The sequence below is a fragment of the Cytobacillus oceanisediminis 2691 genome, from assembly GCF_007678455.1.
Taxonomy (GTDB): Bacteria; Bacillota; Bacilli; order Bacillales; family Cytobacillaceae; genus Mesobacillus; species Mesobacillus oceanisediminis_A.
Window position 1 is genome coordinate 274,221 of sequence record NZ_VEEP01000002.1, and the last position, 57,671, is coordinate 331,891.

At 43.0% G+C, this 57,671-nt stretch carries 56 protein-coding genes (2 of these 56 cut by a window edge); 10 read left to right on the forward strand and 46 right to left on the reverse strand.

Annotated elements, in window-relative coordinates; translation table 11 throughout:
• Positions 1 to 2,634: the 5' portion of a bifunctional 2',3'-cyclic-nucleotide 2'-phosphodiesterase/3'-nucleotidase gene (locus FS736_RS04895; RefSeq protein WP_251544680.1), read on the reverse strand. Its footprint begins 837 nt before the window's first position; 2,634 of the gene's 3,471 nt are visible here — the first part of the coding sequence; the start codon lies at positions 2,632 to 2,634; its stop codon lies off the left edge, out of view.
• A gap of 293 nt (positions 2,635 to 2,927) precedes the next feature.
• Between FS736_RS04895 and FS736_RS04900 the strand changes: the two genes are divergently transcribed.
• Positions 2,928 to 3,980 (forward strand): M20 family metallopeptidase, encoded by a 1,053-nt coding sequence (locus FS736_RS04900; RefSeq protein WP_222125052.1) that lies wholly within the window; start codon positions 2,928 to 2,930, stop codon positions 3,978 to 3,980.
• A 25-nt stretch (positions 3,981 to 4,005) separates the two neighbouring features.
• Here FS736_RS04900 and FS736_RS04905 read toward each other — a convergent pair whose 3' ends face one another.
• From FS736_RS04905 to FS736_RS05010, 23 genes are all read right to left on the reverse strand, one after another.
• Positions 4,006 to 5,184, reverse strand: coding sequence for a hypothetical protein (locus tag FS736_RS04905; protein ID WP_144475247.1), 1,179 nt, complete (start codon positions 5,182 to 5,184; stop codon positions 4,006 to 4,008).
• Positions 5,185 to 5,309: 125 nt separating this feature from the next.
• On the reverse strand, positions 5,310 to 6,512 hold the full coding sequence (locus FS736_RS04910; protein ID WP_144475248.1) for an HD-GYP domain-containing protein: 1,203 nt from the start codon (positions 6,510 to 6,512) through the stop codon (positions 5,310 to 5,312).
• Between the two features lie 232 nt (positions 6,513 to 6,744).
• Positions 6,745 to 7,968, reverse strand: a complete 1,224-nt coding sequence (locus FS736_RS04915; RefSeq protein ID WP_144475249.1) for an ATP-binding protein — start codon at positions 7,966 to 7,968, stop codon at positions 6,745 to 6,747.
• Positions 7,969 to 8,145: 177 nt separating this feature from the next.
• Positions 8,146 to 8,502: an SCP2 sterol-binding domain-containing protein gene (locus tag FS736_RS04920; protein WP_251544684.1), complete on the reverse strand. Its 357-nt coding sequence runs from the start codon at positions 8,500 to 8,502 to the stop codon at positions 8,146 to 8,148.
• Between the two features lie 116 nt (positions 8,503 to 8,618).
• Positions 8,619 to 9,410, reverse strand: a complete 792-nt coding sequence (locus tag FS736_RS04925; RefSeq protein WP_144475251.1) for an ABC transporter permease — start codon at positions 9,408 to 9,410, stop codon at positions 8,619 to 8,621.
• An 11-nt stretch (positions 9,411 to 9,421) separates the two neighbouring features.
• Positions 9,422 to 10,210 carry an ABC transporter permease gene (locus FS736_RS04930; protein ID WP_144475252.1) on the reverse strand — a complete coding sequence of 263 codons (789 nt, stop codon included), beginning with the start codon at positions 10,208 to 10,210 and terminating at the stop codon, positions 9,422 to 9,424.
• Complete coding sequence (locus FS736_RS04935; RefSeq protein ID WP_144475253.1) at positions 10,185 to 11,210, reverse strand: ABC transporter ATP-binding protein; 1,026 nt, start codon at positions 11,208 to 11,210, stop codon at positions 10,185 to 10,187. Before FS736_RS04935 ends, FS736_RS04930 begins: the two co-directional genes overlap by 26 nt.
• A gap of 314 nt (positions 11,211 to 11,524) precedes the next feature.
• On the reverse strand, positions 11,525 to 12,757 hold the full coding sequence (locus FS736_RS04940; protein WP_186326662.1) for a glycosyltransferase family 2 protein: 1,233 nt from the start codon (positions 12,755 to 12,757) through the stop codon (positions 11,525 to 11,527).
• 120 nt (positions 12,758 to 12,877) lie between these two features.
• The gene (locus FS736_RS04945; protein ID WP_144475255.1) at positions 12,878 to 13,711 is read right to left on the reverse strand and encodes a glycoside hydrolase family 16 protein; all 834 of its coding nucleotides are present in this window, start codon (positions 13,709 to 13,711) and stop codon (positions 12,878 to 12,880) included.
• Positions 13,712 to 14,135: 424 nt separating this feature from the next.
• On the reverse strand, positions 14,136 to 15,662 hold the full coding sequence (locus tag FS736_RS04950) for a SulP family inorganic anion transporter (RefSeq protein WP_144475256.1): 1,527 nt from the start codon (positions 15,660 to 15,662) through the stop codon (positions 14,136 to 14,138).
• Between the two features lie 128 nt (positions 15,663 to 15,790).
• Positions 15,791 to 16,087, reverse strand: a complete 297-nt coding sequence (locus FS736_RS25440) for a DUF5658 family protein (protein WP_222125053.1) — start codon at positions 16,085 to 16,087, stop codon at positions 15,791 to 15,793.
• A 135-nt stretch (positions 16,088 to 16,222) separates the two neighbouring features.
• Complete coding sequence (locus FS736_RS04955) at positions 16,223 to 16,876, reverse strand: LPXTG cell wall anchor domain-containing protein (RefSeq protein ID WP_144475257.1); 654 nt, start codon at positions 16,874 to 16,876, stop codon at positions 16,223 to 16,225.
• Between the two features lie 69 nt (positions 16,877 to 16,945).
• Positions 16,946 to 17,539 (reverse strand): CalY family protein, encoded by a 594-nt coding sequence (locus tag FS736_RS04960; RefSeq protein ID WP_144475258.1) that lies wholly within the window; start codon positions 17,537 to 17,539, stop codon positions 16,946 to 16,948.
• A gap of 81 nt (positions 17,540 to 17,620) precedes the next feature.
• The gene (gene sipW / locus FS736_RS04965) at positions 17,621 to 18,199 is read right to left on the reverse strand and encodes a signal peptidase I SipW (RefSeq protein WP_260983523.1); all 579 of its coding nucleotides are present in this window, start codon (positions 18,197 to 18,199) and stop codon (positions 17,621 to 17,623) included.
• 1 nt (position 18,200) lies between these two features.
• Positions 18,201 to 19,064, reverse strand: coding sequence for an amyloid fiber anchoring/assembly protein TapA (gene tapA, locus FS736_RS04970; RefSeq protein WP_186326663.1), 864 nt, complete (start codon positions 19,062 to 19,064; stop codon positions 18,201 to 18,203).
• A gap of 252 nt (positions 19,065 to 19,316) precedes the next feature.
• Positions 19,317 to 20,993, reverse strand: a complete 1,677-nt coding sequence (locus FS736_RS04975) for an acyl-CoA dehydrogenase family protein (protein WP_144475260.1) — start codon at positions 20,991 to 20,993, stop codon at positions 19,317 to 19,319.
• Positions 20,990 to 21,361: a MerR family transcriptional regulator gene (locus FS736_RS04980; protein ID WP_144475261.1), complete on the reverse strand. Its 372-nt coding sequence runs from the start codon at positions 21,359 to 21,361 to the stop codon at positions 20,990 to 20,992. The genes FS736_RS04975 and FS736_RS04980 overlap by 4 nt, the downstream gene beginning before the upstream one ends.
• An 89-nt stretch (positions 21,362 to 21,450) precedes the next feature.
• Positions 21,451 to 22,611 carry a murein hydrolase activator EnvC family protein gene (locus FS736_RS04985; RefSeq protein WP_144475262.1) on the reverse strand — a complete coding sequence of 387 codons (1,161 nt, stop codon included), beginning with the start codon at positions 22,609 to 22,611 and terminating at the stop codon, positions 21,451 to 21,453.
• A 140-nt stretch (positions 22,612 to 22,751) separates the two neighbouring features.
• Complete coding sequence (sdaAA, locus tag FS736_RS04990) at positions 22,752 to 23,657, reverse strand: L-serine ammonia-lyase, iron-sulfur-dependent, subunit alpha (protein WP_144475263.1); 906 nt, start codon at positions 23,655 to 23,657, stop codon at positions 22,752 to 22,754.
• Between the two features lie 27 nt (positions 23,658 to 23,684).
• A complete protein-coding gene (gene sdaAB / locus FS736_RS04995; protein WP_144475264.1) occupies positions 23,685 to 24,350 on the reverse strand; it encodes an L-serine ammonia-lyase, iron-sulfur-dependent subunit beta in 666 nt (221 codons plus the stop codon).
• A 143-nt stretch (positions 24,351 to 24,493) separates the two neighbouring features.
• Positions 24,494 to 25,528: a GGDEF domain-containing protein gene (locus FS736_RS05000; protein ID WP_186326665.1), complete on the reverse strand. Its 1,035-nt coding sequence runs from the start codon at positions 25,526 to 25,528 to the stop codon at positions 24,494 to 24,496.
• A gap of 241 nt (positions 25,529 to 25,769) precedes the next feature.
• Entirely contained in the window at positions 25,770 to 26,771 is a 1,002-nt protein-coding gene (locus FS736_RS05005; protein WP_144475266.1) for an anti-sigma factor, read from the reverse strand.
• Positions 26,752 to 27,297, reverse strand: a complete 546-nt coding sequence (locus tag FS736_RS05010; protein ID WP_144475267.1) for a sigma-70 family RNA polymerase sigma factor — start codon at positions 27,295 to 27,297, stop codon at positions 26,752 to 26,754. Before FS736_RS05010 ends, FS736_RS05005 begins: the two co-directional genes overlap by 20 nt.
• Positions 27,298 to 27,477: 180 nt before the next feature.
• Here FS736_RS05010 and FS736_RS05015 point away from each other — a divergent pair, with 180 nt between their 5' ends.
• A complete protein-coding gene (locus FS736_RS05015) occupies positions 27,478 to 27,822 on the forward strand; it encodes an ASCH domain-containing protein (protein WP_144475268.1) in 345 nt (114 codons plus the stop codon).
• Between the two features lie 3 nt (positions 27,823 to 27,825).
• Positions 27,826 to 28,266, forward strand: a complete 441-nt coding sequence (locus FS736_RS05020; RefSeq protein WP_144475269.1) for a hypothetical protein — start codon at positions 27,826 to 27,828, stop codon at positions 28,264 to 28,266.
• Between the two features lie 321 nt (positions 28,267 to 28,587).
• Here the strand turns inward: FS736_RS05020 and FS736_RS05025 are convergent, their stop codons facing one another.
• From FS736_RS05025 to FS736_RS05045, 5 genes are all read right to left on the reverse strand, one after another.
• Positions 28,588 to 30,360, reverse strand: coding sequence for a metallophosphoesterase family protein (locus FS736_RS05025; RefSeq protein WP_144475270.1), 1,773 nt, complete (start codon positions 30,358 to 30,360; stop codon positions 28,588 to 28,590).
• 449 nt (positions 30,361 to 30,809) lie between these two features.
• Positions 30,810 to 31,238, reverse strand: coding sequence for a protein-tyrosine phosphatase family protein (locus FS736_RS05030; protein ID WP_144475271.1), 429 nt, complete (start codon positions 31,236 to 31,238; stop codon positions 30,810 to 30,812).
• A 51-nt stretch (positions 31,239 to 31,289) separates the two neighbouring features.
• Positions 31,290 to 31,709 (reverse strand): arsenate reductase (thioredoxin), encoded by a 420-nt coding sequence (arsC, locus tag FS736_RS05035; RefSeq protein WP_144475272.1) that lies wholly within the window; start codon positions 31,707 to 31,709, stop codon positions 31,290 to 31,292.
• Between the two features lie 18 nt (positions 31,710 to 31,727).
• The gene (locus FS736_RS05040) at positions 31,728 to 33,023 is read right to left on the reverse strand and encodes an arsenic transporter (protein ID WP_144475273.1); all 1,296 of its coding nucleotides are present in this window, start codon (positions 33,021 to 33,023) and stop codon (positions 31,728 to 31,730) included.
• Positions 33,024 to 33,038: 15 nt separating this feature from the next.
• Complete coding sequence (locus FS736_RS05045) at positions 33,039 to 33,362, reverse strand: ArsR/SmtB family transcription factor (RefSeq protein WP_144475544.1); 324 nt, start codon at positions 33,360 to 33,362, stop codon at positions 33,039 to 33,041.
• Positions 33,363 to 33,617: 255 nt separating this feature from the next.
• Between FS736_RS05045 and FS736_RS05050 the strand changes: the two genes are divergently transcribed.
• The 4 genes from FS736_RS05050 to FS736_RS25065 all read left to right on the forward strand — a co-directional run bounded on the left by FS736_RS05050 (position 33,618) and on the right by FS736_RS25065 (position 35,217).
• A complete protein-coding gene (locus tag FS736_RS05050; protein ID WP_144475545.1) occupies positions 33,618 to 33,920 on the forward strand; it encodes an ArsR/SmtB family transcription factor in 303 nt (100 codons plus the stop codon).
• A gap of 74 nt (positions 33,921 to 33,994) precedes the next feature.
• Positions 33,995 to 34,165: a hypothetical protein gene (locus FS736_RS24160; protein WP_186326666.1), complete on the forward strand. Its 171-nt coding sequence runs from the start codon at positions 33,995 to 33,997 to the stop codon at positions 34,163 to 34,165.
• Positions 34,166 to 34,184: 19 nt separating this feature from the next.
• Positions 34,185 to 35,048 carry a permease gene (locus tag FS736_RS05055; protein ID WP_186326667.1) on the forward strand — a complete coding sequence of 288 codons (864 nt, stop codon included), beginning with the start codon at positions 34,185 to 34,187 and terminating at the stop codon, positions 35,046 to 35,048.
• A gap of 37 nt (positions 35,049 to 35,085) precedes the next feature.
• Positions 35,086 to 35,217, forward strand: a complete 132-nt coding sequence (locus FS736_RS25065) for a hypothetical protein (RefSeq protein ID WP_260983524.1) — start codon at positions 35,086 to 35,088, stop codon at positions 35,215 to 35,217.
• A gap of 188 nt (positions 35,218 to 35,405) precedes the next feature.
• Here FS736_RS25065 and FS736_RS05060 read toward each other — a convergent pair whose 3' ends face one another.
• From FS736_RS05060 to FS736_RS05075, 4 genes are all read right to left on the reverse strand, one after another.
• Positions 35,406 to 36,671 (reverse strand): hemolysin family protein, encoded by a 1,266-nt coding sequence (locus FS736_RS05060; RefSeq protein ID WP_144475275.1) that lies wholly within the window; start codon positions 36,669 to 36,671, stop codon positions 35,406 to 35,408.
• A 122-nt stretch (positions 36,672 to 36,793) separates the two neighbouring features.
• Positions 36,794 to 37,345 carry an undecaprenyl-diphosphatase gene (locus FS736_RS05065; protein WP_144475276.1) on the reverse strand — a complete coding sequence of 184 codons (552 nt, stop codon included), beginning with the start codon at positions 37,343 to 37,345 and terminating at the stop codon, positions 36,794 to 36,796.
• Between the two features lie 99 nt (positions 37,346 to 37,444).
• The gene (locus FS736_RS05070; protein WP_144475277.1) at positions 37,445 to 37,945 is read right to left on the reverse strand and encodes a flavodoxin domain-containing protein; all 501 of its coding nucleotides are present in this window, start codon (positions 37,943 to 37,945) and stop codon (positions 37,445 to 37,447) included.
• 508 nt (positions 37,946 to 38,453) lie between these two features.
• A complete protein-coding gene (locus FS736_RS05075) occupies positions 38,454 to 38,957 on the reverse strand; it encodes a methylated-DNA--[protein]-cysteine S-methyltransferase (protein ID WP_144475278.1) in 504 nt (167 codons plus the stop codon).
• Between the two features lie 219 nt (positions 38,958 to 39,176).
• On the opposite strand from FS736_RS05075, the gene FS736_RS05080 reads away from it, so the two are divergent.
• Both FS736_RS05080 and FS736_RS05085 read left to right on the forward strand, forming a co-directional pair.
• Positions 39,177 to 42,215, forward strand: a complete 3,039-nt coding sequence (locus tag FS736_RS05080) for a GNAT family N-acetyltransferase (RefSeq protein WP_260983525.1) — start codon at positions 39,177 to 39,179, stop codon at positions 42,213 to 42,215.
• Between the two features lie 11 nt (positions 42,216 to 42,226).
• The gene (locus FS736_RS05085) at positions 42,227 to 43,081 is read left to right on the forward strand and encodes an amidohydrolase family protein (RefSeq protein ID WP_144475280.1); all 855 of its coding nucleotides are present in this window, start codon (positions 42,227 to 42,229) and stop codon (positions 43,079 to 43,081) included.
• A gap of 271 nt (positions 43,082 to 43,352) precedes the next feature.
• On the opposite strand, the gene FS736_RS05090 is transcribed toward FS736_RS05085, so the two are convergent.
• The 9 genes from FS736_RS05090 to FS736_RS05130 all read right to left on the reverse strand — a co-directional run bounded on the left by FS736_RS05090 (position 43,353) and on the right by FS736_RS05130 (position 52,353).
• Positions 43,353 to 43,880 carry a chromate transporter gene (locus FS736_RS05090; protein WP_144475281.1) on the reverse strand — a complete coding sequence of 176 codons (528 nt, stop codon included), beginning with the start codon at positions 43,878 to 43,880 and terminating at the stop codon, positions 43,353 to 43,355.
• Positions 43,880 to 44,452, reverse strand: coding sequence for a chromate transporter (locus FS736_RS05095; protein ID WP_144475282.1), 573 nt, complete (start codon positions 44,450 to 44,452; stop codon positions 43,880 to 43,882). The genes FS736_RS05090 and FS736_RS05095 overlap by 1 nt, the downstream gene beginning before the upstream one ends.
• A gap of 24 nt (positions 44,453 to 44,476) precedes the next feature.
• Complete coding sequence (locus FS736_RS05100; RefSeq protein WP_186326668.1) at positions 44,477 to 46,087, reverse strand: gamma-glutamyltransferase family protein; 1,611 nt, start codon at positions 46,085 to 46,087, stop codon at positions 44,477 to 44,479.
• A gap of 140 nt (positions 46,088 to 46,227) precedes the next feature.
• A complete protein-coding gene (locus FS736_RS05105) occupies positions 46,228 to 47,217 on the reverse strand; it encodes an ABC transporter ATP-binding protein (RefSeq protein ID WP_144475283.1) in 990 nt (329 codons plus the stop codon).
• Positions 47,174 to 48,208 (reverse strand): ABC transporter ATP-binding protein, encoded by a 1,035-nt coding sequence (locus tag FS736_RS05110; RefSeq protein ID WP_144475284.1) that lies wholly within the window; start codon positions 48,206 to 48,208, stop codon positions 47,174 to 47,176. Before FS736_RS05110 ends, FS736_RS05105 begins: the two co-directional genes overlap by 44 nt.
• Positions 48,205 to 48,861 carry a DUF1028 domain-containing protein gene (locus FS736_RS05115; RefSeq protein WP_144475285.1) on the reverse strand — a complete coding sequence of 219 codons (657 nt, stop codon included), beginning with the start codon at positions 48,859 to 48,861 and terminating at the stop codon, positions 48,205 to 48,207. Before FS736_RS05115 ends, FS736_RS05110 begins: the two co-directional genes overlap by 4 nt.
• A 10-nt stretch (positions 48,862 to 48,871) precedes the next feature.
• Positions 48,872 to 49,702, reverse strand: a complete 831-nt coding sequence (locus tag FS736_RS05120; protein WP_144475547.1) for an ABC transporter permease — start codon at positions 49,700 to 49,702, stop codon at positions 48,872 to 48,874.
• Between the two features lie 59 nt (positions 49,703 to 49,761).
• On the reverse strand, positions 49,762 to 50,715 hold the full coding sequence (nikB, locus tag FS736_RS05125) for a nickel ABC transporter permease (protein WP_186326669.1): 954 nt from the start codon (positions 50,713 to 50,715) through the stop codon (positions 49,762 to 49,764).
• Positions 50,716 to 50,793: 78 nt separating this feature from the next.
• Positions 50,794 to 52,353 carry an ABC transporter substrate-binding protein gene (locus FS736_RS05130; RefSeq protein WP_260983526.1) on the reverse strand — a complete coding sequence of 520 codons (1,560 nt, stop codon included), beginning with the start codon at positions 52,351 to 52,353 and terminating at the stop codon, positions 50,794 to 50,796.
• 279 nt (positions 52,354 to 52,632) lie between these two features.
• On the opposite strand from FS736_RS05130, the gene FS736_RS05135 reads away from it, so the two are divergent.
• Positions 52,633 to 53,082 (forward strand): Lrp/AsnC family transcriptional regulator, encoded by a 450-nt coding sequence (locus FS736_RS05135; RefSeq protein ID WP_144475286.1) that lies wholly within the window; start codon positions 52,633 to 52,635, stop codon positions 53,080 to 53,082.
• Between the two features lie 74 nt (positions 53,083 to 53,156).
• Here the strand turns inward: FS736_RS05135 and FS736_RS05140 are convergent, their stop codons facing one another.
• The 4 genes from FS736_RS05140 to FS736_RS05155 form a co-directional block, all read right to left on the reverse strand.
• The gene (locus FS736_RS05140) at positions 53,157 to 54,746 is read right to left on the reverse strand and encodes an aspartate:alanine exchanger family transporter (protein ID WP_144475550.1); all 1,590 of its coding nucleotides are present in this window, start codon (positions 54,744 to 54,746) and stop codon (positions 53,157 to 53,159) included.
• A gap of 594 nt (positions 54,747 to 55,340) precedes the next feature.
• A complete protein-coding gene (locus tag FS736_RS05145; protein WP_144475287.1) occupies positions 55,341 to 56,399 on the reverse strand; it encodes an aromatic acid exporter family protein in 1,059 nt (352 codons plus the stop codon).
• Between the two features lie 106 nt (positions 56,400 to 56,505).
• Positions 56,506 to 57,198: a hypothetical protein gene (locus tag FS736_RS05150; RefSeq protein WP_144475288.1), complete on the reverse strand. Its 693-nt coding sequence runs from the start codon at positions 57,196 to 57,198 to the stop codon at positions 56,506 to 56,508.
• A protein-coding gene (locus tag FS736_RS05155) for a hypothetical protein (protein WP_144475289.1) crosses the window boundary here: on the reverse strand, positions 57,195 to 57,671 show its 3' portion. The gene runs 273 nt beyond the window's last position; only the last 477 of its 750 coding nucleotides appear in the window; the start codon falls outside the window, past its right edge; the stop codon is at positions 57,195 to 57,197. Before FS736_RS05155 ends, FS736_RS05150 begins: the two co-directional genes overlap by 4 nt.

Here is a 57,671-nt window from a genome sequence, read left to right on the forward strand (position 1 = left end):
CTCAACAAGTTCTTCTCCAGCGTTTGATCCATCTGGTTTAGAGGTTGATGGGTTATGTGCTAATACAACAATTGTTTCTACACCCTGAGCTTTTAACTCCTCAGTATAGCGGTTGATCGCTTCCGCTTCGTCTGTGAACTTTACATCTGTGACAGCACTAGGGATAACAATGCTTGGAGTGTCAGATAATGCTACTCCGATTATTCCGACTGGAATTCCGTTCACATCGATCACAGTATATGGATCTAAAACATTTTCACCAGTCTCTTTGTAAACAAGGTTAGCGGCAAGATATGGGAAGTCAGCGCCTTCGAATTCACCGTACTTATCCACTGTTTTTGGATGGCTTCCACCATCGATTAAGCGCAGCATTTCTTCTACGCCTTCATCAAACTCATGGTTGCCTACAGTACCAGCGTCAAAACCAATCTTGTTCAAAATCTTGATCGTTGGCTCGTCCTGAAGCAACGCTGAAACCGGGGAGCTTGCTCCTACAGCATCGCCAGCATGAAGCATCAATGTGTTAGGATTTGTCGCTTCACGTTCTTTCAAATATGCAGCAAGGTAATCAACACCGCCCGCATTGATTTTAGAATTGTAAGTGTCCAGCTGTCCATGGAAATCATTGATTCCTAAAAGCTGAAGGCCGATTGGCAAATGAAGCTGGTATTTAGCAAATCCATTTGCAGCCTCACCTGCATAGTTAATCAAACCACTCTCTGGCAATGCATTTTGCGCATCAGGAGTTGAGTTGAAAGTAACATTCAAATCTTTGCTTACCCCTGCAAAGCTCCAGTTGTTATCAGCTGATGGATCGATTGTACCAACTTCACGGATATAATCGATGATCGCCTGGCGGTTCTCATCTGGATACATTTCTACTGCTGTCTGGTTTACCACGCCAGGGAATGATCCCGTAGCACGATAGTTGTTTGTTACAACAAGAAACTCTTGCTCAAGGTCGATTGGCTGTCCATTATATTGAAGGTTTTTGATACGGTTTGCCCCAGCATCAACCAGATTGCCCTTATCATCGTACTTAGCCGGCTCTGTCACATCGATTTCATAAGTAACACCATCAATGACATCATAGTTATAAACCGGGAACTTCGGATTGATTAACGGCTGTTCTGTTGTGATGTTCTCATCAATCTGATTGAATTGTCCAGCAGACATTTCAAGCCATTCTTTTACATCGCTGCCTTTGATTTTGATTGTGGAAACTGTATTTGGGTACAAATAAAGATCTGCCACGTTCTTGATTGCAATCGTTCCTTTTGGAATATAAGTGTAATCACTCACACCGCCTCTTCCAGACTTGAATGGAGCACCCGCGGATAGGATTGGCAGATTTTCATCAGACGTTCCTTTTACCTGCTTTTCCACATACCATTTTTGTGCGTTCGTTACGATCTGGATTGATGGGTCATCTTGTACAAGCGCGAAGTAACTGTTGATGTCGGCAGCAGTTTCCCCAACAGGCTGGCGGACATAATTGACAGTTCCTTCATGGTCCTCTTTTACAGCTTCTAAAATCTCTTTGTCAGCCTCAACTAATGGAGTCTTTGTTCCTTTATCGTAAATCGCTCTTAACTCGGACTTAGAATTTTTAACATTCCATTTTCCTTTTTCCTTGGCAATTGTTATGTCCATAACGCCAAGCTGGTTGCCCCAGTTTCCTGCCATGACAACAGGTACACCGTTGATCGTGCCATTGTCAGGGTCCACTCCAGGCAAGTCCGTAAAGCTGCCAGGGAATGTTAAGTGGTTGTGACCAGTGATGATCGCATCAATGCCGTCAACCAGTGACAGGTCGTATGCAGCGTTCTCTTCCATTTCCACAACTTTTTCATCGCCAATTCCAGAGTGGGATAGCGCGATGATGATGTCAGCGCCTTCTTCCTTCATTTTCGGAATTTGTGCTTCAACTGATTTTACGATGTCCTTTGTAATCACCTTGCCATCGAGATTTGCTTTATCCCATTGCAGGATTTGCGGTGTTACAGCACCGACAACACCAACCTTGAGCACCTGTGTCTTGCCGTTATTATCGGTGACTTTCTTGTTGAAAATCGTATATGGCTTAAAGTAGTTTTCATCATTGTCTGGATTATCGTCGCCATCATCCTTGAATACGTTTGCATTGACATATGGCATTGGCGCATCGTCCAGCACTTCGTCAAGGTAATCCAACCCGTAGTTGAATTCATGGTTGCCGACTGTAGCCGCATCATAATCCAATAGTTCCATAGCTTCAAAGACCGGATGCATTTCACCGTCTTCCAGTACATCAACCTTGGCTTTATAGTCGCCAAGCGGATTTCCCTGGATCAAATCTCCGTTATCAAAAAGGAGATTGTTCTTTCCTTCTTTTTCCGCCCTTGCCTGCTTGATCAGGGTAGCCGTCTTGGCCAGGCCGAATTCGTTCGTTGGTGCATCTTTGTAATAATCATAGTTATATAAATGTGTATGAATATCAGTAGTCCCCATGATTCGCAGTTGTACTTCATGTTTTCCTGCTTTATCAGGCTTACCTGCCGCAAATGACTTATAAGAAACAGGTCCTGCCAATACTGACAATGCCATTGTCGTAGCAACGACAGTTTTTCCTAGCTGGCGCAAAGGCTTCTTCAAGAAAATCCATCTCCTTAATAATTAATTTGGTAACATACGAGTTTAATTATAGTAGGATTCATGTAGAAGGAAATGGACTGATAGACCTGACTTTTCTAAACTTTTTGTAAAATTCGAGCTATTTAATAGGTAATTTTTACTTGTTTTTGCAGAAACCCCTCGATATATGTCAGTAATTGCGAATAGTATAATTATCCAATTTTCCGCCAAAAGGACTACAATTGATTTATAAGATTGAAACAATCATAGAGTGGTAATGTATAGGTAGAACCTTTTCAAGGAGTGTTGATAAAGTGAAGGAATTATTGAAAGAATTGATCCTGATTGACAGCTCCACCATGGAAGGGGCCAATCAGGCGGTCGAGTTTTGCAGACAATGGCTGATTGAGCAAGAATTGAAGCCAAGTTTAATCGAGAATAATGGGTACAAAATGCTCGTATGCGAGATTGGCGAAGGCGATAAAACGATTGTTTGGAATGGCCATGTAGATGTTGTCAGCGGGAAAAAGGAGCAGTTCGTCCCCGTTGAGAAGGATGGCAAAATTTATGCCAGAGGCTCAGCCGATATGAAGGCCGGCGTTGCCGCGATGATGTTCGCCATGAAGGAATTACGGGATCAAAAACCTGGTGTGAAAATCCAGCTGCAGATTGTCTCTGATGAAGAAATTGGCGGCCAAAATTGTACAGGCTACCTTGTCGAAAATGGCTATCGCGGAGATTTCGTGATCGCCTCAGAACCGACACAGCTCGGGATTGCCTTGCAGGCAAAAGGCGTCTTAAGACTTGAAGTGGAAGTAACAGGGAAATCTGCTCATGGCAGCCGTCCGTGGGAAGGCGAGAACGCAATCGTCAAAACCTATCAGGTTTACGAAAAACTGCTGGAATTGCCTTTTACCAAAGAAAGCTCGGAGTTTTATCAATCGCCGTCTATTAATCTTGCCATCATCTCAGGCGGTGAAGTTTTCAATAAAGTGCCGGATCGGTGTATCATGTCCCTTGATATCCGTTATCTTCCGGGACAAAAACCTGATACCATCATTCAGCAGATCGAGAGCATTTCCGATGGTAAAGTTACTGTTGGATTAAAAGGTATCCCAGTCGCGACGAAACCAGACGATCCATTCATCACCCAGTTAAAACCCGTCGTGGAAAAGCATATCGATGGTGAAGCCATTCTATTTGGCCAGCACGGAGCAGCAGACACCCAATTTTTCGCAGCCCATGGAATCCCGGCAATCGAGTTCGGGCCAAGTGGTGCGAACTGGCACGGTGACGATGAATTTGTATTGCTGGAATCGGTGGAAAAGTATAAAGAGATTTTAATTGATTATGTAAAATCCTACTAAAAAAGACAGCCACCCGGCTGTCTTTTTATCTGCTAAATCGATATTTCTTTGTCCAAGAATAAAACAATAACCCTAAAACCAAAACAATTTGCAGCAAAAAGACAACCGAATCCCAAAAACGTATGCTGGTCATTGGCTCTGTAAAACCAGGAACCATCATTTCTTTCACCGCGAAAATCATTTGCGGGATGTAATAATAGGCGGTTATGGCGATGGTTAAGAGGACTCCGGCCAGGTAGAAACCCGCATATGTACGGACAAGCCTTTCCTCACCGTCGAAGGTTTCCGTCTGCGGCACCCGCAAAAATGGCAGCCACCGCGCCAGAAAGTTTCGCCCATTTTCCATCAAGTTATAACAACCCGTTTTATTTTCTATCACATAGTAAAGATCCGTTTTCATAAAAACAGCAGCCTGATAGACCAGGCGAATGAATGTATCCAGCACCACCAGCTTAAATAAACCCATTATGAGCGAACCTTCACTTGTAAACATTTGGGCCAGCAACGCAAAGAATAACACAACAGAATCAAAATACATCCCTGCAAGGTAAAGCTTATTGCGCTTTTCAGCCGGCAGCTTCCAGACCTGTGACATGTCCGTTTCCAAAACCACTAAAAAAAGCCGATGCCCGATTTCTATCTTTGCGGGTAGACCTTCTGACCTGACCGCTAGGACATGACCGAATTCGTGGAGGAGGACGAGAACAAATGTAATCACCAGCCATGTAACAATATTCTGCAGCAAGAGATCGAAAGCAAACAGATCTGAGTAGTGCGGGAATAAATTTGGGTTGTATATCATTAACCCCATACTTACAATAAGTAAACTGAGATAAATTTGGGAGCTGGTAGAATTGAAGAATAAACGGCCGAGATTCTCGGGAAGCCAGTTAAAGCCTGGCTGTTCTATTGTGACGGATTCCCTTTTGAATTTCTCGCCATCAAGTTCAGCAACTAGGTTAAGTTGAAGTAACTGGTTTACAAAGTCTAGCAGGTTTATATCTTCATTAGGATGGTCAGAGAACAACAAAAGTTCAATTTCACTGAGCCGTTTCCTTTGTTTGATTAGCTCAATGGCACTAATACAAACTTCGGACATTTCGTAAAATTCACCGGTGCCCTCATCCTCAACAATGTAGTACTGTTTATCTTTCCGTACCTTCAGCGGATACAGGGAAACCACTGATTCGTTGGTCACATTCATGTTTATCACCCTATTTTCCAGACAAAATAAGGGATGAAGAATTACCAACATCCCCTCGCAACATTAACGTGGAATTAATGCACACCACCAACAAGTAGTTTTTATCTTCTTCAACTTGCGTATTTTCATGGTGTCACCTCCTTTAAATTAATGTTTGATTGAATAGGGAGATGGTTTGACCTTTCATATTTAACATGGAATGTAATCCATTCCGGAAAAACCTGTTTGAACAATTCCACCAGGTCAGGATCAAATTGTGTCCCCTGCCCTTCGATAATTCTTTTATATGCCTCTTCAACCGGCATGGCCGATCTATATGATCGTGAGGAAGTCATAGCATCAAAAGCGTCAGCGATAGAAACTATTCTTGCAGGGAACGGTATTTGATCACCTTTGAGCTGTTCAGGGTAGCCCTTGCCATCCCATCTTTCATGATGAGATTTAATAATTTCAATACTATCACCCATGCCATTGACCTTAGCAATTGCACTCGCTCCTACGTCAGGGTGAGTTTTAATGACTTCATATTCTTCTTTTGATAATTTTCCAGGCTTAATTAGTATTGAGTCTGGTATATTTACTTTTCCAATATCATGCAATAAACACGCATGCGAAAAAGATCGAAGTTCCTCTTGTGAAAAGGCACCAGTAGCAGATGCCAGGGAATGTGCATAATAAGCCACTCTTTCACTATGCCCTCTTGTGTATGGATCTTTAAGTTCTATTGTCGCAATAACACCCTTTACAATGCCTGATAATTGATTGTCATACGAAGTAGTAATTGCCTCTATATATCCTTGAAACCTTTTCAATATAATGAACCCTATTAAGGAAAGTGCAATAATAAGAGCAATTGGGAATAACACACCTGTTGTTTGAAGGAAAAGTCCAATAAAAACATATTTAATGATAATTCCTAATGATACAGTCCAATAAAAAATAGAACTCACAAAAATTGGTGCGAAAAGAATAAGAAAAACTTCTACAACATTACCACTTTTATATTCATGACCACTACCATAATATGTAACAGAGTCATTTAAGACCGTTAAAACTAAGTACATAATGACAAAAAAGTATTTAACTCGTGATAGATTAGCCCTTTTAGACATGTACATAACAATAGGAAGTAACAGCATAATAAAGAAATAATAGGAATATCTATAAATTCCAAAAAAATTAATTTCCTGATGCAATATATGTCTTGGGTAAATATAAAAGTAGAAGACATCAAAAGCAACGAAGAGTCCATAGAACAGTGCCAGAAACCACTTTATTGCTCTTCTTTCTTCATAATTCAGGGAGGGATCTTTTAACTTTGTCTGCATTTTATGTACCTCGCAATTTTTATCTAAGGTATACTATCTTTTTCATTCATATCGCCAAAAAAACTTAATAGTTTAATAATCAGAATTAAATCGGTCATAAATGAACAATAAGATCTATATACTAATCGTCAATTATCGACATTTATTTCATTATAAACCAAAAGGACTATTAATTAAAATGGTCCTTTTGGTTTATTAACTGGATATATTTTCTTTATATAAACATAATATGTTAGGGAACTGGTAAATATATGGTAACGTCCGTCCCTTTTCCAAGCTCACTATTAATAATTAAATTACCCCCATGTTCTTCGATAATTTTTTTAGATACCATTAGCCCTAAACCGTTACCACTTTGTTTAGTTGTATAGAAAGGCTCCCCCAACTTAGCAAGTTGGTCTGGCTTAATCCCACACCCTTCATCGATAACCGAGACTTTTATCCCACTATTTTGAGATTCAATTCTAATCGTTACCGTTCCACCTTCGGGCATTGCTTCCATAGCATTCTTAATTAGATTTATAAAGACTTGCTTGAGTTGATTTTCATCACATAAAAGAACTGAAGAAGTTTTAGTATCCAAGATTATATCTATATCCCTTCTCTGGGCGTGTGGGACAATTACCGATAATACATATTGTATAATCTCTTCAAGTTTTTGCGGCTTCTTTATCGCGGTATTCGGTTTTCCGAGAATCAACAAATCATTTACAATAGCATTGATTCTGTCGATTTCATTTAGCATAATTGGATAATATTGTTCGTCACCATTATCCTTTTCCTGTTGCAACTGGGTAAACCCTTTTAAAGAAGATAAAGGATTTTTTATTTCATGTGCGATTGCCGTTGCCATTTGTCCTATGACCGCAAGCTTCTCTTTTTGTCTCATGTCCTCATATATCGAGGTAATTGCAGTAATATATGATTGGAAACGACTAAGTAGAATCCAGGCAATTATACTAATAAACAGGATTAAACCTAGTGCAAACAATACCTTAGCAGATTGGAAAATAAGCCCTATCGTTAGGTACTTAAGAGAGAAACCTAAGGTTATAACCCAAAAGAATCTTTTACTGACAAATATAGGCGAAAACAAAATGAAGTACACTTCTAAAATATGACCACTATTGAACTCTTTGTTACTTCCCCAATAAATCAAAACATTGTTGATTGTATCCAATAATATAAAAGCAGCGAAATACATATATTTTACTTTTTCTGGATAACCTTTTTTAATTATGATGATAGCTGCAGGAAGCAAAAAAAATAAAAGTAAATGAAAATAGAATCCTAACCCTCCATAAGGCAAGCCTGTTTCAACCTTATTAAAATATGGATAGATATAATAAACTATAAAATCATAAGGAACTAATATAATATAAAAAGTCCACAAAAAGAACTTAACTGCTTTTACTTCTTCATAAACTAAAACCGAATTTTTTTTGAATGGTTCCATACGGAATCTCCTTAAATCTTAAAACTTGATAGCCTTATTATAGCAGGATGTGTCATATCTTGTTACTTTTTGTCTAATTTGGCAGAAGATTTTTTAATAAATATTTTTTATAGATTGAAAGGAATCTTTTATAGAATAAATGTGGACCAGGCGATTAATTGCCTGGTCCATCCTGTTTTATGCTGTTTCGCTCAGATTGTATTCATTTAGGATTCCTTCTAGTTTAAGCGCGAGTCCCATGCTGCCCTGGATTTTGAGTTTCCCTGTCATGAAGGCGGCTGTTCCATTCAGCTTGCCCATGATCATTTTCTTGAAGTTTTGATCTGACAGCTTAAGGGTGCAATCTGGAGCTGCTTCTGTTCCTTCTACAACATGTGCCGTTCCGTAAGAGATCAGCAATTGGAATGTTCCGCTGTCATCTCCTGTTATGTCATACTGATATACAGCCTTCATTTTTAGTATTGGCTCTGGTCTTTCATTCATGACCTTCTCGATTTCCTGCCATACTTCTCTGACCGACTTGCTTTCCAACATCCTCGCCACCCCTATCAATCTATTTTTTTCATCATATCCGACTGAACTCCCAAGGGGCAATACGACAATGGCAGTGTTAAAAGAAAATCCCCTACATTCATCGGGTTGCCTTCAACTTAACTACCCGTACTTGCAAAGGCTTTAAGCCCTCTATTCCAAAAAGCATAGGCAATCACACAGCAAACAACCGCAGCAACCGGGGTCCATAGTGCGAATTCTTTATAGCCTGACTTATCGATAAAATAAGCCGCCGGAAAAAATGCGGTGAACCCGTATGGAATAATCCATGTCAGGAACATGCGGATACCCTTATGATAGATCGTCAGCGGATATCTCGCAAAGTCGCTCAGGTTGAAGACGGCCCATACAATAGGAAGACTATCGATCATCCAGAAGCTGAAAGTCGCGAAAAATAAATTAATCGCCACGAAAATCAACCCAGAAGAGATGATCATGATGACCAGCATGGCAATTTCTGTCGCTCCCCAAACAAGGTCAAGCTGTGGAATCGCTGTTCCGAGAATGATCAACCCGATGATCAGCTGGCCAAAGCCATCCTGATGCAGACGATCTGCCACGACATGGAATAGTGGATTGACCGGCCTGATCAGCAGACGGTCGAGTTTCCCCGGTCTTATATACTGCCAGCCAAGCGTCCATAAATTATCAAAGAAAATCTGATGGATCGACCGGCCTGTTGCCGCTATTCCGTATATGAACAATATCTCATAAAACGACCAGCCATTAATCTGTTCAATGTGGTCAAACACTACTTTTACAAAAAAGATCGAAGCGAACTGCTCGAGCATCACTGAGGCGACACCGATCAAAAAGTCAATTCGGTACTCCATCATCACCTTCATATGGCTCTTCGCAAACTCCCAATATAATCTCGTATAACGGCGCATATAATCGCCTCCTAACCTCCAAAAATCGTAATCTGTTTAATCGCCTGCGACCAGATTACCCTTACCAAAACATATAAAGACACGAGCCAAAATAACTGGACGCCCAGTGCCATATAAGCGTCCGTCCCGCTAATGAGGCCTGAGTAAATCGAAACCGGAAGATAGACCATCGCCTGGAACGGCAGGAATTCTGTAATGGTTCTCAGCCAATCCGGGAAAAGCGTGATTGGAACCAGCGCCCCGGAGAAAAACGTAATCAATGATTCCTTCAGCACTCTCACACCCCAGACATTGACCGTCCAGAACGCAAGCACACCGACAAGGAAATCGAAGAATGTACCGATCCAGATGCCCACTAGTGCACTGAGGATAAATAAAATGATCGTCTCAGGTGATTTCGGAAAGCTTAAATCCATAAAGAAGTAAGCAATCAGCACCATCGGCAGTGTCCCCTGGATCAAATACATGATTTTCGAGCCAATATCGACCGCGAACAGTTTAAAAATCATATCGTACGGACGCATCAATTCGATTGCGACCTGGCCGTCCTTAATATTTTCCGCAAGCTCATTGCCAACACCCCCGACAAATCCCTGAAGCATCATCGCAATGACGATATACGTCAGCATCGTCTCAAGGTTGATGTTTTCAATCGTCGTCTGGTTAGCGTAGACCGCCTGCCAGAAGAAGTAAATAATCAACAGCCTCATTACCGCCGAAGCGGTCCCGGCCCAGTACCACGCTGAATAGGCCGTATTCTCCTGCATCCGTCCTTTAGCTATTTGCCAATACTTTCTCATGCTCTCCCCCCTGTTCCTGCTTGTTGTATAGCTCCTCTACGATCGTTTCGATCTTAGGATCCGCAATATTCAAATCACCAATTTCATACATGCCCATCATCTCTGAAATGACGAACGAGCTTTTAACAGCCTCATGGTCAAAAGACAGACTGACCTTCGTTTCTTCTTCATTGGGTAAAATATCTACGTGTCCATTGAGAGTATCTGGCAAAACGAATTTTTCCTTGTCAGCCAGTTCAAAATGGATCACGCGCTTTTGCCCGAATTGCTTTTTGATTTGCTCCAGCCCTCCATCGTACAAAATCGTACCGCCATCAATAATGATGATTCGGTCGCAGATTTCCCCAATATCCTGCATGTCATGTGTAGTCAGCAGCACTGTTGTGCCCCAGCGCTGATTCATTTCTTTGATAAACTTTCTGATTTTCACTTTTACCGCAATATCAAGACCGATCGTCGGCTCATCCAGATAAACAACTTTTGGCCTGTGGAGGAAGGCCGCAGCCAATTCACAGCGCATTTTTTGCCCAAGGGAAAGCTGTCTGACCGGAATGCTGAGCAACGGTTCCAAGTTCAGCACCCCTGTAAACATCGCGATTGTTTCCTGATATTCCTGCTCCGGAATCTCATAAATATGTTTTAACAAATTATAAGATTCACGAACCGGTATATCCCAGAACAGCTGCGTCCGCTGTCCGAAGACCGCCCCGATATTCACCGCATTCTTCTGGCGGTTTTCATACGGCACCAGTCCATTCACTGTCACCTTGCCAGATGTCGGTGTCAGGATTCCCGTCAGCATCTTGATCGTAGTCGACTTCCCTGCGCCATTCGCGCCAATATAGCCAACCGTCTCACCCTGTTCAATCGTAAAATTAATCCCCTTCACCGCATGCTTCGTTTCATACTTCCGGTTAAAAAGCGACTTCACCGCACCCTTAAGACCAGGGTCACGCTTCACCAATTTATATTCCTTTTTTAAATTTTCAACAGTAATCACATTATCACTCTCCAAGAACATACATTCGATTTTCAGGCACAAAAAAACCACAGACATCTGAGTCTATGGTTAGGCAGTTATTTTTCATGACAAAAATAAGCGCTACTACACACAATACAGGCAGGCCGAAGGTAAAACATATGAAATTGTCTTAGTTGCTTGATTCAAATCAATCATTTCGACTGCCTCCCTTTATAATTTCTAGAAAATTATACCTTTAATTCAACGTTTTGTAAATACGCATTAGAAGTTACAGGCATTATTCTTTAGTCAGAACATTACATTCTCAATAAAGAACAAGCGGTCAAAAAAATTTATCCTGCCTGTTCTAAATTATACGCTCTTCCCGTTCGTTCCACTTTGTTCCATTCTTCCTTATTGATAAAATACTGGATTGTTCCATAAATAATAATGTATAAGGATATTAATCTAAAGAATATAAGATCCATTAACAATGTAGTTACAAGGAAACCAATATCTTTACTGCTAAATTTTTGACCATGAGAGGATGCAATTAAGATAGCCATGAGACTATATGATAAATTGACACATAACGAAAATAAAATTAATATAATATAAATATAAGAATAATCATTTGTTAATAGTATAGCTATCAGGCCAATGACTGTTAAGAACGAACACACAACACCCACAAACAGTGCATCAATTAATAGAAAAAATGAAATTGGACTCTTGAATATTGTAACTATAAACTCTTTGGAATATAGAACAATACAGTCTGTGAATGCCTTCTGCCATCTTACTCTTTGTTTAAATAAATCACCCCATTTTTCTGGCACCTCTGTGTAGCATATAGCCTCAGGAATAAAAATAACCTTTAGATTACTTCTTTCATTCTTATACTTTTGAATTTTAATAGTAATATCAATATCTTCCCCGATTGTTTTTCTATATCCTCCTACACTAAGTAGTACATCTCTTTTAAATGCACCAAAAGCTCCTGATATAATGGTTAACGCATCGGCTTTAGAAAGTGATGCTTTATATATATAAAACCCTCTGAAATATTCTAGTATTTGGAGTCTAACAATCGACTTCACCTTTAAACTTGGCTTTAGTGCTCCTTTCTGAAACCTTCTTCCTTGCAGAACATGAACCATGCCTCCAGCAGCTATAAGGTTTGTATCCTGAAAAGCACAATTGATGATAGGCAATGCCTGTTCATCAAGCATACTATCAGCATCAAGGGTAATAACAATCTCGCTACTTGCATATGAAATACCTGCATTCAGTGAGTCCGCTTTCCCTCCATTTTCTTTATCAATAACCAAAACACGCGAATTTTTTTTGGATCTGTAAATCCCTTTAATCGGCCTAAAATCAAGAACACCGTTTCGGTCTTTTAATATTGGTTCTAGAACCAATAATTCCTTCATGAGTTGAAAAGTAAGATCATCTGAACCGTCGTTAATAAATATCATTTCATAATTATTATAGTTTAATCTATCTATCCCATGAATTGCTGTCTGTATTATTGATTGCTCATTATAGCAGGGAATTAGGATGCTAATCGATTTTTCGTTCAAAAAAACTTTCCTCTTTAAATAATACGGTTCCTTTCGGGCAATAAGGGAATTTATTATATGATATAATGGAAATATTAAGCACATACCCAAAATGACAATACTAATAAAATAAATCATCCTTTATTTCTCCTTTTCGTAGATTTTTATATAATCAATTGAAAAGTCTGCTGGAAAAATTGTCTGGGCATCTGGGCTTCCTGGCCAGTTCCCACCAATTGCGAGATTAACAATTAAATACATAGGGACATTAGCATCATAATTTTCAGCTTTGAATACTAGTTGATTATCTACAAACCATCTGATTTCGTGCTTTTCCCACTCAACACTAAATATGTGATCCTCATGTGGATTATTAATACTTTTAGTACCATGTACAGTCTTAAGCTTTCCGTCTTCCCTCCAATGTTGAACAAAATAGGCCTTTTCTGGTTCATGGCCTACTGCCTCAAAAATATCAATCTCTGGCAAGACGTCCTTTTCATCACTTCTAAGCAGCCATATGGCAGGGAATAAGCCTTTGCCAGATGGATAATTAGCTTTCACTTCCACTTTTCCATAGAGAAAATCAAATTTCCCTTTTGTTTGTATTAATCCAGAAGTATAACCGTCTTTTTCTTTAAGTCCCGTTAAATGAAGACGTCCATCACGAACCTTAACATTTTCTGCAGTATACTCCTGCAATTCATTGTTGTAATTTTTCTTTCGGTTTAACACTCCCCACTTCTCTAACTCCACTTTATATCCGGAAAAATTATCCATAAATACAAGTTCCCATCCACTCCCCTCTTTATCATTCGCCGGAACAAAATCGTTCTTAATTAAGGAGTCCACCTTTAAATCTTTCATTTCATATTTTTCAATATTATGTGGTGAAACTTTTTGTGCAATTGGTTCTTCAAACCTTAGAAAACAAAGGATTAGCAGGAAGGACAGAAAAAAAATCTTCTTTTTCATATTATCTTCACACCTTCATATTGTTCATTATAAAGAACATATTGTGAGTATAACGGAAGATGTAACAAAAAGAAAATTTATATTCCCCCAAAAGCACTCAATAAAGAACAAAAACCTTATATTTTCTTCTTAAAACTAACTATTTCTCACTTTTTCGTTTCATAAAAAGAACAAAATGGTATTTGAGTCATTGAATTGGATTAAGCATGCAGGGAATTTCGAAGAGAATATTAAGTAGGCTTTTTAGTTGATATTAAATAACTGGTATTCTGATGTTAAACTAAAGAATTAAAAAACGCGGAGTGATTCACTATGCTGAATCACTCCGCACTTTTTAGGAATATCGTTAATGTTGTTTTATAAACGATCCATATTAAAAGGCTGCCTTTATAAAGACATTCTCCAATATCTAATCCGGGCCATTTTAGAACGAAATGTTCTTTTTTTCAAGATTGAATAATAGTTCTTCGATTGAATTATAATGATGGCTTGGACCAAAAAGTTGAAATACATTCATTTTGCGAAGGATACCGCCAAGGTCCAAATCATTCCCGACAAGATAGAGTGTTTGTCCCCTGTCTTTCAGCTGGTCCCTGAGCTGGATCAGGAGCAGTGCACCGGAAGCATCCACAATCGTTACTTTTTCTATATCTATAACTATATCAGGATTGATATCCGAACTTATAGTCTTGGTTATTAGCTCTGTGGCTCCAAAGTACAGTGGTCCTTCCAGGCTATATACCTTTAAACCATTTTCCGTTTTACTTTGAATTTTAAAGCCTTCCTCACTCATCCGCTTCATGAAAATAAGCGCGCTCATCACAATGCCTACTCCGACCGCAACCATCAGATCAATGGCAACAGTTAAAATCATAGTGACTAACATTACCGCAGCATCGGTCTTCGGCTCATCCTTAAGGATTTTTAAGCTGTCATAATCAAACATCGTAATCCCCGTCATGATTAAAATCCCGGCAAGCACGGCAAGCGGAATCTCCTCAGCTAGCGGACCGAACACGAGCATGAATAGTAGCAAGGCAACACTGTGGACCATAGCGGACAGAGCAGTCTGGCCACCGCTGCGTAAATTCACAACTGAACGGACGGTAGCTCCCGCACCAGGCATCGCGCCGAACAAACCGGCAAGCGTGTTGCCTATCCCCTGGCCGATTAGTTCCTTATTGCTTTTGTGCTTTGTACCGGTCATGTTATCCATGACGATAGAAGTTAAAAGAGAGTCTATAGAACCCAGGACTGCAATACTTAATGCTGCCGGGATCAATTGAATGATCGTGCCTAAGTCTGCAATTGGCAGATGGAACTGAGGGAGCCCTTTTGGAATTTCCCCAATCCTATCTACACTATCAAAGAATATGAAATCATTGATAAATGGCAGCGTAAAATGTACGGCAGGAACCACTTTTTCCAGAAGAATCACTGCTAGTGTGCCTAAGATCAGTGCCATCAGACTTGGCGGGATAACCTTGATCCATTTCATCGCAACAAGCATAAAGACAATCGTTAACAGCACAACCAAAAAGCTGCCTGTCACATACTGCAGCTGCCCCATAATAATAATGATGGCAATCCCGTTCATAAAGCCGCTAACCACCGGTAACGGAATGAATTTTAAATAATTCCCGGCCTTCAGCACCCCAAAGACAATTTGAAATAACCCGCCCATGAATGCGGCAATGAACGCATACTCCAAACCTTGAGTCGCAACAATCCCTGTAAAAATAATCGTAATCGGCCCAGTCGGACCCGTAACCTGGCTCTTCGTCCCGCCAAACAAAGCCGCAAAGAAACCAGTGATGATAGCGCCATACAAACCAATGATAGCACCATCAGAATTACCCGTCGCCTGCATCCCAAAAGCCAATGCCAGCGGCAGCGCAACAACCGAAACCGTAATCCCGGCCAAGAGCTCACGCTTGAGCGTCTGAAACATTTACGATACGCCTTCTTTCTTATACATTTATAAGAAAAATTATACGCCTGTTAAAATGGTTATTGAATATGAAAATAGTAAAAAGAAGTGAACTTTTTAGAAGTGGGGTAAAAAGGAGGCCTTTAAAGTCAAACAAACTGGATCAGCCAGAAGGCATGCAAGCAGAAAACCACTGTATAGGCCAGAGATGCAAATACTGTTAGACCTTTAACCAAAGTTGAACGAGGGACTTTCTCAAATAGGATGAATAATAGAAGGAGAATAGAAAGAGATACCTTTGTGATGATGAATATTAAAGGGCTAATTTCGTTGAAAGTAAGCATCAGCGGATTCAGTTCGGATATGAAGGCATACTTAAGACCAAACCAGGTCAATAGGGTATCACACAAATTTAAGGTTGTTAAATAAAATAATAGGTATACCATTTGGTAGGACCTCCATGTTAGTTCACAGGTATCGAATGTTTCATCCTTGTTTCCACTTTATGGTATGCACAAAAAACTGGTCATTACATACTTAATATTAAAACAGGCCAAAGACTGATTGCCTTCGACCTGTTTTTAAAGGTCGTATCGTTTTCTTCGGAAAAGAAGGTAGCTCATTGTCCCACCCAAGCAAATCAACAAGCCCCCAACGAACAAAAGGTTATAGTTGTTTGTTGCTGTATTTGGCAGCTTGTTTACTATTTCAGGAGTTACAACTGCATCTGTATCGGGATTTCCTTTGTCTGGATCAGGATGGATTTCAGTATTATCTTCTTTTCCTTCCGCGAGAAAGATTATCTCTAACTCTGCAGATGATCCTTGAAATTCATTGCCTAACTCATAAGGCATAGTCACTTGGAAAAATAAATCTTCTTTAGACCCAGCAGCCAGTTCCCTGGGAGATAAACCTTTAAAACCTTTTACCTTACCCTCATAAAGAACAACTGATCCTTGGGAAATCAAAAATTCCAACTCATCTAACAATCCTTTTTTCGACTTTGTTTCCCCCAGTCTGACCGTATACTTAAAATCAAACTGCCCATCATTTGTAACTGTGATATCTCTTGGAATCCAATCACCAGGCTTTAGATTACTGACCTCAAATGAATATCCATGCTGTAAAGTATTAATATCGATATTCTCTTCTGCCTGCACAGTAGTTAAGTTGAAGAATATTATTAGAAGAATAGAGAGTATTATTATTGAAGCTTTCTTCAAGAGTAATTTCATAATTTTACCTCAACTCTTATGATTTAAGAAAAGGTGGGAAATTGCTTTCCCACCTTTTTCTGCTAGTAATTATCTTGCTACGCCAGCACCTTGCTTGCCATCAAATGTCCATTTAAGTTCCAAAGAATCACCTTGGAAGCGGTTTTGATCTTGACCATTATCTACAAATTCATACTGAACATAAAGAGTATCTGTAGTTCCTGCAGCAAGGTTTCCACCATTCTCAGCAAACCAACCGCTCCATAAGTTACCTTCAATTACATCTGGGCTCATATTTTTCAAATCATACAATGTTGTAGACCAGATTGGAGCGTCTAACTTATCAGCATTGATTAAGAAGTTAACTCGAATATGTTTTCCTAAATCTTCATTGTTATTTCCATTCGCATCGTTAATAGTATAATCCGTAAATAAGTCAATAGTAGCAATATCAAGCGAACCTCCATTTACCAACTGGAATGAACGGAGCATAGTATCACCAGGCTTAATATTGTTAACATCAATGATTGTTGTTGGATTAACACTAAGATCCAAAGTACCTGCTGCAAACTTCGCTGTTGCTTCTGCTGAATCGCTGAAGTAAGCAAATGTTCCGCCACCAATTAATGAAATCCCCATTGCTGCAGATGCAATACCCATACCTAATTTCTTTTTCAAACTCATTACAATTTCCTCCTCTTACCCCATTTGGGTATGTATAATTTTATATATTGACCCTTGTTTGAAACAAAGAGTGCAACCATGTTAAGCAGTTTTTCCTTCTGGATCATTTTTTTTCTGTTTTGGGTCTATCTCTCTAAGTGCTTGGAATATAGAGAAACCTGCGTAACCAAGAAGCAGTAGTCCAGGTCCGATTAATAATAATGCGCTTCCCTCTTTTGATTGAGCAAAACCTATGAAATAACCTACATAAGGAATAGTAAAACCTGAATACAATGCTTTTACATTTGCTGAAAGTACTGGCTCCATGTCAGCAGTTTTGTTGTTATCACCTTTTGTCTCGTACATCACATTTTTTCCACTTGTTTTTACGCCAATGATTCGGTGGGTAACAAGTTTATCTTCACTTGCTTGGAAGGTGATGACATCACCTTCTTTTAGGGTTTCTCTTTCCTTTGAATCAACTGGCTTGACTGCAATAATTGATCCTGTTTTAAAAGTAGGTTCCATGGAACCCGAGAGGACAGTCTTTAACTGGTAACCAAATGCCTGAGGCTCTCCACCGGATGCTTTAGAGGAAACAACCAGAAAAGCCATAAGTATTAGATTGATAAATAAGACAGCAGTTATAAGATTGCTAAATATTTTTATTGCTTTTTTCAAACTAGTTACCCTCCTTAGAACTCTGTTCATGGCTTTCAGTACTATCAATATTTTCAGTAATAACTTCTTCTTGATTAGCAGGCTGATCTGATGTTTTTACATTTTCATCTTGCTTTTTATCTTCTTGGGTCTTGCCGTCTGCTCCCTCGTTCTGTTCCTGCGCAGGTTGCTCCTCAATTTTCTCTACACTGGATTTTTCTTTGTCAGTATCTTTGACCGCATCATCGCTTCTACTACCCTCTTCAACCTTTGTTTTTCCTTGCTCTATCTGATCTCCATTCTCGTCTTTCTTTTCATCATTGGCAGGTTGAGAAACCTTATTCATACTGACGATAATCTCATCACTCCATAGCTCTCCTCCACCAGGATGGTCTTTATGTTGGTATGCTTTAAACATATATTTACCACTTAATTCAGGTGTAAATGTTAACGTAAATTCTTCGTCTTTTTTCAGAGCTTTAAAAGAAATAGTTTCAGAAAGTTTCTGATCTTTTTTTGGATTTATATTTTCACTAAAATAAACTTCGTATCTCCCACCAGTCTTCATATCAGATCCCGTGTTCTTAATAGTAGCGATTATAAATTGTCCATCAAATTTACTGTTAGTAAACTTCAATGAACTACAATCCCAATCTCCATGTTTCTTACCATCTGAACACCCACTCTTGTCCTGCGTCTCCCATATTCCAGCTTTTATAGTGCCACTTACTGAATTTGAGTCACTGAAATAGGCACCCGTTTGACCTGTTATTGTGGAAGATATCCCTATGAGTAAGTACCATACAGCCAAAAATTTTATGAAAAGAAAATGATAACTATTTTTCTTTCTAAACTTTCTTAGTCTACCGTACCTTATAGGGACCACCTCCAGTCAGTAACCGTTCGTTCGGTTGTTCTCTTTAACGAACTTTATATTGTGAGTATATGGCAACAAACTAGTTTTGAAAAACCCGAAATCCAGCCATTTTTTCTTAATAACGTACAAAAATCGTTCGTTATCTCTTATTATCTTCCATATTCTTAATATTTGTAATTTAAAAAGGACAATTCGTTATATATAAAGAACAATAATTGTACAGAAAAAGCGCCTCCTGAATAAGGAGACGCTTTTGCATGGCTATTTTACCAAGGATTTGTCTTGAGGTAAGGATTCGCTAACTATCTCATGAAAATAATCCACTGGTTTTAATTGTTCACTAAATTCATATCCTGAATTCCAAGTTTCTTCTATATAAACTTCCTTTACGTTCACTGCCCGTTCATCTCCACCTGCACCATACTCCAGCGCATTCACACTCTCAAAGATCTTCACCATCAATTCAGCAACACGCTTGGAGTGAAATGTCTTATGGTCATATGATGCGGTCTGGAGAGACACCAGCAGTTTCTCGAGCTGCTCTATTCCACCACGTACTTGGTCGACATGCTCTCCGTTCATTCCAGCAATTCGCACCTTCATCTCCTCCAAAAACAAACCTCCGGCATTAAACTTCTCCATCAATCTCAATACCTCAAGTCCGAGAATATTCGCCGTACCTTCCCATACGGTCAACACTTGCGCATCTCTTAACAACCTTGGTGTAACAAAGTCTTCAATATACCCATTCCCACCATACATTTCAATGGCTTCATGTGCAAAGTGGACAGCTTGTTCTGCGGTTTCTTTTTTCAAAAGTGCGATGTAGAGCCTATTCAAAACGATGTCTTTTTCCGATACTCCTGGCTCATTCCTCATAACTTTCTCAAATAGTGGCAGATACTTGAAGACGGTTCGTGTTTCGATTTCGAGTTTTACGGCCATTTTAACCAGTGAGTCTTTGATCATTGGGAAGTCGGCGAGCTTCTTGCCGAAGGCGTCACGTTTCAATGCGTATTGTCTTGCTTCGCTATAAGCACGGCGCATGATTCCGAGTGAGGCGACGGTATTGCAGACTCGAGAAAGATTGAGTGCTTCCATCATGTAATAAAAGCCTTTTGTTGGATCGCCAACTACATAAGCTTCTGCGCCTTCAAATTCGACTTCTGCTGATGGGACTGCCCTAACGCCGAGCTTATCTTTTAGCCTTCGGATTTTGATGCTGTTCAGTTTTCCGTCATCTTTGCGCCACGGTGCGGCGAACAATGTCAAACCTTTTGTGCCAGCTGGGGCTCCTTCTTTTCTTGCAAGCACCATTGCGACGCCGCACATTCCTGCGTTGGAGGCGAAGTATTTTTCACCGTAGAGCTTGTAGCCGTCACTAGTCTGGACTGCCTTAACTAAATTCGCACCAACGTCGGATCCACCCTGGCGTTCGGTCAGGAATGTCGCGCCTTCGTATAGTGTTTTTTCTCCTGTTGATATCACATGTGGCAAGAACTTTTCTTTTAACTCGGGGGATGCGTACTGGTCCAATAAATAAGCTGTTGCCATAGTCAGTGTCACTGGACAGTAAAAGCCGGGCTCCGTTTGGGACAGAAGATAGCCCTGGGCATAGGAATATATATAATTCCCGCGACGCCCGAGCTCGGGAATTTCTTTATGGACATAGCCGACAATCCCGGTGTTATAGGAATTTTCAACCGTTTTCCGGTAGCCATCGTTCACCCAAACTTCTGAGATGTCGTCGCCATAGGCATCGAATTTGATTAGCTTCGGCTGGCCTTCTCGGTCAGTGAACCTGGCGCGCTGGTCGATTTCGTTGGCGCATTTTTCGCCGAACGCAAGGAGCTCCCGATCTGCGTACTCAAAAAATTCTTCATCCATTAAATCCTTCAATAAAGCCCGAAGCTGCGGGTCTTCCTCGTAAAAATTCATTCCATTAGCCTCCTTTTAAAATCCTTCATCAGCCTTTCGATTTCTTCCCTGATTTCAACCAGTTCACATATTCTTTCATTCACTTCTGCCAGCTTCTCTTCCCCGTACTCAATCGTCCGTTTCAACTGCTTTTCACCTGTCCTGTCCTCGTCAAATAACAGCACCATTTCCCTGATTTCCTCAAGTGAAAAACCAAATCTCTTCCCTCGAAGAACAAGCTTTAACCTTGCCAGGTCGCTGCTTGAGTAAAGACGGCGGCCCCCTTCAGAACGTTCTGGATTCAGGAGACCAAGTTCCTCATAATACCGGATGGTCCGAGTTGTGACGCCAAATTCTTCAGCCAAATCAGAAATCGAATACATAAGCAAAACCTCTATTTTTACAGAATAGTCAGTTAATTAATTATACCATTGACGTTAACGTAAAGAGCAAGCCAGATTTCCAAAGGAAACCTGGCTTATTTTTTCACATATTGCAGCGGGTCGACGCTGTTTGATTTTTCATAGTTCCACTGACCTTCGTGGATTTCGAAGTGGAGATGCTTGCCGCGGCTGTCACCGGTATTGCCCATGTAGCCAAGCATTTCCCCTTTATTAATGCTCTGTCCGGTTATCACTGTGCTTTTTTCCAGATGGGCGTATAGTGTGGTGAAGGTCTTGCCTTTAATCTTGTGGGTGATCAGGACGCAGTTTCCGTATGTCGCAGAATAATAGGATCGGATGACGGTTCCGGATGCTGCGGCGACAACGGATGAATCTGGAGATTCATCGGCAATGTCGATTCCAGCATGCAGCCTTCCCCATCTTGGACCGTAGCCGGATGTCAAATCGCCTCTGGCTGGCATGATGAATCCCTCTTCTGGTTGAGTGCTACTAAACTCCACTCTCTGTTTTTCTTTCAAAATCGCAATCTCCTGGGATGCCAGGTTGACATAGACTTCATACATATCCATCAGCTCGGATTCGTTCTCCTGTTTCTGCTTCTGAACCGAATCAAGCAAACGCTGTTTCTCTTTGACCCTCTTTTGCAATTCAGCCTCCAGTGAATCCAATTCAAGCTGGTCTTTTTCCAGCAAAACAATTTTCCGCTCCAACTCTGATCCCTGCTTTTTTTTCAACTCCAGGTCTGCCTGATGCTTTGCAAGTAAATCTTTATCTGCTTTAATGAAGGTGCTGACAGCGGTTGCCGCATCAAACAACTGGGATAGATTTTTCGAATCAAAAATCAGATCCACATACAAGCCTAATCCGTCCTGATTCTGCATGGTCTGCAGACGCTTTTTGATTAATTGCTCTCGATGCTTTATGTTGTGAGCCAGCTTATCGATTTCAATTTTCATATCTGCTGCAATTATCTCCGCCTCATCCATTATGCTTTGCAGATCACGGATTTCCTGATTAATCCTCGACACCTCGTCATCCAGTGCCTTCAGTTCAGAAAGATATTTTTGCTCCGCCGCATCCATTGATTTAATTTGCTTTTCTTTCTCAGTGAAATCCTGTTTCAGGTCAAAACGTTTCTGACGGATTTCGGGCAGATCCTCCGTTGCTTCAGCATAGGCTGAACTCGTGCCAGCCAGTCCAATCGTCACTGCGAGAAATACACTTCGTTTAAACACCCTTTTCCTCCGTTTTTCAAGTCTGCTTGACTGATTCTATGTATTCTTTCATCCAGTATATAGTAGTGAAGGTGCTAAATCTGTCGACTTTTAGGTTCAGGGAAAAGTAAAAAACCACCCTCGATAGAGAGTGGCTTACATTACTTCTGAATCAAATAATCTACGAGTTTTTCCTTTGGCTTCCCAAAGATTTCTTGCTCCAGGCGACGGCCTGTTGGTGTTGCCGCGAGTCCGCCTTCTGCTGTTTCCCTAAGCGCTGATGGCATTGTCTGGCCGATGGCATACATCGCGCCGATGACTTCGTCGCAAGGGATTCTGCTTGTGATGCCGGCAAGTGCCATGTCGGCAGCAGTGATTGCATTCGAGGCACCCATTGCGTTTCTTTTTACACATGGAACTTCGACCAGCCCTGCAACAGGGTCGCAGACCAAGCCAAGCATATTTTTCATCGTGATCGCAAATGCTTCAGATGATTGCTGTGGTGTTCCGCCGGCCATTTCAACGATTGCCGCCGCGGCCATACTTGCAGCTGAGCCTACTTCTGCTTGACAGCCACCCGCAGCTCCGGAAATCGAAGCGTTGTTGGCAACGACAAAACCGAATGCAGCTGTCGTGAATAGATACTCGATCATTTCCATACGTGTCGGGTTCAATTTTTCCTTTACGGCAAAAAGTGTTCCCGGAACGACGCCTGCTGATCCTGCAGTCGGTGTCGCACAGATGATGCCCATTGCCGCATTCACTTCATTCGTCGCGACTGCCTTGCTGACAGCATCCAATAATAGATTACCACCCAAAGATTTTCCACTCGCGATATAGTTTTGCAGCAAGACTGCGTCTCCGCCGGTCAGGCCGGTCTGGGATTTAACGCCAGCCAAACCTCTTTCCACAGCGCGTTCCATGACCTGCAGGTTATTGTCCATCTGGGCAATGATTTCCTCGCGGGAACGGCCTGAAACTTCTATTTCCTGCCGAATCATGATTTCGGCGATCTTCACGTTATTTTTTTCAGCTAATTCAACAAGCTCCGCAACATTACGAAACATGGCTTGCCCTCCTGATGTTCCTCATATTTAGTCAACGAGACGGATGACCTGGTCAACGCCATCAAGGGCAGTTAACTCCGCATAAACTCCGTCCTCGAGTTTGTGGTCCATTTCGATGACCATGACGGCGATATCTCCCTTGTCTTTGCGGGAAACCTCCATATGGCCGATGTTAATTTGATATTTGGATAACACAGATGTCACGGCTGAAATCAGCCCGAACCTGTCATGATGGACGACAAGGATCGCCGGGTTAGCGCCGGACAGCTTCAGCTTGAACGAATTGATTTCAGTGATCTCAATCGTTCCGCCGCCGATGGAAATCCCGACAATTTCAAGCTCCTTGCCCTGTCCATCGTAAAGATTTATTTTTACCGTGTTGGGATGCTCTGTGACCGCATCCTCGGTAATGAATTCCACTTCGAGCCCGGATTGCTCCGCGATTTTCAAAGCATCTGGAATTCTTTCATCAAATGTATCAAAGTCCATGATTCCGGCAACAAGTGCCAAATCTGTTCCATGTCCTTTATAAGTTTTAGCAAAAGAGCCGTACAGGGAGATGACGGCCTTTGTCGGCTGTTTTTCGAACAATGTGCGCGCAACGCGGCCAATCCTTGCAGCGCCGGCTGTATGCGAACTCGATGGCCCGATCATCACCGGACCTATAATATCAAATGCAGAACGATATTTCATGGTGCACTGCTCCTTTTACCAATCTATTGAAAGCGATTTCATATACTTATATTTTGTAAGAACCCTAACCATAGTTATCTTACCACATTATCTATATAGTTTAATCATTTATTGTTGGAAATTTAAAAACCATCCCAGAACAATCAGGATGGTTCCTTCACGCTGACTTTATTTCTGCCGCTGTTTTTCGATGCATATAATGCTTCATCGGCACGGTTCAGCAATGAGTCAATATTATCGCCGGACTGGAATTCCGTTACTCCGAAGCTCGCAGTCAGGCTGCCTGCTCCTTTAAAGCAATGGTTTTCGACGATTTTGCGTAAATGTTCTGCCTTTTCATACACTTGTCCGCCGGTATCATTGATGATCAGCATGAATTCCTCTCCGCCCCAGCGGCCGAAATGGTCTCCGTCTGTTAGATTGCCAGCGATGATGGCAGACAATTCCTTGAGCACACAGTCACCGATTTTATGGCCGAACTCATCATTCACTTTTTTAAAATGGTCAATATCGAAAAAAATGATCGAAAATGGCTTCTTATCATCTTCTGCAGCTGCGAGCTTTACCTCTAGCCAGGCGTCAATCTGATGGCGATTGGCAACGCGTGTCAGGGAATCGATATAAGCGTGCTTTTTAAAGAAATCTCTTTCTGTAAAAGCACGGAACATATTTTGCGCATAAAAAAGTACAAGAATATAGACGATGTTCGCTGCATGAAATTGAGTCAGGGAATCGATCGGTTCTGATGTCAATTGTCCGCTGTGGATCACCGCGATGGTTAAGGTAATAAGGAAGATGAAGATCGAGAAATACAACCCTCTTCTTGTTCCCAGCACAAGAAAGAAAAACATGATGATCAGCGGCATCCAGACGATGAAATCACCGAGAGAACCGCCGGTTGTCGCCAAATCGTTGTGGACAACGTCAAACAAGGTAAAGACATGATATATACTGACTAATAATAAATTGGAATACTCTCCAAACCGGATTCCCCGATTGATAAATGCCAGGACCCAGCTAACAGAAAACCAAAAAATAAGTGTAGAGTTTATGATCATATCAACTTGGCTCTGCTTATTCAGGAAGCTATTGATGACAAGGGCAACCGTGATGATCGGCAGCATCCACATGTAGACGCTTCGTTTCAATTCGTCAATACTATCAAATTTATTAAACATCCTTCTCATCTCCCCAGCCGCCAGACAACGGTAACGATCCAGCACGCTCTGCCAAGCTTTCCCTCGAAAATAATTATTATGAATTTAGAATAAATGGGTGTCTTATACGAAGATTACAGCGGGAAACAGCTGTCCATCCTCTGCTTCTATTGTACTAGAAAACACTATTTTAGTATATTTCCAACTGCAAAAGAAGAAGCAAAAGTCCTAGGAAAGACTCCTGCTTCTTCTTAAATTTATCTTATTCCTTCGTCCAGTTCCAGTACGTCATATCCCCAAGATTGGCACCCTGGATTTGCTCATTTTCTTTCAGCTTGAGCAGTTCTTTTACAGGTCCGGTCACGACAGCGCCGTAAACCTGGAAGCCTTCCTTCATTAAGTAATTGTACCGCTCCTCTAGATGGGAAAGGCCTAGGAAATTTTCACGGTAGCTGGTTGATTCGTCTTCGAGCAGGTTTTTCATTTGTTGCAGCATCAGTTTCTTATTCTCCTCAGTGAATTTCTTGTCCAGGCTTAATTTGCTCTGCGAATTGTAGTCATCCCCTGCTTCACGTCCGCCTGTGAAACCAATTGAGTCCACCGACAATGTATTTCCGCTGCCACCCCAACCTGGTTCAAACTCTTTCATCTCGCCAGCATACAGAGGCATCCATAGCACATCAAGATCATATGGCTTCAAAAACTCTAGCATTTCTTCAGGCGTCATATACTCTTTTGTAGAAAAGGAAAGCTCGGCAACCGTACCTTCATGAACCTTCTCTAGCTTCGTCCAGACCGAAGGATTCTCATCTGCCTTAAGCTTGTTCCCGGTCTTCGGATGCTCCGGAAGATAAAAACGGTATTCACTTTCCGTTTTCGGTTTGAGGAATTCCATCGTATTCGTTGAATACATCGGAATTATGCGTTTGGCCAACTGCTTTGTACCAACAAGTTCTGGCTCTTTTCCCACCATCTTGAAGACTGGATAGGAAATCTTTTGCGTAAATAAAGGTGTGATTTCCGCTGATTCGATGCTGCCAAACTCCTCCTGCATATTCGGCTGCGTCCAGTCCATCGCCACCCTGCTGTAAAAAATATGTTTCTTATCAAGACCGAGCGCATCATAGCTGATCGAAATCACCAGCATATACAGCCAGAAGAGGAACAGCACGGCTGCGATGACTCTGATCACCTTCACCGTCAATGTGAATCGATATTTTAACAGGATTTTCTTTTCCTTGTCTTTATTCCATTCCATGTTCATCGTCCTTCCATCCCTGTTTTTTCGCCATTTGCGCGAGCTTTTTCCGTGCCCGATGCAGTGTCACCTTCACCTGGTTCTCCGACAGGTCAAGTGCTTCCTGTATTTCCTGATAACTGAACATTTCGACCTCGCGCAAATAGAGGATCGACCGATACTGCTCCGGCAAAAAAGTCATCAGCTGCTGCAGGTCATCGAAAGTCTCCGCCTGTATCGCCTCATCCTCTGGCAGCCCATAAGGACTTGCCATCTCATCCTTCGCAAACAAATAATCGGCAAATGGCACCCATTTCCTTCGCTGCCTCTTGCGCCATTCATCCAGGTAAGCATTGCGCGCCACCTTGAACAGCCAGGCCCTGACATCCTCATTCTCATAAAAAGAAAGCGAAATCGTTGCCCGGACAAATGTTTCCTGCGTCAAATCCTCGGCCAGCTGCGTCGACCCTGAAAGCTTCAGCAAAAAATAATACAGGGGCTTCGTGTACTTCCTATACAAATTTTCGAGTTCATTCCTTCTGCTGTCGTCCATACAATTGCCCCTTAATTTAAAATCCCGCTACTAAAACGATGAACTATGTAAAATGTTACACTCTATTTCCGGTTTTTTGGAAAAAACTTTAAAAAACACTATTTTCACGTTGATTGGCTTGGCTTTCTTTTTTAAAAATATGGTACATTAGATAGGAACATACGGAAGGGAGTTTTTTCAATGACTGAACAAAACAATGCTTTGCCGCCAAAAACATGTGAGATCGAGCGTCTGATTACAATGGAAGACGATATTAATTTAGTGCTGGAAGGCAAGAAAACAGCGACTCGCCGTAACGGCCGTTATGCCGATGTAGGCGAAATCATGGAGTTAAAAGGAAAGAAATTCGTCGTGGACAATGTCTACTCACAATCACTTGGCGAATTGACAGATGCCGATGCACAGCGCGAAGGCTTTGAAACAGTCGAGGAGTACAAGCAGTCGATCCTAGCTTATCACCCGGGAATGCCATGGCTTCCGCAAATGCGCGTTTGGGTGCATGAATTCAGCCCTGTCGAAGAATAAAAAATGGATTTATTGTACCGAATCATCATTTATCTTCACGTCGCAAGCGTGATTGCGTCAATCGGACCTTTCTTCATATTGATGCCGATTGTAAAAAAACTGCCTGATGCTGTGGGAAGAGAACTGGAAGCCCACTTGGCTTTGCTGAAATCAGTCGTGCGTATGTCCAAGCACGCCGGCCACGTACTGATTGGATCGGGAGTGCTGCTCGTCATCCTCGGCCCATGGACATGGAAAACACCATGGATTGTCGGGACCCTGGCGCTGCTGTTCGCTTCCCTGTTTTTCCTGGCACGGGCATTCTCGCCAACACTTCGGAAATTTGCCGAAGAAGGTGCAAACAAAATTGAGCTCGCCGCTAAGCTGAAGCGCACCATCTGGACCTACATCATCTTATTGATGTCGATGCTTTGGTTCATGGTCGTGAAGCCGAATTTGTGGTGAATAAGTGGAAGCCCGGGCTGCGTAACCGGGCTTTTTTTTAGTGGAATGACCGACTTGGTCGATATAATTGGAAATGTGGTCGAATTAATTCAAAATGTGGTCGATATATTCCAAAATCCGCCGATAAACTCAAAAATGTGGTCGATATATTTAAAAATTCGCCAATAAATTAAATTGGCAGTTTGAAAGTTTAGTTTTTTTCAATGAGATAATTAACTACATGGCAGATGATTTCCCTTTTTCAACAGTCTCACCAGCATAATTCATACATAATACATAGACAAAGGCTGTCCTCCATCATAAAGGACAGCCTTCGTTCAACTATTTACCTATTTTGATCGTTTCCTCGCTGTTCGCGGGAACCGTCAATTCTATTTCAAGATATTGCTTTTCTCCATCACTGTAATTTTGTTTTACAGTACCTGATGAAGCCTGGTAACTTCCCGCAGCCATGTAAAATGGAACCGTTACAGTAATCGCCTTTTCCAGCCTGTTTGTCACGGTTGCTTCCTGGCTGGAGGCTTGTCCATTATTAGGCAGGCTATAGCTCGCTTCGAATGACATGACTCCGCTTTTTGTATCTCCATTTTGGTAGACTGGCGTGGAGTGTCCCTGGTCATCATATTTATGGGATGTGACCTCGCCGTTCTTCACTTTGAAATTTCTGAATCCTACCCACGGTTTTCCTGTCAGTTCAATCGCAGTTGTGGTTGTATACAGGATTCCGTCCTTCTCTGTAACATCATCAGTGTGGGTGTGTCCATGCAGACTAAGATTCACATTGAATTGTTTCATAACATCTGTCAGTTCCTGGGCATTTTCACCGTGCCATTGCTGGTCATACTTGATTCCAAGCTTTTCCCCAAGCAATAAAGTCGTCAATGACCGCGGATTATGCTTGGCATCATACTGCTTCCAATAGCTCTGGACCTCTGGGTCGCTTTGCGGCCAAATATCACGGTCACGCCATAGTGGATTGTGGTGTGAAAACAACCCTTTAATCTGGCCAGATCCAGCTGTCCTTGCATTGGCGGCCAGGTCTCCCTTAATCCAGTTCAGCTGTTCTTCCCTGATTTGCCCGCCCCATGTCGGAACGGAAACAGTTCCTGTGCCGCTGCGGTCAAATTTGTGCCAATCAAAGGAGTTGTAGCCAATATAATGGGCATATGGGCCATAATCAAATGAGAAATACTGCGGGCCAAAGTACTGTTCCCAATACTTTGCACCATCTGCAAGTGTTGCATCCTGGGCATAATAGTCATGATTGCCAGGGACGATGTAAACAGGGACATTCAGTTTTTGCAGAACACGGAATGTCTCTTCATACTCATAAATATATTCCTGCGGGTTCATCTGTCCATACATCATGTCGCCAGTCACGACAACAAAATCTGGATTCGAAAGATTTACTTCTTTAATCGCCTTCTGGAGATATAACCAGCGTTTACTTTCATCCGGATCCCACATGCCAGCTTCTTTAGCGATAGCTGGATCCACTCCGGAAGGATCATCGGGATCACCTAGATTACGGGGAGAACCCACATGTGTATCTGTCAGATGTAAAAAAGTGAAATCCTTTTTAAATTGGTCAACAACCTTAACGGAGTGTGGCTGTTCATCCGTTATACGCTTGCCGTTCCCTGTAAAAGAGACCTCCAGATCGTATAATTTTTCCGGGACATTGTCAGGGATTTGTACTGTCACATCATAAATAGTGCTGCTCTTTTTCCAGTAAGAATTACTTTCAACAGCCTTTTGTACCGGAAGATTGTATTCTGTGGTCAAAGCAGAATGATTCGTTTGTTTTAATTTTACATTCCAGCCACCTGCAACGGCGCCTTTGCTGTCTACTTTCACAGTCAGGGTTTGGCCCTTCTGTTTGATTGCCGGTGTTGCAAAAAGAGGGTAAATGATTTCGTTTACTTTTGGATCAATTGCGATGTTCGGTGCAGAACCCAAGAAATTTGTGCTGTTTCCGATGCCGCCATCCTTAGACCCTGCAGCATTCAGTAAGCTGCCATTCGCTATAGTGGATACAGGCAAAATGGCAACAAGAAAAGAACCGATGAACAATTTCATTAATATCTTTTTCACTGATTGAATACCTCCTTTTCTGCCATAATCGTAGCATGGCACTGTAAAGGAGGTATGAAGGTTTCATGACAAAAACGCAAAGGATATTACATGATTCGGCAGTCTTCCGCAGCTCTGCGAATCTAATTTTTTCCTTTTCATTTGCATACATAGCCATTTTCCATTTTAAAAAGAAAACAGCCACTTCAGTAGCGGCTGTCAGCAAAAATTCTTATTTGTCAGTACAAAACCACCTTTTACATAGTCAATTGTCACCGTTTTTGCTTCATATTCTATTGAAGGATCCACTGCGACCTTGATTCCATCGACGAGCATGATCTCGTCATCTTCGTCCGGCTCATCCAGAGCCAGTCCAATTCTGGAGCTCCTTCAGCTGATGCCAGCGAAGTAAAGTCGGATGCATGGAATCTGTTCCTTCATTAGTTGCTCGCGTGCGTTGTCCGTTATCTTCATTTTTTCTCAGGGAAGATTCTTTCAAGGGATGTAATCAATTGTGAATCCAAATTCAGTACTTCGCGGACTTCTCTTGCCTTCGACTTCGCTTCCTCGATGCTGTCTGCTCGATTCAGCTTTAGCAAAGTACCTGCGGCCAGCGTGCCTGTTCTCGTTCTGCCCGTGGAGCAGTGGAAGTAAATATTTTTTCCGGACTCGTAAGCAGTTGCCACCTCATCCATAGCCTTTTTGACCGACTCATCCTGCTGTGAGTCATTATCAAACATTGGCAGGTGGGTGCGTGGATATTCATACTCCCCTTCTTTATTTTCCGCACGCAGATCATACACCATATCGATTTTTTCATTTTCAAGTAATTCGGGGATTGCGTTTTCGCCCCCGATAAAAATCCTGCCTGGAATTAACGCCTGATAGTTCTTGCTCATTCACTATTCCTCCTTTTTTAAAAGCCAGGAGTTTCCCCCTGGCTACGATAATTATTTCCCTGTCTCAGCAAATGTCTTGATACGGTCACCGATTTGATCACGCACTCGCTGGAACACGGCCCACTTTTCTTCATCGGTTCCCTCAGCCTTCGCCGGGTCATCAAAGCCCCAGTGTTCACGTCTAACATGCGGTGGTGTTGTTGGGCAATGCTCGTCCGCATGGCCGCAAAGTGTAACAACAAGGTCAGAGTTGTTCAGGATTTCAGAATCAATAACATCGGAAGTGTGGCCTTTAATATCGATGCCGATTTCGTGCATAGCATTGATGGCATTGGGATTCAAGCCGTGCGCCTCAAGACCGGCACTCTTAACTTCCCACTCGTCACCCAAGTATTTTTTTGCCCAGCCTTCAGCCATCTGGCTTCTGCAAGAGTTTCCCGTACATAGGAAGTAGATTGTTTTTTTAGCCATAGCAGATTCGCTCCCTTGTTAGATAATTAGCAACCAAATATATAGACCTACCAATGTGATGAACAAAGTAGGAATGGTTAAGATAATTCCTGTTTTAAAATAAGTGCCCCAAGAAATTTTGACGCCTTTCAATGAAAGGACATGCAGCCACAATAGTGTTGCCAGTGATCCAATCGGCGTGATTTTCGGTCCTAGATCAGAGCCTATGACATTCGCATATATCAACGCTTCGCGGATGACACCTGTTGTGTTAGTATCCGCAATTGCCAGCGCATCAATCATGACAGTTGGCATATTGTTCATGATTGAAGAAAGGATCGCAGCGATGAAGCCCATACCGATTGTAGCAACAAACAAGCCCTGGTCAGCCGCTGCCTGGATGACATCAGCAAGGATGTTTGTCAATCCTGCGTTACGCAGTCCGTAAACGACTACATACATGCCAATTGAGAAGAATACAATCGCCCATGGCGCGCCTTTTACGACAGTGGAGGTATGGACAGCCGGACTTCTTCTCGCCATCATCAAGAAGAAAATCGCAACAACCCCGGCAATGAAGGAAACAGGGATGTTCAGGAATTCACTGCCGAAATAGCCGGCAAGCAGGACGGCCAACACAATCCATGATAAGCGGAACATCTTCATATCCTTGATTGCCTCAGCGGGCTTTTTCAAATCTGACATCTCGTAATTTTTCGGAATGCTCTTTCGGAAAAATAAATACAAGACCAGAATACTTGCACCCAGCGAGAAGAAGTTCGGCACGATCATGCGTGATGCATATTCGACGAATCCAATATTAAAGTAGTCAGCAGAAACAATGTTCACCAGGTTGCTGACGATAAGCGGCAATGATGTCGTATCGGCAATGAACCCGCTCGCCATGATGAATGGAAACACCATTTTTTCTTCGAATTTCAGGTTCCGCACCATCGCCAGTACAATTGGCGTCAAAATCAATGCTGCACCGTCGTTTGCGAACAATGCCGCTACGCCTGCACCCAGCAGGGTAACGTAGACAAACATCCTGACTCCGTTTCCTTTTGCAGCACGCGCCATATGTAAAGCCGCCCATTCGAAAAATCCGATTTCATCGAGTATAAGTGAGATAATAATCAGTGCAATAAATGTAAGGGTTGCATTCCAGACGATTCCTGTAACGTCGATTACGTCCTGGAAAGTAACAACACCAAATAATAAAGCGATTAGCGCCCCACCGATGGCAGACCAGCCAATGCTAAGCCCTTTTGGCTGCCAAATGACCAATGTCAGCGTCACGAGAAAGATCAGTGAAGCAATGATTGCTGTCGACAATTTTCATACCCTCCGTTATTCACAGGAAATCCGTTTTCCCTGCTTTTCTAGTTCTATTAATTTTTCATCCTGGCTTGGCAGTGCATCCAAGAGCAATTGAACAAAATCGAAATGCTCAAATTGCCGGTTCAGTGAGTAAAATATCCACTGGCCCCTCCTGCTTTCTTTTACCAGACCTGCGTCTTTCAGCTTACGGATATGCTGGCTGATCGCCGGCTGGCTCGCCTCGAATATTGCCACAAACTCACACACGCAGCAATCCTGATCAGCCAGAATCCTCATCATCGTCAGACGAGTCTTATCACCAAGCAGCTTCAGCAAAGCAGCAGCCTGATCCATTTCAATACTTTGCTTAATCAATTACTCTCCACCTCCAATTACCGTATCATCATATAATGATTTGCTTATATGTTCAATACTTATTTATGAATCCTTTACCAAAAATAAATCAAAAATTTTTGATTTAACAGTTGCAAACTGGTTTTATAGGAAATATAATACAATACATCAAGAGATTTTGATTAAGGAGAGCTGAAAGTGGAAAAATTCATTCCTTTAACAGACCTGACTACTGCCAACCAAACCGCTAAGGAACTGCCGCTACAAAGCACCTTTGAAAAATATGAAAAGAAGTTCAAAGCCCTTGCCGACCAAAAACGCCTGCATATTCTTAACCTCCTATGCCAGCAAGACTCCAGCTGCGTTTGCGATCTAAGTGAACTGATTGACATGCCGCAATCAAAATTATCATACCATTTAAAAATTTTGCTTGATGCCAATCTGATCCAAAAAGAAACAAAGGGAACCTGGAGCTACTACACCGTAAACACCACAGAGATCAACCACCTGCTATCTCCAGAGCTTTGCTGCCTTTTCAGACCTAGCAACTGTTGTTAGGTTTACTTTTCAAAATATTAATCAATTTTTTTTGATAAATAAATCAACATATTTTGATTAAGGAGAGGATATACATGTTTTATCAAGATTATCAAACACTGGCACAGTTAAAACAGCAGGAAGTTGAAAAAAAAGCTAGACACGCGTGGAAGTTCTTTGAACAGCCTCAAATGAAAAAATACCCAAGAATTTCCCGAAAACTAGAACAGCAGCCAAAATGCTGCCAAGTACCAGCCAATTGCTAAAGGAAGAAGGTAGAAGATAATGATCGAATTTCTAAAAAGTTTTTTATGGATTGCTGTTGAATTAACCTTGCTGTTCATAGGGATATCCTTTTTAATCAGTCTCCTCCAGGGCTATATCCCTTACGAAAAAATCGAGAAAAAATTAACTGGACGCAATAAGTTGCTCGCAAGCTTCGCCGCCATCCTGTTCGCCTTTATCACACCTTTTTGTTCCTGCTCGACGATACCCGTAGTTGTTAATATGCTGAAAAAGAAAATCCCGTTTTCAATCGTCATGGTTTTCCTCTTCGCTTCTCCTGTGCTTGACCCAACAATCTTAACGATCATGGGGGTCGTGATGGGCTGGAAGGTGACGATTTTGTATACGGTCATAACAAGTATTTTTTCTGTCATCATAGGTTTCACCCTTGATAAACTCGGCTTCCAGCGCTATGTAAAAAACGTCATCATGTCTGGATATGAAGAAAGCAACCAAAAATTCAATTGGCGGTTCGCTGTAAATGAAACCTGGTCGCTGATGAAAAGCGTGTATCCATACTTGCTGATAGGTGCTGCGATTGGTGCTGTCATTCACGGTTTGGTTCCGACAGAGTTCATCACAAAGTGGTTTGGGCACGATGCATGGTGGTTGATTCCGGTTGCCGCTATCGCAGGCATCCCATTGTACATCCGTTTATCAAGCATGATCCCTATCTCACAAATGCTGATTTTAAAAGGAATGGCCCTTGGCCCGGTGATGGCGATGATGATCAGTTCAGCTGGTGCTAGCTTGCCGGAAGTCATCCTGCTAAAATCGATCTTTAAAAAGCAGCTTGTGATTGCCTTCATTGCATCCGTGATCACAATGTCCACCATATCTGGTTTTGTATTCTATTTTGTTTAATAAATCAATTTTTCTTGATGAAAGGAGGTGAAAATCAATGTCTAACTTTATTAAAATCTTGATGGGCAGCAACTCAAAGTCTGATTGCTGCGGCGTGGAAATCAAGGAAGTCCAGGAAACAGAAGATAAAGCTGAAGCTTGCTGCGGCGGGGAAACAGCTTGCTGCTAGGTTTTCACAGTAAAGGGAAGACTGTGCAATTAGCGATTTTCACCGTGCAATTCCCATCATTGTGCGTGCACTTCCCTGCTTTACAGTGCAATTACAGGCAGTATCCGTGCAAATCTCAATTATCATCAAGAGCAGTAAACAAAAAAGGTGGAACCAGGCATCTAAAACGCCTGATTCCACCTTCTTTTTTACTCTTCCACCTCTAAAATGGGCAGGATATCCACTTTTATTTTACGAATGCGGTGATTTTCTACTTCCTTGACGATGATTCTGAGGTTTTCATAATCAAATGAATCACCGTTTACCGGTATGCTTTCCAATGTTTCAAAAATCCAGCCGCCGAGGTTATGATAAGACGTTTCTGGCATCGGCACCTTGAACAATTCGGCAAAATCATCAAGATCATATGCCGCATCGAATTCATATGTGTTTTCATCGATCTTCGTCATGATGTTGACTTTCTCATCATGCTCATCCCAAATCTCGCCGACCAGCTCTTCAAGGATGTCTTCGAGGGTGATCACGCCGCTCGTGCCGCCAAACTCATCAACGACGATGGCCATATGGCTCTTCGTCCTCTGCAGTTCAGGCAGCAGTGTAGCGATTTTCATCGACTTCACCACAAACATCGGCTGGCGCAGCATCTCACGGACATTGACTTCTTTATTCTGGATCAGTTCTGCAAAAAATTCACGTTCGGATAAGAATCCGATGATATTATCTATATTGTCTTCGTAAACCGGCACCCTTGAAAAACGTTCCTCAAGGAATATTTGCTTGATTTCCTCAAGTGGCTGGCTTACTTCGATTGTAATCATATCCATTCGATGTGTTAAAATTTCGCCGACAAGAACATCGTTGAATTCCAGGGAACGGTGTACAAGCTCCCTCTCCTCATTGTTGATGACGCCCTCTTCTTCACTGATGTCGACCATCACCTTGATTTCCTCTTCTGTAACAGATGGCTGGACTTCCCCATCCTTCGAAAAGACCTTCGATACAAATGCCTTTAGTTTACTGAACAGGAAATTAATTGGCGTCAGGATTTTGATCAGCAACAGCAGAATACCAGATATTTTTAACGAATAAGTTTCTGCATGTTCCTTTGCGATCGACTTCGGCAGGATTTCACCAAAAATCAGGATCAAGATTGTCATACCAAAAGTACTGATGATAAGACCCGTGCTTGCTCCAAAGATATCAACAGCAACCTTTGATGAAATACTCGCCGCCGCAATATTGACGATATTATTACCTACTAGAATAGTAGACAGCGCGTCATCGAAATTCTCAGCAATATACAGAGCATTCTTGCTTCCAGCGCGGCCCTCAGACTCATAGTTTCTCAGCCTGATTCTATTGACACTGGAAAAAGCGGTTTCTGCCGATGAAAAGAAGGCAGACAAAAGAATTAAAACACCTAATAAAATGACTAAACCTATGGGAACTTCCAAAAAAATTCACTCTCCGAAAAAAAATTTGTCAGAATATATTTTACTTGTCTGGCACAAATAAATCAAATAACTCTACCTCAGCCTCACCTATGTACGGTTTACCCGGCACAAAGGTTTCATAATCAGAGATTCTTCATTTCTTCGCCTGTCAATTTATTCTTATTCGTCAACTTAATCGTTGGAATCAAGCGGTAGCCCAGATAAGCAAATGCTGATCCAAGAATCGCCCCGACAAGGATGTCGGCAGGGTAATGCACACCGACCCATATTCGTGAAAAACCAACGACCAGAGCAAGTAATATCCATAAGTATGTATGCTTTCTTTTAAACAGCCAGAACGTAACCGCCATTGTGAAAAAGATAATCGTATGGTCACTCGGAAATGAATTGTTCACTTCCATATCGATCAATTTATTTACATCGGCCAGCTCAGCAAATGGCTGGTTGTTCGAATGAAACATGCCAGCTATCTTCCCGGTGATTTCCGCTAAAATCAGTGCTGCCAAGCCGCTCATAATCATCAATCGGTTTTCATCCTTCCGGCTGAACAAGTAGATTATCACTGCTAACGCCAGAAGATAAATCGTATTTTTTGCAATCAGGACCATAATCGGATTCAAAAACGTGAATTCCTTTCCTAGGTCATTGACCATTTTGAAAAGTTCAATATTCATATAGTGATGCACACACTCCCCATGACAAATTAATATGATTATACAATATTTCCCCTGTCGAAAAACAAAAAACGAAGGCTTTAATCAAAGCCTTCGATCCTAAACAGGGATATATTTATGATTGTGATTGAATGCATCGGCGAACTCATGAATCGCTTCCACATCGAACCTTGATAGATCTTCCGTCTCACCATTCACACTTTTCGCGATGATTTTTTCAAAGAAATTCATTTTCGAAAAAATGAACTCGCCGCCGAAAAGCCCTTTCGCTATTGCAGCTTCTCTCAGATTGGCCGGAAACGCCGCTTCAAACTGTTCCTGCGCTTCCTTCCCTTCCCTCATGCAGCAGAGAAATAATCCAAGATTCTTCCTCTGAAGCACATCCTCATGCTCCTTCATGAATTTCTTGACTTTCCCCTGAATGCTGCCGCCGTGGATGGACCCGCCAATCATCACCGAATCAAACAGCTCCAAATCTGAATGAAGCCTCGTTTTATCAAGATTGATGGCAATCACATCCCCCTCAATCCGCTTTCGTAAAAGATGCACCGCCTTTGCTGTCGTACCATGTGTTGAGCAGTAAACAATCAAACTTTTCATTAGATCGCCCCCATCACTCTCTGGTATTCTGCAATCGTCCATTTGGGTTCATTATAGCTGTTGGGTGCAGAAAAAGTGTGAGAGATGTATGACAGATTTCTTACAAAATCATTCCAATACATCAGGAATACTTCACTTAGTGAAAAAGATTTGGTCTTCTCACCACGGTAGCCTTAATCTCTCTGTTTTTGCAGGGCAGCTTCTCCATTTCTCCGACCGTAACCTTGAGCTTCCTTCTTTTTCGGGCGGAGCTTCCCTCTTTCTCCGACCGTAACCTTGAGCTTCCTTCTTTTTCGGGCGCAGCTTCTCTCTTTCTCCGACCGTAACCTTGAGATTCCTTCTTTTTCGGGCGGAGCTTCTCCCTTTCTCCGACCGTAACCTTGAGCTTCCTTCTTTTTCGGGCGGAGCTTCTCTCTTTCTCCGACCGTACCTTCGAGATTCCTTCTTTTTCGGGCGGAGCTTCTACTTTTCTACTACTAATATCCTAATACCCACCAACTTCTGCACCTTACCCCTTACTTTGTGCTTTCTCCAGCTCCAACAAATGCTGCTTCATCTCAATTCCGCCACGATACCCTGTGATCGCCCCATTTTTCCCGATGACTCGGTGACAGGGAACTGTAATCAGGACCGGGTTTGCGCCGATAGCGGTTCCGACTGCTCTTACTGCGGCAGGCTTCCCGATTTTTACGGCAATTTCGGAGTATGTATATGTCGCACCATAAGGGATTTCTCTCAATGCTGTCCAAACGGCTTCCTGGAATGGGGTTCCTTTTACATCCACTGGCAGGGAAAAATCAGTGCGTCCTCCCTCCAGATATTCCTTCAATTCGTTTGCGTATGGTTCCATTGCTTCTGAATTCTCTGCGAAATCCGCGGCCGGGAACCGTTTTACCATATGTTCGAAGTCTTCCTCAGGCGAACCAACATAGCATAAGCCTTGAGGCGTTGCTGCAATATAGATTGGGCCATGCTCAAACTCAATAATCCCCCAATGAATTATTTGTTCCATGTAGCCTCACTCCTCTTTTTTCTTCATTATATCGAAAAATCTTGCAAACTAAATAGATTGAATTTTCTTTACACTAGCAAATTTTCCCTTTACGATGAAGATGGAGTGCTTAGTACACTCCCATTAAAACAAAGGAGGTTATAAACATGGACAATGCAAAAAAGCAGCTTATTTTATCTAAAAAGGAAGATGGCCCGTAGTTAAGAGAGGAGAATGGACGTGACACAATTGAACAAGGTGATTCAAATTGAGAAATACCACGAAGGATTGGCGGCAGGAGTCGCGAAGATGTGGAACCTGAGCCGGGATGGCTGGGGCGGCGATACGCGAGTCATGACGGAGGAGCAGGTCAAGAAGAAGGAAGCGAACTCGGACAATATCGAGCTGTACCTGGCGCTGGACGGAGAAGAAGTCGTCGGTTACTGCGGTCTGTCGGAGTACAAGGAGGATACAGGTTCGCTGTATATTCCCCTGCTCAATGTACGCCCGGATTATCAAGGCCACAAGATCGGCAAGAAGCTGGTGCTAGAGGCGCTGAAAAAAACCGTTGAGCTTGGCTGGCCGCGTCTTGATCTTTATACATGGGCCGGTAACACGAAGGCCGTTCCGCTTTATAAGAAATGCGGTTTTTTCTGGGAAGATAGGGATGATTCAACCCATTTGATGAATTTCATTCCGCAAGTGCTGAACACGCCGCTGTTACAGCCAGTGTTCGAAGTGCTGAATTGGTATGAGGATAGTACGAGAATGATAGAAGTGAAGCCGGACGGAATCAGGAAAAATGGTTTTATCTTCTATGAATATAGATGGCAGAACGGAAACACGAATGCCCGGGTTCAATTCGAGAGAACGAGCCGTGGTATGTCGCTGGTTGAAACAGATGACTTCCTTATCGAAATGAAGATGGCCGACCATGAAGTCATCCAGGAGGAAGAACGAAAATTTGAAATCAGGATTGTCAACAAGAGCGGCGAGCCACTCAGATTCAAAGCAAGCGGCGCCTCCGAAGGCCGTGTCTCTTACCAATTCGACTCCGAAAAAGTAGTACTTGATGAATCTACTATTTCGGCAGCTTTTACCGTTAAAAAAGGTGAGGAACCAAGCAACTGGCGGACCCACCCAAGCGTTAATGCTACGGTCTTGGTAAACGGGCTTGAATGCGAGCTGAAACTGGGAATCTTCCCAATCGATCCGGCAAAAATCGAAGCCAGTTACAATGGCAATCTCAGTTTTCTAAACAAAGAAACTACTATTCAAGTGGAAGTGAAAAATAATCTCCAGGATGACGCGGAGTTCCTTTTACAATTCCCTGATACGGAACAGATAGTTTTAGAGAATGATACTTACCGTGTAAATGTCCCCGCGAAAGGTCGGAATACCATCACAGTTCCTTTAACGGTAAAAGAACATGGTTTTTACAACCCTGAACTTAAGATTACCGCCACAAAAGAAAACGGTGAGCAGTTGACATTTGAACAGAATATTTCTGTTGCCTTCAAAGGGCTGGGCAAAAAATTCGGTGGTGAATCGAAGGATTTTTGGCATATCTTCAATGGTCTCGGGCAAATCAATGTCCGCAAGCGGGACCTGTTGACGACCGCAGCTAAAAATACCAAAAGACAGCAGCCATTTGCATTCCTGACACCGAAGCTCGGGAAACCTTATTCACTCGAGTTCACGAAAAAAAGCCCGGAAGCAGTCACCTGGGAGGCAAATGATTCTTTCATCGATCTGAAAATAAAACTGGAATCAGGCGAAATGGAAGGCCTTATTTTAACTCAGACCTACCGTTTGTTTGGGGACGGCATCATCCATACGTGGGCCGAAATAGAAAACCGGGGAACAGTGGTCCACGAGAACGTTGCATTCAGCCAGCCTGTCTATCAGGAGATCGAGCAGGCTTATTTCCCGCTCGACAATCAGGTTGTCCATTTTTCTGGAAATCGCATCATCGAGTTCGGGGATCTGGATTCCAAGATGATCACAGGAAACTGGTATTTTTCCGAGGGTTCTTCAGGTCCAATCGGGCTGAGCTGGTCTGAAAAAAGCAACGCAGCTCCTGAGGGCTGGCAGTTTGTCATTGAAGACCAATTCGGCAAAATGGAACCTGGTGCGAAGGCGTTTTCTGAAACAATCACGCTGTCACTTGGAGCATTCCAGAACTTCGAGGAATTCATTGCCTATGCAAAGCAGTCTCCAGTTTCTAAAAAGCCGGAGACGACGGGCGAATTTGGATTCCAGGCAGAACGGCTGGTCGTCCGTCCTGATGCCGAGCCAACTTTTAGGTTGAAAACGTTCAGGAACAGTTACCTGGATGGCACGCTTACCGTTGGAAATGAAAGTCATGCTATCAACTCTGATTTGGAGAAGACGTCTCATTCTGTTACCTCCCAACTGCAATGGAATCCCATTTCCATCGTTGAAGCTTTTTATGGAGGAAACGGGACTGAGGCAAGATTCTCAGAATTGCTGCTGTCTCCTGCTGGCACAGTTTCTTCTGGCATTGAGGGCGGAGGTTTCACTGTTGATAATGGTGTCATTAAGATGAAGGCAGACCCTGATTTTTATCCAGGAGTATTCTCCCTCCAGTTGAACGGCCAGGAATGGCTCGCCCATTCTTACCCAGAACCGACAGCGAAAAGCTGGTGGAATCCATGGGCAGGCGGCATGAAAACAGCTCCAAACGGAATCAACACCTTCTCATTGTTAAAAGAAAACAGCACCGCTTCCGTGGTCGAGCGGAAGGACAATGATGGCAACAAGTGGATGGGCCTTGCGATCACTACCGAGTTCAAGGAGCATAAAGACTGGAAAGGCGTTCAATATGTCCAATATTATTTATTGCTTCCAGGCGTGCCGGTAGTCGTTTCTTTTGCCGAGGTCGTGAATGATGGCGGCAAAAATATTTCCAGGGAAGTGTGGATGACAGACATCTTTGCCGGAGCCGATAATCTGACGAATTTCAGGATTTCTGTTAATGAAGGTAAAACTATGTGTTCCTACCATGCTGGCAGTGAGGAGATTCCGCTTCTGCTTGAAGGCGACTCCTATATCGAGTCGGTTCATTCACAGGATAAGCTTTATTTTGTTCCAAACAACGACGCGGGACTTACCGAGGCTTATACGAATAAAGAGGTGCTTCAGCTTGCTTCCAAACACCAGGGCAATTTTGAAAAAAGCGCCCCGCTGTTCCTGTTGTTTGATGATCGTAAATTGTCCGCAGATCTGTTGAAAAAACTGAGAAGAGTTCAATTTTAAAAGGAGAAAACATGAAAATCATCGATGCCCATATCCATCTATCAAATATAAAATCCTTTTATGAAACGGCCGAGAAGCTGTCGTTTGTCGACTATTCCGCTGCCGGCATCCAGCAGGAATTCAAGGATGCCAATGTGGTTCTCGGGATTGGCATGGGGTTGACCGAAACCGACAAAAGGGGGTTTCCGGACTATGAAGCCCGGACTCCGATGGGACTGGATTTAGAGTCTGAAGTGCCAGCTAATATCTTCTGGTGTGCCGGGGTAAATCCATACGACCTAGATGAGGCAGCACTCAACCGGCTTGAGGATGAACTTCAACATCCAAAGACAGTCGGAATCAAGATTTATCTTGGATACTATCCTTTTTATGCCTATGACGATGTGTATGAACCAGTCTACAAGCTTGCGGCAAAATACCAGCTCCCGGTCGTGTTCCATACAGGCGATACTTATTCCGAACGCGGATACCTGAAATATTCCCATCCGATGGCGATTGACGAGGTCGCGGTCAATCATCGTGATGTTAATTTCATGATGGCCCATTTTGGAGATCCATGGACCCTGACCGGAGCGGAAATCATTTATAAGAATCCAAATGTTTTTGCTGATTTGTCAGGGTTGATTGTCGGCACAAAGGAAGACTTGGATAAACGCAGCAAGGGACGTTTCCTTGATCACCTGCGCCATGCACTGGAATTCGCTGATTCCTATGATAAGCTGCTGTTCGGCACAGATTGGCCGTTGATTCCAATCGGACCGTACATCGAGTTTATCAAAGCTTTGATTCCGCCGGAGCATCATGAGGATGTATTTTACAATACGGCACTTAAGTTATTTCCGAAAATCAGGCCGTTTGTTGAGTAAAGAAAACATTCAGCATGTAGTGTACTTTTCCCATAAAACATGAAGAAGTCCCGTTACCACTATGGTAATGGGACTTTATTTTCACCGCCGCCGGAAAGAAGGACCATTCCTGCTGCGGCCTGATTGTGTTCAGGGCAGCACTGATCAAGCATCCTTCACTGTGTCCCATGATGATGATCTTGCTTCCATCGACCTAGGATGAGCCGCAAGCATATCAAGAAATTTTCACCAACTAAAAAGCCCATCCTTTTTATTGGATGGGCTGCCACAGTTATAGGAATAAACCGCCATAGGCTAACGATGCTGTAATGACATATGCGGGATGAACTTTCCATTTTTCCAATAGCAAGTAGCTGACAGCAATTAAGAGGACTGTTTGTATCATTCCACTGTCTACATAAGAGCTAAAGAAAAAGTTAAAAGTCATGACACCCAGCAATACTGCAATGATTGGTCTGATATAATTCGTCATTCTTTTAACCTTTGGGGAATCTTTATAACGGTACAAGACTCCAAGGAGAAAAATCATTAAGATCAGTGAAGGGGCGACTGTTGCGAATATGCCGACTGCAGCTCCTAGTATCCCTCCCTGTTCATATCCAATATATCCTGCCAGTTTAGTGGCGATTGGTCCTGGCAGGGCGTTTCCGATTGCGAGAACTTCGCTGAATTCCGGTACTGTCATCCAGCCATAGCGGTCGACCACCTCATTTTCTACCAGAGGAATCGATGCCGGTCCTCCTCCATAACCCAGTATTCCCGGAATGAAAAAGGCGAGGAATATATGCCAATAAATCATTAGCCTACCCCTCTTTCACTCTTATTCTCCACCCCAGGAGCCTTATCCTTTTTAGCTATTGCAAGAATTAACAATACAAGAATAAGGATAGCAGGATGGATGTTAAGTACTTCCATCAGTATTAGTCCTCCAACAATCATCAAACCTGCATTCACTTTTCCCAGAGTTTCATTTGATTTCTTGAAAAAGTCCCATGTCATGGTTGCCAGCATTACACCAACCACCGGTACCACAGCTTTTGTCATCCCGTCAACCCAGGGTAAATCTTTAAACGAAGATAGGGAGGTTAATAATATAATCATCAACAAGATTGTCGGAACGATTGTTGCTGCTGTGGCGTTCACCATTCCTGTAAAACCAGCCACACGGTAGCCGATATATCCAGCCATCTTTGTAGCAATCGGGCCTGGAAGGGTATTACCTAAAGCTAATACATCAGCGAATTCATCATCATTCATCCATTTATATTTTTCGACAACCTCTTTATGAACGAGCGGGATGGATGATGGTCCGCCGCCATACCCCAGCATTCCTACTCGGAAGAATGCCAGGAATAGATCGAGCTGCTTCATTTTCATTCAACACCTTTTTTGAGATTACCAAGCTGCGATTGCACCGTCAGTCCTCGACTCTGTTCCGCCCGAAAGCACTCCAGTGGCAGGGTCTCTCCAGATAATTTGGCCCCTTCCAAATCCTCCTCCATCCAATGCGAATTGGATTTCGTGCCCTTTCCTGGCAAGTGCCTGGGCAATGTGGGCAGGGAAGGTATTCTCTACAACTACCTTATTGCCCTTCATCCATTGCCAGCGAGGGGAATCAAGCGCAGCCTGTGGATTGAGGTTGAAGTCGATTGTGTTCATGATGACCTGGGCGTGCCCCTGTGGCTGCATGTATCCTCCCATGACTCCGAACGGACCGACTGCTTCATTATCCTTTGTCAAGAACCCCGGAATGATGGTATGGTATGTCTTCTTGCCAGGTTCAAGGCAGTTATCATGAGATGGATCTAATGAAAAATCGGCACCTCGGTTTTGCAGCGCGATTCCTGTTCCTGGTACGACGATTCCCGATCCGAAGCCCATATAATTACTCTGGATGAATGAAATCATGTTTCCTTCCTCATCCGCTGCAGCGAGATAAACGGTTCCGCCCTTTGGAGGTGTGCCAGGCTCCGGCAGTCTTGCGGATTCACCGATCAAGCTTCTTCTTGTTTCGGCATATTCGTCCGATAATAGCTGTTCAGAGGATACTGTCATTTTCTCAGGGTCGGTAACATATTTCTTTGCATCCGCAAATGCAAGCTTCATTGCTTCGATTTGCTTGTGGTATGTATCCACAGACTCTTTTTCATTCAGTTCATAGCCCTTCAGCATGTTCAGCGCCATTAAAGCAACAATTCCCTGGCCATTCGGCGGGATTTCCCATACATCATAGCCTCTGTAATTGACTTTGATCGGCTGTACCCATTCAGGCTTATATGAGGCTAAATCCTCTTTTGAAATAAAGCCGCCATGCTGCTTTGAAAATTCATCTATTCTTTCAGCCAGTCCCCCGCGATAAAAACTTTCAGCATTGGTTTCGGCAATTTCACGCAAAGTGCTTGCGTGGCCTTCAGATTTCCACACTTCGCCTATTTTCGGCGCCTGCCCATTTGGAGCAAATGTATCAAACCAGCCTTTGTATTCGTCACCTTTAAAGATTTCTTTGAATTTTTCAAAGGCAATATTCCAATACTTGCCGAGGACTGGCGATAAAGGATATCCCTTTTCTGCATATTCAATCGCCGGCTGCAAAACTTCGGTCAGCGGCAGCTTGCCAAAGCGTCTTGACAGCTCCGCCCATGCTGCCGGTACACCGGGAACGGTAACAGGAACCAGGCCAAAGGTCGGCATTTTTTCATGACCTTTTTCCTTAACAGCATCGATTGAGATGTTTTTTGGAGCAGGACCGCTGGCGTTAAGACCGTGGAGCTCACCTTTTACCCAGACTAATGCGAATGCATCCCCTCCAATGCCATTGGAAGTTGGCTCAACTACGGTTAAGCATGCTGCTGTTGCAATGGCAGCATCAATGGCATTTCCCCCCTTTTTCAAAATATCCAGTCCCGCCTGTGCCGCCAGCGGCTGAGAAGTAGCAACCATGCCTTTCCTGGCAAAGGTTACCGTTCTTTGTGAATGGTATGGATAATTTAAATAATCTAAGTTCATGATTTTCCTCCCTCTTACTTTCATTTGTAAGTTAATTTACCTTATTAGCTTTACAAATGAATTATTCTCTTTTTATAAAACAGCATTTCATTTTCATATCGAAAGAAACGTCCTTACCTCCCTGGTAAGGACCTTGCACATTATGCATAATGGCAAGCAGCAAAATGATTCTCGCTTACCTCTCGAAAAGCCGGCTCCTCTGCCCTGCATCGCTCCGTAGCCAGCGGGCATCTTGTATGGAAACGACAGCCGCTCGGAACATTGATTGGACTCGGGACATCACCTTTTAAGATGACCCTTTCCCTCTTCTTATCTTCTTTGGTTGAAGGTATGGCAGAAAGCAATGCCTTTGTATAAGGGTGGAGCGGATTATCGTAAAGTTCTCTCTTATCAGCCAGCTCGACCATTTTCCCTAAATACATAACGGCGACTCTGTCGCTCACATGCTTCACAACACTAAGATCGTGAGAAATAAATAAGTATGTCAGTTGATGTTCCTTTTTCAAACGCTGCAGCAGGTTAAGGATTTGGGACTGGACGGATACATCCAATGCAGAGACCGCCTCATCGCACACAATTAATTTCGGGTTTGTGCAAAGTGCACGAGCAATGCTCACACGCTGCCGCTGTCCTCCTGAAAATTCGTGCGGGAAGCGATAATAATGCTGTTCTGAAAGGCCAACTTCGACAAGCAGATTGCAGACATAATCATATAGCTCTTTCTTCGGTACAATTTTGTGAGTTTCTACGATTTCTGACAACATGGATCCAACAGTCATTCGCGGATTGAGTGAACCGTAAGGATCCTGGAAAATAATCTGCATATCTTTCCGATTATCGCGCATCTGACGCTTGGAAACCCTGGTAATATCCACTCCGTCATAAACGATTGTTCCAGAGCTTGGTTCATGAAGTCTGAGGATTGCTCTCCCCATCGTAGATTTACCGCACCCAGATTCTCCTACAATTCCCAGCGTTTCCCCTCTTTTCAGAGCAAAGGTGATACCATCCAATGCCTTTACCACCTGTTTTTCTCCAAAGAACCCTTGATCACCGACAGGAAAGTGTTTCTTCAAGTCCTGTACATCAAGAAGATTTTCCGACGGCAACTTCGCTAATGGCTGGCCCATTTTTCTCACCTTCCTCCCATAAATTTGTGTATTTCCAGCAACTGACTGTGTGGTGTGAATCGACTTGCTCAAAATCTGGGGATTGTGCCCTGCAGATATCCTGTACATACGGGCATCGGTCCGCAAATCTGCAGCCTGCTGGCATTGCATCCGGAGATGGCACAGATCCTTTTATCACAAAAAGTTCTTCCACATCTTCCTCAGCGTCTACATCAGGGATGCACTTCATCAGACCTTGTGTATATGGATGCAGCGGATTGTTGAAAATGGATGTTCTCGAACCATATTCCACCGCTTTACCGGCATACATAACCAGTACTGTATCTGCCATTTCAGATACAACCGCCAAGTCGTGGGTAATCATAATAATTCCCATATCCAATTCTTTTTGCAGATTCTTCATGAGATCAAGAATCTGAGCCTGAATCGTCACATCAAGCGCTGTGGTCGGCTCATCTGCAATTAGCAGTTCCGGGTTGCAGCTAAGCGCAATCGCAATCATGACCCTTTGCCTCATTCCACCGCTCAGTTCATGAGGATAGGCATCGATTCGTTTGTCCGGTGAAGGGATTCCTACTAGCTGAAGCATTTCAACCGCCTTCTGGCGCGCTTCTTTTTTGCTTACCTTCTGGTGGAGAATAATGGTCTCAGCAATCTGCTTTCCCACTGTCTGTACAGGATTGAGAGAAGTCATAGGTTCCTGGAATATCATCGAAATCTGATTGCCCCTGATTTTACTCATCTGCTTCATTGACTTCTCCGTAAGGTTGTCACCCTTTAAAAGAATTTCTCCTTCAATTTCCCCTGTCTTAGGAAGCAGGCCCATGACCGAAAGGGAGGTCATACTTTTTCCACAGCCTGATTCCCCAACAATACAAAGGGTTTTCCCTTTTTCCACATTAAAGGATAATCCGGCTACAATATTTGTCGTCTTCTTTTTCCCAGCAAAGCTGACCTTAAGATTCTTTACTTCCAATAATGGCTGTGTCATTCGATTGCCTCCTCCCTTCGTTTTACTAGATTAGCAGTGTATGGAAATAGATCTTCTTGGCATTGTTTATAGATTCTAATTAGTTCTTGGACAGGCTCATGATGTTCATCCGCTCTGACATCAACCAGAGGATACTCTTCTTGGTCAACAACATAAAGAGCAGCTGACTGCCTTCCACGTTTGTCTCCTCCTGCTTCCTGTCCGCTGGCAAGAGCCGCTAATAGTCTTTCTGGCAAACTTTCGTTTTTCAGTGCCTGATACGTTTCAAACATGGCATCGATCGTTTCGGGTCCTGTCAGCATATTGCCAGCGACAACGAACTGAAATCCGATTTTATGTCCTTGCCATGGAACAGTGTCTTTACCTGTAAAACCAGTAGCATTCCCATACTTATCAACGATGGCACATTGCCTTCTCTCCGGATCCGGGTCTGAAGCCAGTAATTGCTCCAGCACTTCAGCTGGTAATTTTCCTTCAGCTAAAAGCTTGATTCCGTCAAGGCCATAAAACGGATTAACAGTTGCTTGGGTTGCTATTGCTCCTATACCGGTTTTCACATAAGGGACTAGTGAGCCGACTGCTGGTCTTGCAGTTGATACCGCGACGCCCAGCATTCCTGTTTTCTCACATCTAGCAGTTATCGAAAATGTCATTCTAATAACCTCACTTCAGCTTCGGATCTAATGCATCACGCAGTCCATCACCAAATAAGTTGATTGATAGAACCGTTAAAAAGATAAACAGTCCAGGAAACAACGAAATCCATGGCGCGTCACCAAGATACCCTTGTCCCATTGAAAGCATGGCACCCCAGCTTGGTGTTGGAGGCTGAGTACCAAGCCCCAAATAGCTTAATGAAGCTTCAGAAATGATTGCCGCGGCAATCGATAGAGTAGCCTGGACCAGAATGGGCGGCATGCAGTTCGGCAGGATATGCTTGAAAATGATTTTAAAATCACTGATCCCGGATGCTTTAGCAGCCGTAACATATTCCCGCTCTCTCTGGCTCAATACCTCTCCCCTGACCAGACGGATAAAGTTAGGGGTAAAAATGATTCCAATCGCAATCATGGCATTTTGCAATCCAGCTCCCAATACAGCTGCAAGAGAAAGCGCCAGTACCAGCGGCGGGAATGAAAGCAGGGCATCCGTAAAACGCATGACAACAAATTCATCTAAAACTCCGCGATAATATCCTGAAAAAAGACCGATCGGGATTCCAATCAATAATGCGATGCCTACCGAAATTATCCCGGCCTGGATTGACACTCTCGCCCCATAAATGATCCTGCTGAAAATATCACGGCCAAGCTCATCTGTCCCAAGAAGATTCTCTGAATTCGGGCTTTGGAGGAATTTTGCATAATCTTGCTCACCAGGATTATAAGGGGCGGCCACCGGAGCAAAAACTGCCATAAGGATCAACAGCAATGTAAAAATACCACCAGCTACAGCCAATTTATTTTGAAAAAAGCGGGAACTCATCTCTTTCATTCTGCGCTTTTTCGGGCTCTCAACAACTGTCATTTTTTGATTCAACTGTGCTTCCATGGTCACTGGCCCCCTGTTAGCTTAATTCTCGGATCTAGAATCGAATAAAGAACATCAATAAAGAAGTTAACCACTACAACAGCGATAGCCATGAACAGCACGGCACCCTGCACAACCGGAAAATCCCTTGTCATGATGGCATCGATGACAAGCCTTCCGAGTCCCGGAATTGCAAAAATCGTTTCGGTGATCACCGCACCTCCAAGGAAGGTGGCTAATTGTAATCCGCTAACTGTCACGACAGGAATAAGTGCATTCTTCAAAGCATGGCCAATTACGACTCCTCTTTCAAGAACACCTTTCGCATAGGCGGTCCTAATGTAATCAGCCTCCAGTACTTCAAGCATGCTTGAACGCAGCATCCTTGTGATTTCTGCACTCAATCTGACCCCTACTGCTAGGGCTGGCATAATCATTAAAAGCATGCTTTGTTTAAAATTCGTCCATGGCTCCACATACCCTGAAGGTGCCAGCCATCCCAATGAAATCGAAAAGATGAAAATCAGTAAAATTCCCAGGAAAAACGGTGGAACTGAAACCCCTGACAATGCAAATGTTGTTCCAAAGTAATCCCAGAAAGTCCCTTTTCTTGTAGCTGAAATAATACCGGCTGGAATGGCAATCAGCATAGCAATGATAAATGACATGATGGATAGCTGGATTGTTACCGGCAGCTTCTGAAGCAGCACGGTAAGAACCGGAGTATTATCTTTCAATGAATTCCCAAGATCTCCCTGAAGGACATTTGTTACCCAGTTAAAATACTGGACATAAAGAGGATCATTCAGGCCCATCTGCTCCCTCAATGCCTGCAGCGCTTCTTCAGTGGCCTCCTGCCCGAGAATCATCCTTGCAGGGTCGCCTGGTGTGAGATGAACGAGTGAAAAAACGATTATGCTTACTAAAAATAAGATAACGACCATAAGTCCTAATCGACGAAGCAAAAACTTTACCACGCTGCTCCCTCCTTTTTTTTAAGGTTCAAAAGTATTTCGGCCTGGAGACGGGTCTCCAAGCCGAATCAAGTAAATTGCTTATTTAAATGAAACGTCATGGAAGCGCATCATTTGATCCGCTATGTGTTTATAGCCTTGCAGGTTGTTCTTATATGCTTTGTAATCCTTCTCATGATAAATGAAGATGAACGGAACTTCTTCCTGGCCAAGCTTTGTAGCTTCTGAGTAAATCTTCTTTCTTTCCTTTTGATCCGTCTCCACACGGGCCTGTTCTAATAGCTCGTCCATTTTTGGATTGGAATAACCATAGTTGATTGAACCTTCAGTATTGAATAGCGCGTAGATATTTCCATCTGGATCGGTTCTTCCGCTCCAGCCCAAACGGACAGCATCAAATTTGAAGTTATCCATATTATCAAGCATGGTTCCAAACTCAACCATTTCAAGATTCACCTTTATCCCTGCTTCTTTAGCCATGGATTGGATCATTTGCGAGATTTGTTCCTCGACCGGCTTTGGAGACAACTGCAGCGTGAACTCGAATCCATCCGGATAACCTGCGTCAGCCATAATTTTCTTCGCTTTTTCAATATCCTTCTTCTTCGGCTTGATACTTTCATCATATGCCCATGTTCCAGGAGGGATTGCTCCCGCTGAAGCTACTGCTGTATCGCGAAGGGCAACCTTGATAATCGCTTCACGGTCGATGACTAAGTCAAGTGCCTGGCGAAGTGCTTTGTTATTGAATGGTTCACTCTTATGGTTCAAATACAGACCCTGGAATCCAAGAGCTCCCGTTTCAGATAAGGTAAGGTTTGAATCATTCTTAAGCTTCTCGACATCCTTTGGCGGAACCTTGCTGATGATGTCAACATCACCTGATGTAAGGTTTGTCAGTCTGACGTTTTCATCAGCATAGGGACGATAAACAATCTTTTCAAACTTTGGTGCTCCACCCCAATAGTCTGCATTCTTTTCTACTACGATTTTGTCTTGCTTAACACGAGACACAAACTTGAATGGACCAGTACCTACAGGTGAATTAGCGAAGTCTTTGCCCTTTTCCTTTACTGCTGTTGGTGAAACCATCATCCCTGCACGGTCAGATAACGCCGCAAGGAATGGGCTGTAAGGCTCGGAAAGCACAACCTTCAATGTTGTGTCGTCGACTACTTCAATCTTTTCAATAGAAGATAATTCAGATGCACGCGGTGAACCAGTATTAGGATCCATCATGCGTTCAAAGTTGAATTTAACCGCTTCTGCATTAAACGGAGTTCCATCATGGAACTTTACGTCCTTTTGCAAGGTAAAGGTGTATGTCTTACCGTCTTCGGAGATGTCCCATTTTTCAGCAAGCATTGGCACAAAATTAAGCTCTTCATCAACATCAACTAGCTTGTCATAGATACTGTGGAAGACTTGTCGGTCAACAGCAGCTGTAGAAAAGTGAGGATCCAATTGCGGCGGATCATCATCCAATCCAACCACCATTTCTGATTTGTCCGTTTTCGCCGGAGCGCTGGCAGTTGTTGATTTTTCTGTTCCTGTACTGGAAGAATTACTATTGCTGCATCCAGTCAGAAACAATAAAAAACTCATAAATACTGCTGCAAATACTTTTACCTTTTTACTCACTTTTGCTTATCCCCCTTTTTTCGCAAAACAACTTCCTTAACATAAGCAGGCAAAAAGTTACAATCACCTACTTTATGAAAGCGTTTTACTACTTTTAATTTCATTTCGAATTTCGTATTATTATAATACAGGGAATTTAAAAAATCTATATAATATTCAGAAAATATTAAGATTTTTTTCTACTATAATTATTTGAATCTTTTTCCAATTTTTATTGATAATCCTCTCATTTGTAAGCTAAGATAAATCTACTAATTCTAATGGAAAAGTGGTGTTTGGATGAATATTGATGAAACGGACCGTATGATCTTGCAACTTTTATCTGAAAATGGACGAATGTCCTATGTAGATATCGGTAAGGAGTTGAATCTATCCAGGGTATCAATCCGGGAGAGAGTCAATCAATTAATAGAGGATGGTGTCATAGAAAAGTTTTCCGTCGTAATCAATTCGGAAAAAGTAGGAAAAGCTGTATCTGCCTTTTTTGAGGTTGATTGTGAACCCTCTTCTCTCGTAAAAGTAGCAGAAGCGCTCGCCAACAATCCAAGTGTCGCAAGCTGTTATCAGATGACAGGGCCAAGCACCCTGCACATGCATGTTTTAGTAGAGGACTTTATCAGGCTGGAGAATTTTATTAACGAAGAACTGTATAGCCTGGAAGGGATCACAAGAGTCGAAAGCCATATTTTGCTTCGGAGATTCAAAAGCCGTACCGGTATGAAATTGTAGATGGGGGCTGCGAAAGTTAAGGCAGAAATTGAAAAACGACACAGGCAAATTTCGTCTGTGTCGTTTTTTATATTTTATAAAAAGAAAACCAAAACCTGTGATGCAATCGCGACTGAGATAAGCGCAAATGGATAGGCCGCGGCATAAGCGATGGATGGATCTTCGGAGTCCATCAGCTGGTTGGCTGCACCAAGTCCGGGGGTGCTTGTCATTCCGCCGCATAATGCGCCTAATGAGTGAATGATGCTGAGCCTAAAAAGCTTTCTTGCGATGAAAAAGCCGGCGATCACAGGCAGAATGGTTATGATTGCTCCGCCGATGACGAGATTGAACCCTTCCTGCTGGATGACCTGGACGATGCCTTTTCCGGCGGTCGTACCGGCACCGGCAAGGAAAAGGACTAGACCGATATCACGGATGACCTGGTTCGACGGCTGGTAATAGCGCGCGTGGATCGGTCCAAGTCTTCCGAAGTGGCCGATGATCAGGGCAATGAACAAAGGCCCGCCGGCGACGCCGAATGTAATCGTCCCGAGTTTCGGGAAGTGAATCGGCACCATCCCGGCAAGGACGCCGAGCAGCAGCACGAGACTGAGCGACAGGATGTGAATATTGGTTACGGTCAGTTTTTTTCTGCTGAATAATTTTTCGACGTCATCCAATCGGTCCTTGCTGCTGACTAGAGTCAGGACATCGCCGCGTTCAAGGCGCCACTTTGGATTTTGGTTGAATTCGAAACCGCTGCGCTCAATTCTTGTGACTGTGACACCGTATGTGCGCCTCAATTCAAGTTCCTTGATCGTTTTTCCAATCAATTCAAGCGCATCGACCGTGACTTTGCGAAGCTCCACATTGTCATGGTTTACGGTGTTCGTCTCCACTTCACGGCCGATATCCCCGCAAAGCTTTTTCAAATCGTTTGGCAATCCGACAGCGACAAGCCTGTCCCCCACCAGAATAACTGTATCATTGAGAGCGATGATATTTCGGTCGCCGCGGATAACCCGGCTGATGACGACAGAATTGTTTCGGTTGAATTTGAGCTCTTTTAGTGTCCGTTTATTAATGGAAGGGCTAGTGACCTCTATGGTTATTACTTCAGGCGACTCATCATTGCGGACAGGTCCTGATTTCTTTTTCAGATCCTCCGCCAGATCTACCTTCAGCACCCGCGGCAACAGCTGCACGAACAGCACAACTGCTAGGACGCCGAAAGGATAGGCAATCCCGTATCCGACAGAGGCAAGCGGATCTCCAGTGGCCTGGAGGGCGGCAGCAAGACCGGGCGTACTCGTCAGCGCGCCCGTCATGATGCCGATGCTCAATGCCGGGGACAGATGGAACAGTTTGGACACGATAATCGTCGTAATGGAAGCAACCAGGACAATCAGTAAGCTGATGACGCCAAACACGATTCCGCTCGTTTTCATCATCCGGAAAAAGCGCGGACCGGCTGATAGACCTACTGCAACAATAAATAAACCAAGTCCCAGCTGCTGGATGACCGGTGACACCTGGTAGCCGAAATGGCCGAACACCATTGCCGCCAATAATACTCCCGATGTCCCCAGGCTTAATCCTCGTATTTTGATTTCACCCAGCGCCGAGCCAAGAAATAGTATGACAAATAATAAAATTAACGGTTCCTCAAGCAAACCCTTCATGCCGTCCACAGTTGATTCCTCCAAATTAAATCCGTTTGTGAAAATCTACACAACATAGAATAGCACGACAAATGATCATTTCCTAACCAAGACATTGACGAATTTATTACAAAAACAACATCCCCCTGGTGAAAACGCTTTTCTATGCGTTTTCCTTAAAGGAGGAATCTGTAAACTAAAATTATTGCGGCTTTTGTTAAAAATTACAGAGTTCCATGTAAAAGGTCTCTCTTTGACAAGCCAATTTTTCATAAAATCGTTGCTAACGAACGCTTTATAGCGAAATTTTAGTTTATATAGCGACTTTTCTTTTTATATAGCGAGTTTTCTATTTATATAGCGAGTTTTTCATTTTTATAGCGAGTTGGAAAAAAACGCAGATTTTTTCCAATTGAAAAAGAGACTCTAAATTGATTCACTTAAATCATTTCATAAACCCCCTCCGAGGATTCAAAGATATAGTCTGGCTTTGGCTGGCTGATATTGTTTTTTGTGTCCGGCGATGTGGTCAGGGTGCTTCTCCCAATTTTTCCAGTCCTGTTCATTTTGCCAGTTGATCATAACCCGTGTCTTGATACGAAAAAAAGCCCCTAATCAGGAGCTAATATCCAATGATTTTTCAAGTAGTTTTTGATGCCTGAGTTCGAATTGGTGGATGTGATTTAATTCTTCGAGCAGGTCATGGATCGATACCAGTTCATAATAGATGATCGTTTCTTCGGAGAACCGATGGGCGTCTGCTTCCCGCTCATCTACCTCAAGTCTTAATAAGCCGAGTAATTCATTGACAACGGCATCATGCTCCTCGTCCAGCAAGAAGTCGGGATGATGGAGTGCGGTCTTGATCGATTTCACCATCGCTTCTACTACACTCGCCTTAGTCTCCGATAAATGAATCGAAGGCAGCGAAAAAAGATTTCCGACATGGTAATGGATTTGTCTCAAAATTGTCAGCTTCTTGAATTCGTAATGGATATTCCGCATGTTCTTCCGGTCGAATTGATGCAGCTTCCATTCTTTCTTTTGGTATTTGCACAATGTTTCAATACTTTCCATGTCTTTGAGGACCCTTTGGAAGTCTGATCTCGTTTCCCGGTGCAGAGGCTGCTGCCTCGTGATTTCTGTTCCTCTGCTGGCAATCAGGTTCCCTGTCTCATGGATCAGTTGCTGAATTTTACTCTTGATGGTCCTGGAGTAATCAGGGCGGATCACCAAAAGGTTCACAAGCGTCGAGACCGTCAGCCCTGTCAATGTTGTTCCCAGGCGGATGAAAAAGCTCGACAAATAGTGGTCATTGACGGTGGAAACCATCGCCACTCCTGTCAGCACCGCCACCAAAGCCCCGTCGTGCAGCTTCAGACGGTGACAGACAATGATGGTCGCGACTGCAACGAGCATATATGTAAGTGGACTGTGCCCAAATGCAAAATTGAACACGACGGAAAACCCTGCGCCGATCGCTGATGCCGGGAATCGGACATATGCTTTTCTTATTGAATCAGCCGCTGTTGGTTCGATTGTCACAATTGCCGTGATGACTGCGAACATTGGCGGCCAGCCAAGCAGGTCACAAATCAGTGCAGTAATGAAGACAGCAATTCCCGTTTTAAGGACCCTGCCCCCAACAAAGTTGAATTTTTTCAATAAAGCCATTTTCTCATTCCTCATTTTTTAAAAACGTATACCGCACTATTATAACGTATGGATCCTGATATACGAAAACACCATAAAAAAAGAAACCCCCTCAAGGAGGAGTCTCCTATTCGTTGATCACATATCCATTCCCGGAGACTTCAGTATTCATTGGAACCTTGATATAGATGAAATTCAGTCCCTGCATCATTCCGTAACCGCCGTTGAACTGCTCTCCATTTTCAGCGAACTGGTTAAAAGGAAAGGCATTCGTGTATTTTACAAGTTTGACGTTCACAGGCTCTTGAGGGAATACTTTCAGAGTTGTCTCGCTAAGTTGGATTTCCGGTGAAGTGAAACGATCCGTGATATCGATATTATCTATATATGAAAAAGTGGAGTAATGAGTCACTTCGACCTGATTCTCGAGAGATTTTACCTTCTCGATGAATACCGTGGCATTGATGCTCAACGCATTAATATTCAAAGATTTTCCTTCCAGCGGGAATTCCCATGATTTCATTTTTGTAAGCCCTTCTGCTTCCTCAATTTTTCCAGACTCGACAATCGAATAAACATCACCGTTTATTCGTTCATTTTGCTGAATTTCTTCGTCGGTCAAATAATCTCCCTGATAGGATTCACCCTTTGGAAGAATGAAGGAAATGATTCCAGTGCAAAGCAAGACAACCAGGTAGCCTGTAAATACCTTTGTGGTGCGGCTCCCGTTCATGAACCTCGGACTTATGAACTTATTGGAGAAACTTCCGTAACTAATCATGGCCAATATGATAATAAAGATCAATAAAATAAAACTCATTTCCTCACCTCCAGACTGTCCGAAATCAATATAGCCGATCCAAATGCAATGGCCGATGTAAATAGAACCTTTAACAGGAACAGCAGAAGGGAGGTTTCCTTCACAAAAATTTGTCCAATATCAATCACCAGGGTCGATTCGCTGCCCACAAACACATTGATAAATATGCTTCCGAAAAACAATGCAGGAAGAATGATAATGAAAATTCTGTTTCTTTGGACGAGCATCCCGACCAGGTAGCCAAGTGCCGTGAAAAGGAACAGATACAGGATGGTTCCGGCAAGGCCTTCTGCCATCTGCAGCGTTGATAATCGCTGGCTTTCGATGAACTCCCGCTCCTGCAGGAACAAGACAGATAGCTTCAGCGACTGGCTCGCCAGCAGGAAGGTCACTCCGCCAATGACACTTGCCCAGGCGAGGAACAGGATATTCGCAATATGGCTGCTCATTCTGTTGGCCACAAACGCATAATC

Coding starts and splice junctions, on each gene's coding strand:
- FS736_RS04905 (WP_144475247.1), bottom strand. CDS start 5,184: ATGAATGTGACCAACGAATCAGTGGTTTCCCTGTATCCGCTGAAGGTA.
- FS736_RS04910 (WP_144475248.1), bottom strand. CDS start 6,512: ATGCAGACAAAGTTAAAAGATCCCTCCCTGAATTATGAAGAAAGAAGA.
- FS736_RS04915 (WP_144475249.1), bottom strand. CDS start 7,968: ATGGAACCATTCAAAAAAAATTCGGTTTTAGTTTATGAAGAAGTAAAA.
- FS736_RS04920 (WP_251544684.1), bottom strand. CDS start 8,502: ATGTTGGAAAGCAAGTCGGTCAGAGAAGTATGGCAGGAAATCGAGAAG.
- FS736_RS04925 (WP_144475251.1), bottom strand. CDS start 9,410: ATGCGCCGTTATACGAGATTATATTGGGAGTTTGCGAAGAGCCATATG.
- FS736_RS04930 (WP_144475252.1), bottom strand. CDS start 10,210: ATGAGAAAGTATTGGCAAATAGCTAAAGGACGGATGCAGGAGAATACG.
- FS736_RS04945 (WP_144475255.1), bottom strand. CDS start 13,711: ATGAAAAAGAAGATTTTTTTTCTGTCCTTCCTGCTAATCCTTTGTTTT.
- FS736_RS04950 (WP_144475256.1), bottom strand. CDS start 15,662: ATGTTTCAGACGCTCAAGCGTGAGCTCTTGGCCGGGATTACGGTTTCG.
- FS736_RS25440 (WP_222125053.1), bottom strand. CDS start 16,087: ATGGTATACCTATTATTTTATTTAACAACCTTAAATTTGTGTGATACC.
- FS736_RS04955 (WP_144475257.1), bottom strand. CDS start 16,876: ATGAAATTACTCTTGAAGAAAGCTTCAATAATAATACTCTCTATTCTT.
- FS736_RS04960 (WP_144475258.1), bottom strand. CDS start 17,539: ATGAGTTTGAAAAAGAAATTAGGTATGGGTATTGCATCTGCAGCAATG.
- FS736_RS04975 (WP_144475260.1), bottom strand. CDS start 20,993: ATGAATTTTTACGAGGAAGACCCGCAGCTTCGGGCTTTATTGAAGGAT.
- sdaAA (WP_144475263.1), bottom strand. CDS start 23,657: ATGTTTCGTAATGTTGCGGAGCTTGTTGAATTAGCTGAAAAAAATAAC.
- sdaAB (WP_144475264.1), bottom strand. CDS start 24,350: ATGAAATATCGTTCTGCATTTGATATTATAGGTCCGGTGATGATCGGG.
- FS736_RS05000 (WP_186326665.1), bottom strand. CDS start 25,528: ATGTTTAATAAATTTGATAGTATTGACGAATTGAAACGAAGCGTCTAC.
- FS736_RS05005 (WP_144475266.1), bottom strand. CDS start 26,771: ATGAACATGGAATGGAATAAAGACAAGGAAAAGAAAATCCTGTTAAAA.
- FS736_RS05010 (WP_144475267.1), bottom strand. CDS start 27,297: ATGGACGACAGCAGAAGGAATGAACTCGAAAATTTGTATAGGAAGTAC.
- FS736_RS05015 (WP_144475268.1), top strand. CDS start 27,478: ATGACTGAACAAAACAATGCTTTGCCGCCAAAAACATGTGAGATCGAG.
- FS736_RS05020 (WP_144475269.1), top strand. CDS start 27,826: ATGGATTTATTGTACCGAATCATCATTTATCTTCACGTCGCAAGCGTG.
- FS736_RS05030 (WP_144475271.1), bottom strand. CDS start 31,238: ATGAGCAAGAACTATCAGGCGTTAATTCCAGGCAGGATTTTTATCGGG.
- arsC (WP_144475272.1), bottom strand. CDS start 31,709: ATGGCTAAAAAAACAATCTACTTCCTATGTACGGGAAACTCTTGCAGA.
- FS736_RS05045 (WP_144475544.1), bottom strand. CDS start 33,362: ATGGATCAGGCTGCTGCTTTGCTGAAGCTGCTTGGTGATAAGACTCGT.
- FS736_RS24160 (WP_186326666.1), top strand. CDS start 33,995: ATGTTTTATCAAGATTATCAAACACTGGCACAGTTAAAACAGCAGGAA.
- FS736_RS05055 (WP_186326667.1), top strand. CDS start 34,185: ATGATCGAATTTCTAAAAAGTTTTTTATGGATTGCTGTTGAATTAACC.
- FS736_RS25065 (WP_260983524.1), top strand. CDS start 35,086: ATGTCTAACTTTATTAAAATCTTGATGGGCAGCAACTCAAAGTCTGAT.
- FS736_RS05065 (WP_144475276.1), bottom strand. CDS start 37,345: ATGAATATTGAACTTTTCAAAATGGTCAATGACCTAGGAAAGGAATTC.
- FS736_RS05070 (WP_144475277.1), bottom strand. CDS start 37,945: ATGAAAAGTTTGATTGTTTACTGCTCAACACATGGTACGACAGCAAAG.
- FS736_RS05075 (WP_144475278.1), bottom strand. CDS start 38,957: ATGGAACAAATAATTCATTGGGGGATTATTGAGTTTGAGCATGGCCCA.
- FS736_RS05085 (WP_144475280.1), top strand. CDS start 42,227: ATGAAAATCATCGATGCCCATATCCATCTATCAAATATAAAATCCTTT.
- FS736_RS05090 (WP_144475281.1), bottom strand. CDS start 43,880: ATGATTTATTGGCATATATTCCTCGCCTTTTTCATTCCGGGAATACTG.
- FS736_RS05095 (WP_144475282.1), bottom strand. CDS start 44,452: ATGAAGCAGCTCGATCTATTCCTGGCATTCTTCCGAGTAGGAATGCTG.
- FS736_RS05100 (WP_186326668.1), bottom strand. CDS start 46,087: ATGAACTTAGATTATTTAAATTATCCATACCATTCACAAAGAACGGTA.
- FS736_RS05105 (WP_144475283.1), bottom strand. CDS start 47,217: ATGGGCCAGCCATTAGCGAAGTTGCCGTCGGAAAATCTTCTTGATGTA.
- FS736_RS05110 (WP_144475284.1), bottom strand. CDS start 48,208: ATGACACAGCCATTATTGGAAGTAAAGAATCTTAAGGTCAGCTTTGCT.
- FS736_RS05115 (WP_144475285.1), bottom strand. CDS start 48,861: ATGACATTTTCGATAACTGCTAGATGTGAGAAAACAGGAATGCTGGGC.
- FS736_RS05120 (WP_144475547.1), bottom strand. CDS start 49,702: ATGAAAGAGATGAGTTCCCGCTTTTTTCAAAATAAATTGGCTGTAGCT.
- FS736_RS05135 (WP_144475286.1), top strand. CDS start 52,633: ATGAATATTGATGAAACGGACCGTATGATCTTGCAACTTTTATCTGAA.
- FS736_RS05140 (WP_144475550.1), bottom strand. CDS start 54,746: ATGAAGGGTTTGCTTGAGGAACCGTTAATTTTATTATTTGTCATACTA.
- FS736_RS05145 (WP_144475287.1), bottom strand. CDS start 56,399: ATGGCTTTATTGAAAAAATTCAACTTTGTTGGGGGCAGGGTCCTTAAA.
- FS736_RS05150 (WP_144475288.1), bottom strand. CDS start 57,198: ATGAGTTTTATTTTATTGATCTTTATTATCATATTGGCCATGATTAGT.